The following is a 52,719-nucleotide window of genomic DNA, read 5'->3' as shown; positions in this document are numbered from 1 at the left end:
TAGCGGCGGCCGCGACGGGGGTCAATGATGTGACGTACTACCCCAATACGGAGCAATGTCCGAAATGATCCGCTCTGGGTTGGTTATGCATCGTTTGGACGGGGTCTGTATCTACTACCCGCCGTAGGATGTGACGTGGCTCCTATGGGTGGCATCACATCCACGAGGCCAATTCGGCCCCCTTTCGAGGCCTTGTGCGAGGTCGCAGCCGGGGGTGCGTGCGGCGATTCGTGAGCCGGAACCTGTGTACAGAGCACCGGAGGCCTCCTCTTGTCGGTGCTAGCAGACGCGCGCTAGCGTGTTGATGTGCCCAAGACTCAGCTGAACGTGAGAGTGGACGAGTCCACCGCCGAGGCCGCGCGGCAGCGCGCGCTGCAAAAGGGGATGAGCGTGAATCGCTACATAGAGGAGCTCGTGCGGCAGGATGCGGGCGAGGTCGGACACACCTTCGTCGAGGCCGCGGCCGACTTCATGAAGCAGTACGAGTCGGTGTTCGCCGAAGAGTTCGGCCCGGAGCGCAAAGGCACGCGTTGAACCTGCAGATCGACCTTTCCTGGCTGCTCATGGTTGCCGAGCACAAGACCCCCGGTGATCCGCAGGTCGTCGACTGGGGCGCGCTCGTGGCCGCGGTGGCCCGTCATGAAGCCGAGATCTTCGGCAGCCCCGTCTACAGCGACCCCCACTCCCGGGCCGCTGCCCTCCTGCAGTTGCTGCTCCACATTCCCGCGCTCGAACACTCCAACGCGATGTTCTCCTCGGCCGTCGCGTACGGATACCTCGTCGCCTCCGGCCTCAAGGTCGTCACCTCGCCCGAGCAGGTGCGCGACCTCGCCAGGCTGGTGAAGGAGGGCAAGGCGGACGTCCGGGCCATCGCCGACGAACTCCGCCAGTGGAGCCTGTGACGGCCCCGGCGCGCGACAGCGGTCCGATGCCTCAGTCCAGCACGGCCGGGCGGCGCGCCACCCCCAGCACGCAGGCCGAGGTGGGCAGCCGCACTCCCCACTCCGGCATCCGTACCCTGCGGTAGGTCTCCACCACGAATCCGGCCCGCTCGATGGCGGTCAGGGTGTCGCGCGAGGTATGGCACCCGCCTGTCACCAGCGGCCAGACCGTTCGGTCCAGCGCCCGCTGCGTCACCGCCATGGCCCGGTCGTCGGCCCGTACATGCTCGAAGAAGCGCAGCTCACCGCCGGGCCGCAGCACCCGCACGAGCTCCGCGAGCGAACGCTCCACATTCCGTACGGTGCACAGCACCAGCGAGGCGACGGCTCCGTCGAACGCCTCGCTCTTCACCGGCAGCGCCTCCGCCGCGCCCGGCACCACATCCACCGGGATTCCCGCCCGCAGCGCCGACCGCACCGCCAACTGCCGCAGGCTGCGCTCGGGTTCGATGGCCACCACCTCCGACACCGCAGGCGGGTAGTGCGCGAAATTCAGGCCGTTGCCGGCACCGATCTCGATGACCCGGCCGGACAGGCCGGCCAGCAGCTCCGAGCGCACCGCGCCCAGTCCCGCCTTGGTCTCCGCGGCCACGCTCAGCCGGGCGTAGAACCGGGCGAAGACGGGGTGGTGCACGGCATCCTCGGGGATTCTCGTGCTCCGCAGACGCATGACAGACCTCCTCGACCGGGCACTCGGGCAGAAAGCACGCTACTTGGATTCTCCCCCGTCCTGAGCGGCTCAGACGCTCAGTCGGCCGGCCGATTCCCGCCCAGCTGCGCCGCGAGCCAACTCCGGGAACGCGCACGGAAGTCGGCGGGCTCCAAGGCCCCCGCACCGGCCGGTACCGCCCCCAGCAGTGGGGCGCCCGCCACCACGGGCAGGTCCGCCAGATTGCAGCGTGCCGCGAGGTCCGGTTCGGCGGGCATGCTGCCCACCACCACACCGAGGCACTCCAGTCCCCGGTTACGCAGCGCCTCCGAGGTCAGCGCGGTGGTGTTGAGCGTGCCCAGACCGGCGGGCGTCACCACCAGCACCGGGGCGGCCAGCAGCCGGGCGGCGTCGGCAAGGGTCGAGCCCTCGTCGTCGAACCGTACGAGCAGCCCGCCCGCACCCTCGACCAGCACCAGATCGTGCTCGGTCGCCAGCTTCTGGGCCGCATCGGCGATCTCGTACGGCCGTACCGGCGGGAGACCGGCCCTGCGGGCCGCGGTGGCGGGTGCCAACGGATCGGGGAACCGGGCCAGTTCGACCGCGGTGACATGGCCACCCGCCAGCCGGGCCGCCTCGGCCGCGTCCCCGGGCTCGCCGGGGGCCAGCCCCGTCTGCGCGGGCTTCAGCACCGCGACACGGCGGTCCGGGCACGCCGCCGCCACCGCCGCCGTCACGACCGTCTTGCCGATCTCCGTGCCCGTCCCCGTCACTACCAGAACCGTCATCTCATCCCTCTCGCGCAGCCGCGCACACGGCGCGGCAGATCCGTGCCACGTCCTCGTCACCCGTCACATAGGGCGGCATCGTGTAGACGAGATCGCGGAACGGCCGCAGCCACACCCCTTCCCGTACCGCGGCCCGGGTCGCGGCCGCCATGTCCACCTCGTGACCGAGCTGTACGACGCCGATCGCACCCAGCACCCGGACATCCCGCACCCCGGGCAGCTCCGACGCCGGGGCGAGCCCCTCCCGCAGTCCGGTGCCGATCCGCTTCACCTCCCGCTCCCAGTCCTGGCCGAGCAGCAGATCGACGGAGGCGCTCGCCACCGCGGCGGCGAGCGGATTGCCCATGAACGTCGGCCCGTGCGCGAGCACCGGCACATCGCCGCGCGAGATGCCCTCCGCCACCCGGGAGGTGCACAGCGTCGCCGCCAACGTCAGATAGCCGCCGGTCAGCGCCTTGCCCACGCACATGACATCGGGCGAGACCCCCGCGTGCCCGGCGGCAAACAGCTTCCCTGTACGACCGAAACCCGTGGCGATCTCGTCGAACACCAGCAGCACATCGTGCTCGTCGCACGCTTCGCGCAGCACCCGCAGATACGCGGGCGAGTGGAACCGCATCCCGCCCGCGCCCTGCACCACCGGCTCCACGATCACCGCGGCCAGCCGGTCGGCATGCTCCGCGATCAGTTCCCGCAGGTGCCGGACGTACGCGGCATCCGGGTCGGCGTCGAATCCGGCCGGGGGCTCGTCCGCGAAGACCTGGCGGGGCAGGACACCCGACCAGAGCTCGTGCATGCCGCCCTCGGGGTCGCACACCGACATCGGCTGCCAGGTGTCGCCGTGATAGCCGCCGCGCCAGGTCAGCAGCCGCTGCTTCGCCGGACGCCCGGCCGAGCGCCAGTACTGCAGACACATCTTCACGGCCACCTCCACGGAGACCGACCCCGAGTCGCAGAGAAAGACATGCCGCAGCGGCTCGGGGGTGATCTCGACCAGCCGGGTGGCCAGCCGCACGGCGGGCTCATGGGTGAGCCCGCCGAACATCACATGGCTCATCCGGCCCAGCTGATCGCGGGCCGCCTTGTTGAGCACCGGATGGTTGTAGCCGTGCACCGCCGACCACCAGGACGACATCCCGTCGACCAATTCCAGCTGCCCGTCGGCCGGTTCCGCCAGCTTCAGCCGCACCCCGGACGCGGACTCCACGACCAGAGGCTCCTGACGCCCCGGCATCGGTCCGTACGGATGCCAGACGTGGGCCCGGTCCAGGGACCGCAGCTCGGCGGGGGAGAGGGCCTCAGGCATTGGGGGCAAGGTCCGTTCCCGCGCCGCGACGGCGGACCGCCACCAGATCCGTACGGGCGGCCGGGACCCCGGAGGCGGTCGCCTCCTCGGACGCCTCACAAGCCGTCGTCTCTCCGGCTACCCCGGGCGCGTCGCCACAGGGTGCGCACCCGTCGTCGTGCGAACCGCAGCCGCCACCTTCCTGGGCACGGTGCGCAGGCAGCGTCGTCGTCCCCGCTCCCTCCACCTCGAAACCGGCGTCCGCGATCATGTCCAGATCCGCCTGCCCCGCCTGTCCCTCACTGGTCAGGTAGTCGCCCAGGAAGATCGAGTTGACCAGGTGCAGGGCCAGCGGCTGCATCGAGCGCAGATGCACCTCACGCCCGCCCGCGAGCCGCACCTCCACATCCGGGCAGACGAATCGGACCATCGCCAGAATGCGCAGACAGCGCTGCGGGGTGAGGTTCCACTCCTTGGCCAGCGGGGTTCCCTCGAACGGGATGAGGAAGTTCACCGGCACCGAGTCCGGGTCCAGTTCGCGCAGCGAGAAGACGACATCGACCAGGTCGGCGTCGCTCTCACCCATTCCGGCGATCAGCCCGGAACACGCCGAGAGCCCGGCGGCCTGCGCCTGGTGCACGGTCTCCACCCGGTCCGCATAGGTGTGGGTGGTGGTGATGTCCCCGTACGTCCCCTCGGACGTGTTGAGGTTGTGGTTGTACGCGTCGGCGCCCGCCGAGCGCAGCCGGTCGGCCTGCCCGTCGGAGAGCAGACCGAGGCAGGCACACACCTCGACGCCCTCGTTCTGTTCCTTGATCGCCTCGATGGTCTCCGACACCCGGTCGACGTCACGGTCCGTCGGACCGCGCCCGCTCGCCACCAGACAGACCCGCTTGGCTCCGCCCGCCACCCCGGCGGCCGCGGCCTTCGACGCCTCGTCCGGTTTCAGCCAGGTGTACTTGAGGATCCCGGCCTTGGAGCCGAGCCGCTGCGAGCAGTACGAGCAGTCCTCGGGGCAGAGACCGGACTTGAGATTGACCAGATAGTTGAGTTTCACGCGCCGGCCGAACCACTGACGGCGCACCTTTCCGGCCGCCGCCACCACTTCGAGCAGATCGTCGTCGGAGGTCGCCAGTACGGCGAGGGCTTCTTCGCGGGTCGGCAGCTCGCGCCGCAGTCCCTTGTCCACCAGCGTGTTCAGGAGGTCCATGGCGAAGATCCTGGCCTACGGCACGGCCCGCAGCCAAGGAGGAACCGGACAACAGGGCCCGGCGAGGGTGTGTGTATTGCCACACCATGACCTGCTGCGCTCACGGTTAGGGTCTGTGAGCTGCCTACAAAAGGGACCGCTCATGTCCTTGGACCCGTTCGACTGGATCGACGAGGAGGCGCGCCGCCGCGCCGACGCCGGACTCGTCCGTACTCTGCGCCCCCGGCCCGCCGCACCCGGACTTCTGGACCTCGCGAGCAACGACTATCTGGGGCTGACCCGGCACCCCGACATCACCGCCGCCGCGGCCGAGGCCGCGCGCGACTGGGGCGCCGGGGCGACCGGATCGCGACTTGTCACCGGCTCCACCGCCCTGCATGCCGAACTCGAGAACGAGCTGGCCGAATTCTGTGGTTTCGAAGCGGCACTGGTGCTGTCGTCCGGCTACGCGGCCAACCTCGCGGCGGTCACGGCGCTCTCCGGCCATGGCTCGCTGATCGTCTCCGACGCGGGCAACCACGCCTCGATCGTGGACGGTTGCCGGCTCTCGCGCGCCGCGACCGCCGTCGTCCCGCACGCCGATCCCGACGCCGTACGCAAGGCTCTGCGGTCGCACGAGGGGCGGACGCTGGCCGTCACCGACTCGGTCTTCTCGGTCGACGGCGACGCGGCGCCACTGCCCCGGCTGGCCGAGGTCTGCCGTACGGAGGGCGCCGCGCTGCTCGTCGACGACGCGCACGGCCTGGGCGTGCTGGGGGAGGGCGGCCGGGGCGCACTCGCCGCCGCCGGTCTGTCGGGCGGCGGAGGAATCGTCACCACCCTCACCCTCTCCAAGTCCCTGGGCAGCCAGGGCGGAGCGGTCCTGGGACCGGCCCGGGTCATCGAGCACCTCGTCAACACGGCCCGTACGTTCATCTTCGACACCGGTCTGGCGCCGGCCGCGGCAGGCGCCGCACTGGCGAGCCTGCGGCTGCTGCGCCGCGAACCGGAGCGGGCCGGCCGGGCCCGCGCGGTCGCCGCCGCGCTGTACGAGCGGCTGACCGCGGCCGGTCTGACCGCCGTGCGGCCCGACGCGGCCGTGGTCTCGGTGCGTGCCCCCTCGGCGGACGCCGCGGTGCGCTGGGCGGCCGACTGCCGCACGGCCGGAATCGCGGTCGGGTGCTTCCGGCCCCCGTCGGTGCCCGACGGGGTGTCCCGCCTGAGGCTGACGGCGCGGGCCGATCTGACCGAGGAACAGATCGCCACCGCCGTGTCGGTCGTGCGGCGGGCCGCTCCCGTCAGCTGACCGGAACCCGGTGCAGACCGGCGACGAAAGAGGTCCAGGCTGCCGCGGAGAACCACAGCGGCGGCCTGGACACATCCTTGGAGTCCCGAACCGCCAGCCGCCCGTCACCGAACGGTGCAGCCTCCACACAGTTGTTCATGCCCGTGCTGCGGCTGCTGCGCCGCCACCGTAAGCCGTGCTGTGCGAGGCAATCCGACATGAGGCCTCCCTCGGGCGCTCCGGGTTCACCGACCGCCGCGGTCGATCGCGGCGATGAGGTCCAACGAGTGCTCCGGCGACAGCGCGTGAGCCTGCATCGTGCGGAAGGCCGAGCTGTACGCCTCAAGGTCTTCTTTCCGCTCCAGATAGAGGCTACTCGTCAAATGGTCGAGAACGACCACGTCCAGATCAGAAGTGCTCGGAAATGAGAAGATAACGAAAGGCCCGGTGAGGCCGGCATAGCCGCCCATCGAGAACGGCAGCAACTGGAGCTGCACATGGGGAAGTTGAGCAACCCGGGTCAGATGGCGAAGCTGCTCCCGCATCACCCGGCATCCCCCGACCTCGCGCCGCAGCACCGCCTCGTCCAGCACTGCACTCAGCCGCAGCGGCGGATCGGTGCGCAGCACCCCCTGCCGGGCCAGCCGCACCTCCACCAGCGAGTCCAGCTGGCCCGCGGGCAGTCCGTCCAGTGATGCCCGGGTCACCGCACGCGCGTAGTCGGCCGTCTGCAGCAGCCCCGGTACCACCGAGGTCTCCAGCGTGCGCGCGGTCCGCGCCTGGGACTCCAGACTGATGAAGTCGCGGTACTGGGGCGGGATCAGACCGCGATAGGCGTGCCACCACCCCGTGCCGCCGCCGCCCGCCGAACCCGCCAGCGTGGCCAGGAGGTCCCGCAACCGGGTGTCGTCGACACCGTACGTGTCCAGCAGCCGGGTCACGTCGGCCGGCCGTACCCCGCTCACCCCGGTCTCGATCCGGCTCACCTTCGACTGGTGCCAGCCGAGTATCCGCGCCGCGTCCCGACTGGTCAGTCCCGAAGCGTGGCGCAGACTCCGGAGCTCCTCCCCGAGCTTGCGGCGTCGAACCGCAGGGCCGTGCTGCATCCGCGGCCTCCCTCCCTCTTCTGTCGAGCGGACAGTGTGCCGCCCGCATACGGTCCTGCGTGGCAGAGTTCACCGCATTGAGCGATAGATATATGCATATCTTGGTGGATTGCCGCCCCAGAGGGCAGCATCGATGGCAATCTGGCGCGAAGCGCAACCCGGACCGACCGCAGGTCTGTCCGGGTGGGAAAGGGACGGCTCGCCATGGCAGACCATCAGGAAGCAAGCGTCACTCTGCCGAGCGAGCCGGTCTCGGTCTCGGCGGCCCGCAAGTACGTGGACCGGGTGCTCGCCGAGTGGGGCCCGGCCGCCGACACCGATCTCGCCGACCGTGTCCGGCTCATCGTCTCGGAGCTCGCGACCAACGCTGTCCAGCACACCTTCGGACAGTCTCCCACCTTCACCGTGGACCTCCGGCTGGAGCGGGAGGAGCAGCTGTGTCTGGGAGTGACGGACAGTCACCCCCGTCGGCCCAGGCGGCTGCCTGTCGCCGTCCAGCAGGACAACGGGCGCGGCATGGTGATCATCCGCATCCTGGCCAAGGAGTGCGGGGGCCGGGTCACGGTCACCCCCACCGCCGACGGCGGCAAGACGGTGTGGATCGCGCTTCCGTGGAGCGTGCCGGTGCAGAGCTGACCGACGCGTTCCGATGACCGCCCACCCGCGCGGTCACCCGGCTCCCGCACCGGGCCCGCCCCCCGAACGGGCTGGACCCAGGCTCCGCCCGGCTGAGCACGGCCGGGGATACGGCCCCGGTCCGCCGGGCGGGCCCCGCCTCAGCGGACCCGGCCGTAGTAGACGCTCTTGGTCCAGATCTTCTCCAGCCGGACCACCGAGCCGGTCCTCGGCGAATGCCAGATCTTGCCCTTACCGGCATAGATGCCCACGTGGTAGATGCTGCGGCCGGAATGGAAGAAGACCAGGTCGCCGCGTTGCCGGTGCGAGGCCGAGACGTGGCGGGTCCTGTTGTACTGCTGCTGGGTGGTGCGGGGAAGCTTCTTGCCCGCTTTCTTGAACGAGTAGAGCGTCAGCCCCGAGCAGTCGAAGCGGTTGGGGCCGGTGGCCCCCCATCTGTACGGCGATCCCTTCTTCGACGCCGCGATGTTGAGCGCCTTCGTCGACAGAGTCGCGGCCTGGGCGTCTGTGGCGGCGCCCGGGGCGAACATGGTGGTGCCGACAGCGGCGAGAGTCAGAACCGAGGCCGTGCCGGCCCGGACGAGCAGAGACGGGACATGAACCTGCGCATTCATGCGCAACCCTTCGTCAGCCGCCTGTGAAGGATGACCTGTCGGGTTCGGGCTAACGAAGGTGCCCGGCCGCTTGCGGCGGCTTCACCCCGAGGGTCGACCGGTGCTCAGGCCGACCCGTTGTGCTCGGGTCCTCCACTCCTGCCGATCCACTTTTGTCGACCAGTCATCCGGGCGGCGGCAGGACTCGGCGTCCGCCCGGACCGCCCCGCCGCGGTGGCGGGGGCTTGTCGTCCCAGGGATCTTGACTCACCGGCTGCTGGATTTCCGAGCTGAAAAAGGGATATGTGAGGCTCCTCACGACTGATCCGTTCGGGTGGACGTGGTGCTTTCCGGGGCCCCCGCAGCGAATCCGACCGGCGTCGTACCAGGGATGGAAGGGGGGATTCCGATCACAGCCGACTCGGGGAACGCAAGTTGAACAGTCCCTCGTCCGGGGGGATTCCTACGCCGAACGAGCGAGGAATCTCGATCGGCCCGCCGGGCGTGTCGGGTAGGAGAGCTGGGTGACGGAGACCGGCCGGTGGGGGCCGGGGCAGGGGGAGTTGGCCCGGCCCCGCCGTACGCACGGAGAGCAGAGGTCGATCAACTCGCGGGAGCGGGGGGTACGGTGACGCGCCCGGCCCGCCGTTCCCCGTCCAGTACGCGCAGCGCCCGGGCGAGCGTCGTGGCGTGGATCCGCGCCTCCCCGCGCTCGTGCATCGTCGCGAGGGCGTCCCGCAGCGCGCCCGCGTGCGATACCAGCGCCTGCGCGGCGCGCAGCGCGCCGTAGGTGTCGGTGCCACGGGCCGGGTTGATCCGGCCGACCTGATCGAGGACTTCGAGGTATCGGTCGATGAACTCCCCCTCGGCGCACGTCAGTGCGGGAAGGGGCGGGAACTCCGGTGGTCGCATCGGGGGTTCACCTCGCGCTGTGCGGTCGGAGTGAGGACTTCCGGTTCTCCAGGACGTGGTCCACCAGCCCGTACGCCTTGGCGCCCGCCGCGTCGAGAACGAGGTCGCGTTCGATGTCGTGGGTGATCTGCCCGGCGTCGCGGCCCGTGTGACGGGCCATCAGGGTGATGAGCATCGTGCGGACTCGTTCCACTTCCCGGGCCTCGATCTCCAGGTCGGACGGCTGTCCCCGCATCGGTTCGGTGAGCTCGGGCTGCCGTACGACGACCCTCGCACCGGGCAGCGCGTGCCGACGGCCGGGGGAGCCCGCGGCGAGCAGCGCGGAGGCGCAGGAACCGGCCTGGCCGAGGCAGTAGGTCTCCACCTGGCAGGTGAGGAACTGCATCGTGTCGTAGATCGCGGACATGGCCCCGAACGAGCCGCCGGGGGAGTTGATGTAGAGCGAGACGGGGCGGTCCGGGGCGTCGTGCTCCAGGTACATCAACTGTGCGATCAGATCGCCGGCCGCGGCGTCGTCGACCGGGGTGCCGAGGAAGACGATCCGTTCGGACAGCAGCTTGGAGTACGGGTCGAGGGTGCGGGTCCCGTTGGTCGTGCGCTCGGTGAACTCGGGCAGTACATGACGGGCGGCGGGACGGAACAGCATGGCGATTCCTCTCCTTCGGGGCTGCACGGGGTCTGCGCGGCCTCAGTGCGGCAGCCGCGCAGACGTCTGTTAGAAATGTACAGAACGTACAGAAGCTTGGGGTGGAACGTGATCCTGGTGATCCAATGAAAGTCCCAGGTCAGAGGCTGTTCTGGCTGTTCTGGCTGTTCGCTGAGGGCGGATATCTCGCAGTGTCTAGACGCCTTGATCATCAGACTGCTTCGCCCTCGCTGAAACCGAGTAGAGAAGTGAGGTGGTCCGAGGCGGCGCGGAGGTCCTCGGGGCTCGGGTGGACGTACACCCGCTTACGACTCGGTACGCTGATGGATGATCAGCAGGCGGCCTTCCGGGCGAGCACGAGTTCGGGCCCGGTCGCCGTCGTTCCGCTGGGGCCTCGTCGCGTGAGACTCCTTGCCTCAATTCCTCGGTTGCGACGCGTGGTCGGGGACGTAGGTCCGGAGGCCTCTCGGCGGTCGCCGGTACCCGGTGGCCGGAGGACGCGGGGGCAGTTCGATCACCGGCGGGTCGACCGTCTCGTACGGCACGGTCGACAGCAGGTCGGCGATCATGTTCAGCCGGGGCCCTGCGCTTGTCGTCGCTTTCGACGACCCGCTGACGGATGGGATCGTGCAGCCCGCGCCGGAGTACATGTCGCACGCAGCCAGTTCGCGCCTATCCGCTGCCGGCGGAACCCACGTGCAGCGAGATATCCTTCGCGATCCGTTCGGTGAGCGGCTTCACGATGGCTGCGACGGGTGCTGACAGTCCGGTGCCCAGGCTGCTGTTGGCTCCCTCGATGGCGTAGACGACCAGCTGTCCGGGCAGGCGGTCCAGTTGGCGGGCGAGTTCGATGGCGTTGCCGAGCCCGAGCCCGTGGGAACTCGTCGCAGTGCCTGTCTGCGACAGCTGCCCGTCATCCACTTTCAGGCGATGCAGCCGCCCGGGATGCCCGGGGTGTGCGTATGCGGCGTCCACCACGATGGCGAGGTCGGCGTCTTCCCACAGGGTGATCAGACGGGCGGGGTCGCCGTCGCATACCAGAAGGGCGGTTCCACTCGGCAGTGGCCGTTCCTCGGCCCGTTCTGCCAGCTGGGCCACGACGGCCCAGCCCACACCGTCGTCGTGGCGGAACTCGTTTCCGACGCCGATGACGGCGATCCGCGTAGTGAGGTTCACTCGTTTACCCCTTCCCGCCGCACAGGCCCGCCAGTTGTACCGAGTCCGCTCGGGGTCCGTACGGGGTGACGTAGACAGCCACCTGGACCACGCAGGGGCCGGGCGGCCCATGCCGGACAGCAGGTCCGTGCACATACTGGCCGGGCAAGCATCATCGGCGGCGTCGGAAGGTTGGCGATGGCGGACGACGGCGGCATGGCCGCGGTGATCGGCAAGGACGGTCTGGAGGCGCTGATCACGGTCCTGGCCGGGCGCGGCCGTACGGTCGTGGGACCGACCGTACGCGACGGGGCGATCGTCCTGTCCGAGATCTCCAGCGGTGCGGAACTCCCCTACGGCTGGGGAGTCGAGCTGGAGGCGGGCAACTATCGGCTTCGTGCCCGCGAGGACGGTGCCGTGTTCGCGCACAGTGCGGGCCCTCAGTCCTGGAAGACGTTTCTGCACCCGCCGCGGGAACGGCAGTGGACAGCCGATCGCGGTGCCGACGGCGAACTGATGGTGACCGAGGACCGGACATCACCGCCGTCGTACGCGTTCCTCGGTGTGCGCCCCTGCGACCTGCGGGCCATTGCGATCCAGGACCGGGTGCTGACCGGCGGGACGTACAGCGACCCGGCGTATCGCGGGCGTCGCGAGCGGGCCTTCTTGGTGGCGGCGGAGTGCACCGAGCCGGGCGCGACCTGCTTCTGCGTGTCCATGGGCACCGGGCCGGCCGTGGGGCCCGGCTACGACCTGGCGCTGACCGAGGTGCTCGATTCCGACGGCCACCGCTTCCTGGTGCGGAGCGGGAGCAAGGAGGGGGAGTCGGTCCTGGCCGAGCTGCCCCACCGCCCCGCCGACGCCGCGACTCGGACCGAGGCAAGTGAGCGTGTCGCCGACGCGGCGGATCGCATGGGTCGCAGCATGCCGCTGGTGGACCTGCAGGTGCTGATGCGCGAGACGCTCACGGCCGAGCGCTGGGATGACGTCGCGGCTCGCTGCCTGACCTGCGGAAACTGCACCATGGTCTGCCCAACGTGCTTCTGCACCACCACCGAGGACGTCACGGACCTCACCGGAGACCACGCCGAGCGGTGGCGGCGCTGGGAGTCCTGCTTCGACCTGGATTTCTCCCACCTGCAGGCGGGTCCGGTCCGCAACTCCTCGCGTAGTCGCTACCGGCAGTGGGCCACCCACAAACTCGGAACCTGGTATGACCAGTTCGACAGTTCCGGGTGCGTCGGCTGCGGGCGCTGCATCGTGTGGTGCCCGGTCGGTATCGACATCACCGAGGAGGCCCATGCGCTGAACCTGGAACGGGCGGCCCCCCAGCAGGTGCCGGGGCAGGGCCCGTCATGACCGTTGTTCGCCACGGGTTTCTCGGCGCTCTCCCGCCCGGCCACCGCGATCGGCTGGCCACGTTCGCCCACGACGTCTCCTTCCCCGGTGGCACCCGCATTTTCGACGAGGACGGTGTCGCCGACCGGTTCTGGATCATCCGTTCCGGGCTCGTCGCGCTCGACGTGCACGTTCCGGGCCGACGCGAGGCAGTCCTGGAGACCCTTGGTGAAGGCGATCTGCTGGGCTGGTCCTGGTTGTTCGAGCCGTACCGCTGGCACCTGGGCGCGCAGGCCCGCAGCTCCGTGTCGGCGTTCGAATTCGACGCGGAGCGGGTCCGAGCCGAGTGCGAGAAGGATCCGTCGTTCGGCTTGGCGTTGACCAACTGCGTTGCGCAAGTGATTGCACGACGGCTGAAGGCCACCCGAATCCGTCTGCTCGATCTGTACGGCCCCTCCGACACCGGTGAGTCGTGATGACGGCAGCCGCACCATTGACTGCCCGGCCGGGGACTGTTCCTATTCCGTACCGGGTGGTGGAACGCGAGGCCGAGACGCCCGACACCGCCACGATCGTCCTGGAGCCGGTCCGTTCGGCCCTGCGGCCCTTCGCTCCTGGACAGTTCGCGATGGTGTACGCCTTCGGCGTCGGCGACATCCCGTTGTCGGTCTCCGGGATCGACGGGCGCCTGCTGACGCACACCGTCCGCTCGGTCGGAGCGGTATCCGGTGTGCTGAACGGGCTGCGGCGCGGTGACACGGTCGGGGTGCGCGGTCCGTTCGGCACCGGCTGGGAACTCCCCGCCGCAGCGGGAAACGACCTGCTCGTCGTGGCCGGAGGCATCGGTCTGGCACCGCTGCGCCCGCTCGTACGCGACGCGCTCGCCGCACCAGAGCGTTACGGACGGCTGAACGTTCTCATCGGAGCGCGCACACCCCATGAGCTGCTGTACACCGAGGATGTTCGAGGCTGGCAGTCGGCTGCCAGGATCTTGACCACGGTGGACCGCGCGGACCCGCCGTGGCAGGGCGCGGTCGGCGTCGTCACGACCCTGCTCGACCGGGCCGCTTTTGTCCCCCGGGCATCGGCGGCGTTCATCTGCGGCCCCGAGCCGATGATTCGGGCCGCCGCCGGCGAACTGGTGCACCGCGGTGTCGATCCGGAGCAGATCCGGGTCTCGCTGGAACGCAATGTGCACTGTGCCACCGGCCACTGCGGGCACTGCCAGCTCGGCCCACTCCTGCTCTGCCGCGACGGCCCCGTCATCAGCTGGACCCAGGCCCAACCCCTGCTTATGGTGAGGGAGCTGTGACATGACCGCGAGCGATCGCCCGAAACTCGCCGTCTGGAAGTTCGCCTCCTGCGACGGATGCCAGCTCACGCTGTTGGACTGCGAGGACGAACTCCTCGGCATCGCCGAGAGAGTGGAGATCTCACACTTCCTGGAGGCTTCCAGTGCCGACGCACCGGGGCCGTACGACCTGTCGCTGGTCGAGGGATCGGTGACCACCCAGCAGGACGTCGACCGAATCCAGCACATCCGGGCCGTCTCCAAGCGGTTGGTGACCATCGGGGCGTGCGCGACCGCAGGCGGTATCCAGGCCCTGCGCAATTACGCGGACGTCGCCGACTTCCAAGCTGCCGTCTATGCCAGACCGGATTACATCGAGACGCTGGCCACCTCCACACCCATCAGCGCCCATGTCCCGGTGGACTTCGAGCTGCGCGGCTGCCCCATCGACCGAGTCCAACTGGTGGAGGTCATCACCGCCCACCTGGCCGGACGCAAACCCGACGTACCCGCGCACAGCGTCTGCTTCGAGTGCAAGCAGCGCGGCACGGTATGCGTGACGGTAGCCCACGGTACGCCCTGCCTGGGGCCGGTCACCCACGCCGGATGCGGTGCGCTCTGCCCCGTGTACGGACGCGGCTGTTACGGCTGCTTCGGTCCGTCCAACTCGACCAACTTCCCGTCGTTCATCCCCCTCCTGCGTCGCGATGGCATGGACACTCTCGATGTGGTGCGGGTGCTGCGGACCTTCAATACCGCCGCTCCCGAGTTCGATGCTGCCTCCCGGAAGGAACTGGAAGGGTGTCCCAGCGCCGCTCAAGGCTGTTGAAAGTCGGATCGCTCGCCCGCGTCGAGGGCGAAGGTGCACTGCATCTGCGCATGGACGGCGGCAAGGTCACCGAGGCACGGCTGGCGATCTACGAACCACCACGCTTCTTCGAGGCATTCCTGCGCGGACGCTCCTACACCGAGCCGCCCGACATCACTTCCCGGGTGTGCGGGATCTGCCCGGTCGCGTACCAGATGAGCGCCTGCCGGGCGATCGAGGACGCCTGCGGCGTCGTCGTGGACGGGCCGTTGGCGGCGCTGCGCCGGCTGCTCTACTGCGGTGAATGGATCGAGAGCCAGACGCTGCACATCTACCTCCTCCACGCGCCCGACTTCTTCGGCTGTGACAGCGCGATCGACCTCGCACGCACCCGGCGCGCCGATATTGAACGCGGCCTGCGGCTCAAACAAGCCGGCAACGCGATCCTCGAACTGCTGGGTGGCCGGGCGATCCACCCGATCAATGTCCGCCTCGGTGGCTTCCACCGCATCCCGACCACGAACGAACTGCGCCCGCTGGCAGAGCGGTTGCGCCGGGCCCGCGACGACGCGGCCCAAACCGTGCGTTGGGTCGCCGGCTTCGAGTTCCCCGACGCCGGATGCGACAACGACCTGTTCGCCCTGTCCGAGCCCGGAGCCTACGCCATCGAAACCGGCACCCCGACCGTCATGGCCGCGCCACACACCGCCGGCCTTCCCCCCGAATCCGACCGTGCGCTGCCCACCCGTACCTTCGGGGCCCACGATTTCGGCGCCCACGTGACCGAGCGCCAGGTACCCCACTCCACCGCCCTCCACTCCCTGCTGGACAACCGCCGCCATCTCACCGGCTCACTCGCCCGGTACGCCATCAGCGGCCGCTGGCTGTCCCCGATTGCCCTCCAGGCCGCCCACGACGCCGGACTCGGCGACCCCCGGCAGGGCACCGTCTGTCGAAACCCCTTCCGCAGCATCATCGTCCGAGCGGTTGAGGTGCTCTACGCGGTCGACGAGGCACTGCGGATCATCGACGCCTACGAAGCCCCGCCGCGCCCCTACGTCGACGTGCCCTCACGAGCCGGTACCGGGCACGGGGCGACTGAAGCGCCGCGCGGTCTCCTGTACCACCGCTACACCCTCGGCTCCGATGGGACCGTCACCGACGCCAGCCTTGTTCCGCCGACCGCGCAGAACCTGGGTGCGATCGAGGAGGACCTCCGCCGCGTCGTGCAGGAACGCCTGGGAGACGGAGACCCCACCGACGCGGAGCTGACCGCTCTGTGCGAACGGGCTGTCCGTAATTACGACCCGTGCATCTCATGCTCGGCCCACTTTCTCAACCTCAGCGTCGAGCGAACCTGAAGGCCGACGAAGGAGGTGTGTGAATCGATGAGCCACCTCACCGTTCCGGCGTCGGCCGCCGCGCCGACGTAGTTTGTTGCGGCTGTACTGCAACAGCAATGGCGGATCTCTTCCTGCCCACCAGGCGGGGTGGCTGCTCTTGACGCTCGTTCAACCGGGCGCGGCCAAGTCACCCGACGCGGAGTCGGTTCTTCCGGCGCGGAGGCGACGTAGACGACTCCTGACCAGGTGCTGACGTAGGTGAAGCCAGCAACCCAACACCGGTTGGGCGCCGGCGCGACGAACTTGCGGTCCAGCAGGTCCGGCGCCCGCTCGACGGAACTGTCCGGGATCGTGGTGATGACCTTCTTTCCGCGGACGGCGCCGGTGATGCCGAGCTCCCTCATCAGGCGTTCGACGGTGCACCGGGCTCCTGCGTGGCCCCGACGGTGCAGCTCACGCCAGATCTTCCTGGCACCGTAGACACGGAAGTTGGCCGCGTGGACCTCACGGATCAGCTCCTTGAGGGAGGCATCCCGTACCTGCCTGGCCGAGGGTTCGGCGGCGCGTTTCTTCGCCACGTAGTAGGTGGAGGGGGAGATCTTGCAGTCGTGCTCGGTCAGCACGCGGCAGATCGACTCGACACCGCCGAAGCGGACCCGGTGCTCGTCGATGAACGCTACGAGCGTGTGTGTGGCCGGTCGAGCTCGGCCGCGAGGAAAGACGCTGCGGAGCACAGCTCGCCGACGACGACGTTGACGTTCTCTTCCAGCGCGCATACCAGGTCGCGCGTGGCCATCTCCTTGCGCGGTGTCCCGGACACGACCCGGTATGCGCGGCGTAGCAGCAGCGGAGCGTGCTCGCCTGCGGCCAGGGTCGGGCTGTGCGCTGCCTGAGGGCTGTGCAGGCGACAGCCAGGGCCGGGGCCTGCGGGGACGGGAAGGCGGTGGTTTCGTCGTAGGGAACGTTGTTGGTGAGGCAGCCGAGGAGTCGGTTGAGGAGGTTGCGTGGGGCTGTGGTGTGCCGTTCTCCGGCTTCGTGCCGGCGGTCGTAGTGGGCTCTCACGCCGAGTGGGAGGAGGGCGGAGAAGGCCCAGAGGCGGCCAGCTGTGGCGAGACGCTGGTTCTTGACCCGGCGGGCCATGGCAGCGAGGCTTCTGCCGGATGCACGGTGCTCTGCCATAGGCCATGGGCGTGTCGCATGCGTCGCGCACGTGCTGAGTGGTCCCGCTTGAGGTCCTCAGGCGCGCTGCCCGGCGCGCAGGGGCCGCAGCGTGAGCGTGCCGTCGGGTCCGCCGTCGATACGGGTGCCGAACTCCCGGCTGTGCCTGTCGAGGACGGCGCGCAGCCACTCGGTGTCCTCGGGTGAGGCGTGTTCCAGCCGCATCCTGCGTGCCTGCAGGGGCACCATCCGCACTTCAACCAGTCGGCCGGTGTCCGCCTCCACCGAGACCAGGTACAGCACCCGTAGGTCGTCCCGGTAGCTTTCGTAGCCGCCGATGCCCTCATAGTCGTCGACGAGGTCGCCGCAGCCGTACAGGACGAACCTGTTCCGGTACACCTCCAGCGGGCGCGGGTGGTGCGAGGAATGTCCGTGCACGACGTCCACGCCTGCGTCGACGAGCGCGTGGGCGAAGCGGACCTCGGCGCGGGAGATGCCGTAGCCCCAGTTGGAGCCCCAGTGGACCGAGACGACCGCGATGTCTCCCTGTTGTCTGACCTGCCGAAGCCGGTCGGCGAACGCGGACGCGGCGGCCGCCGAAGGCTTCGCGAGCACGTCGACACCGACCCCCTGGGCAGTGGCGGCCCAGTCCTTCGGGATCCCGCTGGACGGCATCCCGAAGGAGAAGACCAGCACCCGCCCACCGGCGCCCAGGGGCACGATCGCCGGCTGTCTCGCCCGCACCTCGTCCCGGCCCGCCCCCGCCGTCCGCAGCCCCGCATCCGCCAGGGCGTCGAGCGTCTCGTGGAGGCCGCGTGGGCCGAAGTCGAGCGCATGGTTGTTGGCCAGCACGCAGACGTCCGGCCGGGCCGCGGCCAGGCACGGCAGGTTGGCCGGGCTCATCCGGTAGTGGACATCCTTGCCGGGCGCGAAGTCCCCGTCACTCGTGACGGCAGTCTCCAGATTGACCACCCGCACGTCCGGCGCGGCGTCATCCATGACCTGCAGCGCCACGCCCCACGGCCAGCGGAAGCCGACCGGCCGGGGGATCGGCCCGCTCGCAGCCTCCGCCAGGTCGACGTAGGCACGGGCGTCGCGGATGTACGCCTCCCGCAGCGCCGGGTCACCGGGGTGCGGGAGGATCTGATCAACACCCCGTCCGAGCATCACGTCCCCGCCGAGGAACAGGGTGACCACACCCTCATACACCCTCCCACGCTAAAGCCGTCGCGGGCGATGCGCGAAGGATCCGCGCGACGGGGCGCCATGCGGCTGTGCGAGTGCGGTGTGCAGGAGTCATGTGGTCGGTGAACCGGCTCCTCGGCGGCCCACGGGACGGCGGCAGCTCTTGTACCGGCACCGAAGCACCCGATGGCGAGCCCCTCGGTCTCGGCCTGTGCCCGCAGCCGGCCGGGGACGCCGGCAGCCGCGTCGGCTGCCGCCCTTGACAGGGCGGCAGCAAGGACGAAGCCCGCCTGCGCGGCGTCACCGCCGTGCTCGGCCCGCAGCGCGTGAACGGGTGTAATAGGTGGTCGGCGATCAGCGCCGCCGCGATGCCCGGGCAGCCGGCGCCGGAACCAGGAACCAGCCCGCCGACCATGGCAGCCGGCTGCGCGTCCGTCCGGTGAGCTGCCCGTTCCACCGCGGAAGCCGAGGCTGGACGCCGAGCGGACGCAAGATGGAGGGCGTGGTGAGCGCGGGCAGCATGGTTGCCTCAGGTGCTGCGGCAGGTCGTCGAGGCGGCGGTCGCACTGGAGGACGCTCAGCTTCCTGCCCGCACTGGCCCTCGGACTACTCGCTGAGGGACTCGCGTGGGCACGCTGTTCCGGCGCGACGCGGCTTCGCCGGAGGTCGTCGCCCACATGGTTGCACCTGCGGCCGCAACCATCGCCCAGCGCTCGGGCAAGGCGGCGTCGCCACCTGCGGCCAGCCGCTGCCTGTCGAATCCTGGACGGTTATCGGGACGCGCTCCCGGGCACGGCCTCCCAGCTCCCGTCTGCCACCGCCGCACCGACTGACCGTACCTGGGCCGCACACGCCCTTCGTCCCGGCTGAGTACCGTCTGTGACCTGAGCACGCGTTCAGTGTCAGCCCGCGGTATGGGGAACGGAGGGCATGTGGTCGGTGAACCAGTCAACGGCCACATCGGTGACCTTCTCCAAGGCGCCGGGTTCCTCGAAGAGGTGGGTGGCACCGGGGACGACCACGAGGCGGTTCTCGCAGCGCAACCGCGATTGTGCCTCGCGATTGAGGTCGAGCACCAGCTGGTCGTGACCCCCGACGATCAGCAGCGTTGGCGCGGTCACCGACGGCAGTCGTGGCCCCGCCAGGTCGGGCCTGCCGCCCCGCGAGACGACCGCAGCGATCCGCGCACCCGGCTCGGCGGCTGCCCACAACGCGGCTGCCGCGCCGGTGCTGGCGCCGAAATACCCGACAGCGAGCCCGTCGGTCTCAGGCTGTCCTGGCAACCAACCGGTGGCGTCCGCCAGTCGCCGGGCCAGCAGTCCGGTGTCGAACACGTTGGCCCGGTCGATCTCCTCCTCCGCGGTGAGCAGGTCGAACAGCAGGGTGGCCAGCCCGGCCCGATTCAGTCCGGCGGCCACGAACCGATTGCGAGGGCTGTGCCGACTGCTGCCACTGCCGTGCGCGAACACCACAACCCCGCTCGCCCCCTCGGGCACCGTCAACTGCCCGCGCAGCACCACCGCACCAGCCCGCACGTCCACCTCCGGATCCTCGAGCACGGCGTGACGCGACCCAGTCCGGCGCGTGCTCACCGGGCGGGCGGCCGCCGCTTCCAGACAAGCGACAACCTCATCGTCGTCGGCCTGGGAGAAGCCGATTCTGTAGAACTGTCCGACCGCAAAGAAGTCCCGCGTGGTGTGCAGGCATATCAGCTCGTCGGCCTCCTCGCCGAGCCGTGCGGTCCAGTCGTGAGGTGCCACGGGGACGGCGAGCACGATCCGTGCAGCCCCGCGGGCGCGGGCGACCCGGCAGGCCGCGCGCGCCGTGGACCCCGTGGCCACCCCGTCATCGATCATCAGCACCCTACGGCCTTCCAGCCCGATCGGTTCCCGCCCGCCCCGGTACCGCCGGGCACGGCTCTCCAGCACCTCCCGCTCACGGGCCTCGACCTCAGCCAGCTCATCCGGGGTGATGTGCGCCGTGCGGACCACATCATCGTTGATCACGCGTACCCCGCCCTCGCCGATCGCTCCCATTCCCAGCTCCGGCTGGACGGGCACGCCCAGCTTCCGCACCAGGCAGACATCCAGCGGAGCGCCCAGCGCCTCGGCGACCTCCGCGGCGACCGGAACCCCTCCACGGGGCAGGCCGAGTACCACCACCTCAGCCCCCTTGAGGTAAGCCAGCCGGGCGGCCAGTTGTCGGCCGGCATCACGACGATCCATGAAGAACACGATCCGACCTCCTCATCCCGGAGGAACACGTGGGCAACGCGTGCGCCCCGTACCTCCATCCTCGCCCCTTGGCTGGTGCTTGTTACGCGGCCGGGCACGCGTGAGGCCGTGCTCGACGGGACCTGCCCGGGGTCCACGAGCGCTCCGAGGCGATGGTCTGCGCCTCTCTCACCCCTCGCCGAGAAACTATGTACCGGCGACGTACCGGCGACGTCACGACGGTCGGCTCGAACGAATGCGGCCGCCCACGTCCCAGCCTCGGGACTTGCCCGATTCTCGACGCGATAGGCAACCACGCAGCATGGAGGCGTAGCCGAATCATCATTTTGCGGAGGTGAACCGCGACGGCTCTTCCCGTCCTGCACCGCAGGCCCGGCCGTCTCCTGGAACGGCCCTTCCCCTCGCTGGGATGGGGCGAGCCTACCGCCGCCGCCGAGTTCGATGACCTCTTTCAGCCCGATCGCGTCATGTGAGGCGTCGATCCCCGCTGAGACCCGCCAGGATTCAGGGCGACCAGGAAACCCTTCGGCTCACCTCGTCTCATGTGTCTCGCACAAACGAGAGGGCACGGGAGCAACACGAGAGCCTCTGACCTGGGTAATCGCTGTCGCCACGGACCACGGCGGACCAGGTGGACATTACATAGGCTAGGGGGCATGGCCTATGAGATTCCGGTGACGCAAGCCCGGGCTGAGCTCGCCGATCTGATCAACCGCGTCGTCTACGGCGGTGAGCGCGTGGTCGTGACCCGGCACGGCAAGCCGCTGGTGGCGCTCGTCTCGGCCGCTGACCTGGAGCGACTGGAGCAGGACGAGGCGGCCGCCGAGGAGCAGGCGATCAGCTCGGTCTCCTCGATCGGCTCCTCGGTGTCCGCTCCCGGCGAACGGCGCCGCTTCGGCATCGCGGCGGAGTTCCGGGGGCACCAGGAGCCGAACAGCTAGGCACCGCACCGACGGCGCATGGAGCGGGAATCCGGGTACCCCGTCCGTTGCGACGGGGGTGCGCGGCATGTCCGGACGGAGGCCGGCCCACCAGTGCCGGTCCCGGAGTGCGCGAGGGCGGCGCGACCGGAGGCGGTCTCCGGCTTCGGCCGCCGACGAGCACCGCGCCAGGCCGAGCGCCGCCCGCACGGCGTGTTGTCGGGGGGCCAGTGCCGCGACCGCCTCGAACTCGTACGAGCTGCGCTGGCTGCCCGAACCGCTCGTCTCGGCGCACGGCAGCGTGCTGCGCACGACGACTCGGGTACAACTTGACGTCACCGCACGGCTGGTACTGCGGGAGTCGAGCAGATACTCGGCCGCCACGCCGAAGCCACCGGCAGCCTCGTCAGCCGCCTCACCGTGCACCGCACCGGACGCCCTCCGATCGACCAGCAGCTCGCATACGGGCCGCAGGCCCCGGCGGCTGGGACGGCGCGGCGGTCCTCGGCTGCCACCGGGCTGTCCGCCAACTCCTTTTCGTGGAGACTGCGTTCGACGAGAGGTGCCCCGGCGCACGCCTGCTGGGGGAGACCGCCGTCCTCACCCCGCTCGCCGGACCGGCCGTGCTGGTCACGGCCGTGCCCCCGGCGCACGCCTGCTGCGCGGTGTCCTGGACGAGGCGCTGGACGAACTGCTCGACGCCCCGGTGGAGTGAACACCGCCGGGCCGTGCCTCACGCCCTGTGGTCGTACGCCTCCAGCCAGGCGTCCTCCGCCGAGTAGTCGAAGAGCTTCTTCCCGTACGCCCGCAACATGACGGGGAAGGCCTCTGTCCAGTCCCTGCCCTCCAGCTGCGCCGCGATCCACTCGACCGTACCGGGCAGCGACCGTGCATAGTCCGTGACCGGCCGGTATCCGAGCTCGCGCTCGGCGGCCGTCATGTCGTACACGATGGGGTGGGCGCCGCTCCAGGGCGTCGAGCCGACACCGTCCTCCCCGGGCGCACCCGCCAGCAGTACGGTCGTGGTCGTGCGGCCGAGCACCGCGTCGACGGCCTCGCCGATCTCCGCCACCGTCGGCGCCTGCGGATCCCCGGCGTTGAGCACCCGCGAACCGGGCCGCAGGGCGGCCAGCCGGATCAGCTCGGCCAGGTTGGCGACATGGACCGGGTGGAAGCGGGACTCCCCGCCGAACGCGAGCACCCGCCGGGCGCGGCCGTCCAGGATCCGCTTGACGAAGTACAGCTCACGCGGCGAGCGGCAGTACTTTCCGTGAATCGCCCCGGCCCGCAGCAGCGTCACCGGCAGCGTGTCACCGGCCGCCAGCAGATCGCGCTCCAGCTGTATCTTCCGGGTCCCGTACGTCGCGTCGCCGGCCGGCAGGGTGCGCTGCGACTCCGGGATCGGCAGCGGGTAGTGCGGTGCGCCGTCGGGTTCGCCCAGCGTGTCGAAGCTGCGGCCCCGGTCGTCCTCGTACACCGCACCGCTGGAGATGACCACCGCCGAACCGATCCGGTCCGCGAGAGCGGTCAGCTGACGGGCGTGACCCGCGTCGTAGGCCACCATGTCGACCAGCACGTCACAGCCGTCGCCCAGCGCCGTCGCGAGCGCCCCCTCGACATTCCGGTCCAGGGCCGTCGTGCGCACCGCTCCGTCCCACCGCGCGTCCCGGCCGCCGCCGCGCGAGGCGGCCGTCACCTCCCAGCCGTCCTCGACGAGCGACTGCACGGCCGCCCGCCCGATCTGTCCCGTCGCTCCCAGTACCCATGCGTTTCCCTTGCTCATGCGGTCCACGCTAGGGCCGGGCGGCCGCTCGGGACAGCGGCGTTCACCGGGCGCGGATCCGCCGTGAGCGTCGCAGTTTCGGGAACTTCTTCGGCTGCCTGCTCTGTTCGGCCTGCGCTGCCTTCACCTCGACCGCGTACTCGTCCACGTACTCCTGGCCCGAGAGCCCCAGGATCGCGTACATGATCTCGTCGGTGACGGCCCGGATCGCGGCGTCGTGCGGCGCCTGCGGAGCCGAGAACGCGCGCCTCCGCCAGCAGACGGGGGCCGTTGCCGCCAGATGCCCGGGATCGCTGGATTCCAGGGCGAGCGCTTCCAGCGTCGCGACGATCGCGGACAGGTCACGGAACTCCTGCGCGCTGAGCGGCGTGAAGCGGAAGCCCTTGCCGCGCTCGCTGGTGATGACGCCCTCGCGCTCCAGCGTGATCAGTGCCTCGCGCAGCGGCGTACGGCTGACACCGAGTTCGGTCGGCGCCGACGCCGGGCACTGGAAGCGGCGCCCCGACGCCACCGCCACCGCCGTCCGCACGACGATGTACGACGCCACGGACGGCTGGTTCCACGACACCGCGCTCGGCACCGGCACACCGCTCACCTCCCGGGGCCGCGGAATCGAGGCGCCGTCCCGCTGTGGACCGGCACGGCGTCCGCCGCACAGGCCCGCTCCGTGCGCGACAAGCTGACGGACCCGGAGGAGTTCGCCACCACGGTGCCCTTCCCGACCGTGGCGAAGAGCTCCCCCTACTTCTCTCCGACCGCGTACTGGCGCGGCCCCGTCTGGTGCGACCAGGCCTACTTCGCCCTCGGCGGCCTGCGCCGCTACGGCTACGGCAAGGACGCGGACGCCCTGACGGACCGCCTCCTCACCCATGCGTCGGGCCTCGCCGGCAACGGACCGGTCATGGAGAACCACGCCCCGACCACCGGGGCGCCGCTCAACTCGCCCGACTTCAGCTGGTCCGCGGCGTTGCTGCTGCCGATGCTGACGGGAGATAGCTGGTTTGTTCTGCCGCGGCAGGCGACGTTCGCCCCGTCACGGCCGCCCGGTACGCAGCCGTACCGGCCCCAGCAGGCCGCTGACCCGCTGCCCGGGAAGGACGAAGTGGGTCGGGCTCGTCGCGTCCAGGTGGGGTGCCAGCGTCCCGAACACGGTGATCTCCACGGCATTGGCCCCCGGCGCGACCAGCCCCGTCAGATCGAACACGTACGGCGAACACACCCGCACCCCGGCGTCGGCGCCCCCGACCCGTACCTCCGCCGTGCCCCGGACCCGCCCGAGGTCCAGCCACAGCGGACCCGCTACGGCAACGGCGGGTACGGTCACCACGCGCCTGTACCGCACCCCGCCGCTGTACTCGGCCAGACCCTGGCTCTCCCAGTCGCCGAGCCGGATCCGCCCGGGGCCCACCGTGCACCGCAGCGGACCCGCCACTGCGGCACCACCCTCGTACCCGGGGCGCGTCCGGACCCGCAGTGCCGCGGTCCGCGGTCCGCCGCGATCGGCGGGCGGAAGCTCGACCGTCACGGTGCGCACCCCCCGGGCGTCGACGGCGGTCACCGCGGCGGGGCACTCGGAACCGTCGACATGGACGGTGACCCCGCCGTGCACCGCTGCTGTCAACCGCTGGGTTCCGGGTGGTAGTTCGCACCACAGCCACTCCACACCGCCCCGGCGCCCCGGAACCGCGAACCGGACCGGTACCACCGTGCCGTCGTCGGCCTCCGGGTCCAGCCACGCGGCACCCGGCAGCGGATGAGGGCGGCGGCGCAGGAACAGGGCGGCGGGATCACCCGCCGGCTCGCGACGCACCTCGACCGGCCCGCGCCCCCGCTCGTCCTCGGCCCACCAGCGGGAGTCGCTGTGCAGCGTTGCGACACGCCCGCCGTGCCCGTCGTCGAGGACCGCGTCCACCAGGACCGCGCGCTCGCCGTCACCGGACGTCTCGACCGTGATCTCGTTGTCGCCGACGTGCAGAGCGGCCGCCACGTCATGGCGCCGCACGCGGGGCACCGCGTGCTCGGCGTACGGGTCGAAACCTCCCTGCCTGCCGATGAGTCGCCCGTTCACCCGCAGCGCGCAGGGCGCCCGGGAAGCCACCTGGACGACGGCCCGGCCGGGAAGTGCCGACAGGTTCAGTGTGGTGCCCATCGTGCCGGGCGCGTGGATCCACTCCGGGCGCCGGTAGCGCCCGGGATCACGCACGAGAGCGAAGTGCGCGCGCAGATCGCACTCCTGATCAGTGGTCAGTTCCAGTTCGAGCAGATGGAGACCTGCCGTGGCCCGCACCGGGCCCATCGCGAGATGGCCCCCGTCGTCGAGGGCCACCGGTCTGCCGTCGAGCCAGGCCTGTTTGGCCGCCGCGGCGCCGATCGCGAGGTGACCGTCGAAGGCCTCGTCCAGACGCAGCGCCACCCGCAGCCGCACCATCTCTCCGGCGGCCGCGGGGCCGATGTGCGCGAACTCCTCGGGCACATGCCCCTTCGGACCCAGAACCGCGCGATGCACCGGGTCCTTGTACACGCCCAGGGTCTCCGACCATTCGAGCACCGAGGGGCCGCCACCCCGGCCGGCTGCCTCGCGGAGCACGACCGCGCGCGGGCCGAATGTCGCGTGGACCGTGGTCCCCGCCGTACGACCGGGGCCAAAGGGCGAGGCCCATCCGTCCCGGACACCGTCCTCACCGGCTGCCTCCACCCGGTGCCGGAAGGTACGGCACTCGGTGACGGCCGTACCGCTGGGCGGACCGGTCGCGGGGCGGGCGAAATCGCCCCAGGTGTTGTCGAGCGTCACAACGAGCACCATGTCCCACTCCGCGTCCGGAGGGATCTCCACGACGGTGGCGTCCGGCCCGGAACAGTGCGCCGCGGGAGCGGGCGGCTCCCGGTCGTGGTCCGGGAAGACCAGCACGACCGCGGGCCCCGTGTCGAAGGGGACATCGACCTCGACGGCCCGTGCGTCGTTCTCGGCGGGCAGCGCCGGCAGCGTCCGCGGAGCACCGCCGAACGGGTCCACCAGCACGGCCGGGCCCGATACGTCCCGCACCCGCACCCGGGCCCGCCGCGCGTAGCGGCCGGGGTCGAAGTCGTAGCGGGCGTCCAGCCAGCCCAGGGCGGCGCCCCGCTCGTCGGGGGCGGCGACGGACGCGCGGGTCGCCCGGGGCGCGGCCGCGGTCAGGAACACCACCGTGGCGCCGTCCACCCGACGCGCGAGCGCGGGGACCGGGGCCCGGACGACCGGGTGCGCACCGCCGAGAGCAGCGGCGAGCTGATCGGCCGGGTCGTCCGTCATGGGGATGTGCACGGCCCGGCCGTCCGCGAAGCACTCCCGCAGCCCGGCCGGGGTGGCCGTCCCGGGGCCGACGAACTGCTCGGGCAGGTCGCCCAGCGCGATCAACCGCCCTCCGGCGGAGACGAACTCGACGAGCCGCTGCGCGGTCTCCCGTTCCAGAACGGTGCACGAGGGAAGCACGATCGTGGCGTACGCCTCGTCCGCGACCCGCAGCCGCACCCCGTTGTCGAGCCGGGAGACCCGGGCACGGGCCAGCGAGGCGTCGTCGACGACATCGGCATCGAGGCCCAGACGGTCCATGACGCCGGGCCGGGTGCGGAACCAGGCCATGTCCCCGACGAGTGCGAGATACACCGCCTGGGCGCGCCTTGCCGCATCGGTGACCCCGTCCAGGGCGGTACCCGCCTGGGCGGTGGTGGTGGGCAGCAGGATCGCGATGTCGCACAGATGGTGACCGAGGCTCAGGATCGCGCACAGCCGGGTCACGGCGTCGGCGAAGACACGGTGGTGGCGCCAGTACGGCTGGCGCCAGTCGGTCGCGGGCGGCGCCCATTCCCACCAGCCGCCCTTGGTCGTGTAGTAGACGGCATGCGGGCTGTAGAGCGTGGCACCGGCCCGGAGCCACGGCAGCAGCCAGTCGAAGGTCTCCTCCAGGGTGCCGCCCCAGCCGGTGGAGTGGAAGGCCTCGACCCAGGTGCGGGGGCGGCCGTAGAGGTGGGCGAGCGAGGAGTGGATGCGGGCGTCCCCGTGGTGGTCGGAGCCGGGCGCCGAGAACCAGCGGTGGGTCCGAGCGTAGTCGGCGTACAGCTCCACGCCCGCCACCGGGTGCCCGGCGCGGGCGGGGTCCTGCTGGTCGCAGCCGATGAGCAGCCCAAGACGCTCGTGCCAGGCGGCCAGCGGCCGGAAGAACGCCTCCTCGGCCAGTTCGGCCCGGGTCAGGTGGTAGTCGCGGCGGACCCGGTGGACATCCGGATCCGCGCAGTCGTCGTACAGGGCGTCGAGCCGCTCGCCGATGTCGTACCCGCGTAGGCGCTGGAAGGCGTCGGTGAAGCCGGTGGACCAGGTGGGCAGGGACGGCAGTTCGTCCTGGAACGAGCCGACGACGACGGACCCGAGCCGGTCGGCGAGCCGTCGCTCGAACTCCCCGTGCACCCGGTCCAGTAGCGCCGCACAGGCCTCGGTGCCCAGATAGTCGAAGCCCAGCGCCACATGGTGATGGAGCGTCAGGCGCCAGTGTCCGGGGCCGGGCGCCCGTACGACCCCGTCGCCCACCTCCACCGGGACCGCCGGGCCGGTGCTCCGGCCGTCGGCATCGAGGGGCTCGGCGCTGCCCGCGAGCGGCCGGCCGTCCGGTGGACAGCACAGCTCACCGGCCCGGTCCGCCGCGGACTCCACCACGGCCCGCACCCGGTCGAGCCGGCGGCCCGCGTGGGCGGGCCGCTCGTCGACGAGGCGTGCCTGCACGTCGGCGCCGGAGAAGCCGAGCTGGTCGTAGAACCAGAGAGCGACCCCCAGTTCCCGGGCGTCCTCGCACACCCCGTCGAGCAGCGCCCACCACGCGCCGGACATAAACGGCGGATCGTCGGCGTCGGAGCCGAACAGCGGCCCCGACGGCGCCAAATTGAGAAGCACGAGATTGTGCACCCCGCCCTGCGCGAAGCGCTCCAGCTGCGCCCGCAGCCTTGCCCGGTCGAGCCGCTCCCCGCTCCACCACCAGATCGCGACGGGCGAGAAGGCACGCGGCGGGCCGGCGAGGACCGCCGCGATGCCCGGCGGAAGCAGAGGGCCGTCCTCCGGGTGTTCCATGGGAGCTCCTCAGCCCTTGAGGCCGCCTGCGAAGCCCTTGATCACATAGCGCTGGAGGACCACGAAGACGATCAGGACCGGCAGCGCGGCGAGCACCAGCCCGGCGAAGACAAGACCGTAGTCCGAGACGTACTGGCCGACGAACGCGAAGATGCCCACCGGCACGGTCTCCTTGTCGGAGCCCCCCAGGTACAGCAGCGGAGTGAAGAAGTCGTTCCAGATGAACACCGCGTTCAGGATGATCACGGTGCCGGTGATGGGGCGCAGCAGCGGGAACACGACCCGGGTGAACGCCTGCCGGTGGTTGCAGCCGTCGATCAGCGCGGCCTGCGCGTAGTCCGGCGGCAGCGCTCGGATGAACCCGGTGTACAGGAATACGGTGAACGGCAGTTGGATGCCGGTGTAGAAGAGCACCATGCCCTGGTACGTGCCGAGCCAGCCGAGGTCGTCGACGAGTTCGTAGAGCGGGATCATGCCGAGCTGGAAAGGCAGCACGATGCCGAGCAGGAACAGGATGTACAGCCCGTAGCCGAGGCCACGGGCGCACCGTGCGAGGTAGTAGGCCCCCGTGGAGCCGAGGACGATCAGCAGCAGCAGACTGACCGCGGTGATGACCGTGCTGTTGACCAGGGCGGGCCCCAGCGAGGCGGAGGACCAGGCGTCGCCGAAGTTTCCGAAGCCGGGCGGCGAGGGCAGCGAGAGGGGCGATTCGGAGATCTGCCGGGGGTCCTTCAGCGCCAGGGTGATCAGCGCGTACACCGGGAACAGGAAGACCATCGCGACGGCGATCATGACCAGTTCGAGGACGTACTGTCCGTACCGCGGCCTGCGGCGCGCGCGCCCGGCCGCCGCCGTTCCGAGGGGCGTCGAGGTGCTCACGCGGTGACCTCCCTGGCACGCAGATAGCGGAGCTGGACCAGGGAGACCGCGGCGACGAACAGCGCGAGGACCAGGGCCACGGCGGTGCTGTAGCCGAACTTCCCGTAGACGAAGGCCTCCTTGTACAGGACGGTCGACAGCGTCTCGCTGGAGGTGCCGGGTCCGCCGTTGGTGGCGGCGTAGACCTGGTCGAAGAGTTTGAGTCCGCCGATGGTCGACAGCATCAGGTTGATCGTCAGTGCCGGGGCCAGCAGCGGCCAGGTGACATAGCGGAAGCGCTGCCAGGAACCCGCCCCGTCGATCCGCGCGGCCTCGTGGAGTTCGGCGGGCACGCCCTGGAGCCCGGCCAGGAAGACGACCATCGAATATCCCGCGTACTGCCAAACGACCATCGCCGCGACGGACCACAGGGCGAGCGAGGGATCGCCGAGCCAGTCCTGACGCAGTCCGCCGAGCCCGACCGCGCCGAGGAGGCCGTTGAGGCCGGCGCCGTTCTCCGGGTTGTAGACGTACTTCCAGAGGATCGCGACCATGACGGGGCTGACCACGGCCGGAGCGAAGAAGATCAGCCGCAGTACCGCGCGGGACTTGATGTTGGTGTGGACACCGAGGGCGAGCAGCAGACCGATGCCGTTCTGGACGACGACCACGGCGATGGTGAGGAGCAGGGTGTTGCCGACGGACTCCAGGGCCCGGCCGTCGTCGAGCAGGGTGCGGAAGTTCTCGGTACCGGTGAAGGAGAAGCCGCCGATCCCGGACCAGTCGGTGAAGGCGTACATCACCCCGGCAAGGCTCGGATAGAGCACGACGATGCCGTAGACGACGAGCGCCGGGACGACGAAGAGCCAGGGCGGGACGGTGTGGTCGCGGTGCCGGACAGGGCGTCCGGGACCGGTCCTCGGACGGTCCCGGGCCGTGTCGGCCGGGCCGGGGACCGTCTTCTCGGAGGTGCTCGTCACGACTTCTTCCCGTAGGCGTCGTCCATCTGTCCCAGTGCGCCGTCGACGTCCGTCTTGCCCGCGAGGAGGTTCTGTACGGCGGCGAAGTGGGCCGGCTGGACCTCGGCGTTGGGCCAGCTCTGGTCCATGAACGGGACGGCCCGGTTGTCGTCGATGAGGGGCAGGAAGCCGTCGAGGGCCGGGTCGGTCTTCGTCGACGCGCCGCGCTTGAACGGGATCGCGGCCACGGACTGCGCCCAGCGGTCGACGTTCTCCTGTTTGCCCAGGAACTCGATGAACTCCTTCGCCGCGGCCGACTTCCCGGACCGCGCGGAGACCCCGAGCCCGACGACGATGCCCGCCGGGATCCACAGGTTCGCGGCGTCGTCACCGCCGGGGAAGGGGAACATACCGAGGTCGTCCGGATTTCGGGCGGCCTGGCGGAAGTTGGCGAGAACGGCGGAGACCTGGACGGCCATCGCCGCCTTGCCGGAGGCGACCATCGAGGTCTGCTGCTCGTACGTCGTACCGTTGGGGTTCTCGTTGAAGAAGCCCCGGCGCTGCAGCTCCTGGTACTTGCCCATCGCGTCGGCCCAGCCGGAGCCGCGGAAGTGCGCCTTGCCGGAGGCCATTTCGGCGTCGAAACCGGGGTTCTTCGCGTAGACGGCGTTGGGGACCAGCGCATAGGTGATCAGCTGGGTGACCCAGGGCGTCTGCGTGCCGAGCGCGATCGGGATGATGCCCTTGGCCTTCAGCTTCGCGCAGACATCGAGGAGTTCGCTCCAGGTCTTCGGCGGTTCGACCCCGGCCTTGGCGAAGGCCTTCTTGTTGTGGATGGCGCCGATGACGCTGCTTCCCGCCGAATACAGATACGTTTTACCCTCGTGCCGGTACGCGGGGTGGAAGTTGGCCGGGACCTCCTTGGCCCACGGCTGCGCGCTGAGGTCGGCGAGCAGCCCGGCCTTGGCCAGCTCGACCATGGACATGGCACTGCCGCTGCCGGGATAGAGCACATGGACATCGGGGGCGTTGCCCCCGGCGAGCTGGGTGCGCACCACCGTCTGCACCTGGTCCGTGGGCGCGAAGGAGGTGGCGAACGCGTTGTCGGGCCGGGACTTGCGATAGAGGGCAACGAGCTCCTCTAACGGCTTCTGCTGGTCGGCGACGCCGACGACGCGCAGCTTGCCCGAACCGCCGCCGGAATCGGAGCAGGCCGTCAGAGCGGGCGGAAGGGCGGCGAGCGCCGCGACCCCGCCGCCGATCCGGAGGAATCCGCGGCGGCCGAGCGTACTGCGGTCCGGCCGGAAGTGAGAACCCGTCGTCATGGTGTGTCCTCCTCGTACGAACAGGCGAACGATGGTTTCGCCGCTGGTCCTGATGTGCGTCGGCTCGGGGTGAGGGACGGCTGTGGCCGGTCCGCCTGGGGCGGGTCGCCGACCGGGGGATGGGCAGCGGTGAAGTGGTAGGCGCCCGAGGACACCCGGTAGAGCACGTGGTCTGCGGCGGTCGAGACCGCCGTGATGTGGCGGTCGCCGGGGCCCGGGACCAGGCCCGATTCGCGGACCGAACCCGGGTCCGTCGTGGGCACGTACACCTCGGCGGTGGCGCCGGGCGGCACCAGGACGCGCAGGACGATCCGGCCGCCCTGCCGCTCCCAGGCCACCGAGACGGTGCCGCGGACCGACTCGTAGCGGGCGCTCGCGTGGCGCAGCCCGCCGGGGCGCGGCCGGATCCGCAGCGTCCGGTACCCCGTGGAGTCCGGCGTCTGGTCCAGGCCGGCGACACCGCGGTAGAGCCACTCGCCGACGGAGCCGAGCGCGTAGTGGTTGAAGGAGTTTATTGACGGCGCCCGGAATCCGGTGCCGGGGGTCCACCCGTCCCAGCGCTCCCAGATCGTGGTGGCACCGTGCCGCAGCGGAAACCGCCACGACGGCACCTCGTCGCGGAGCAGCAGCGCGTGGGCGAGGTCGGCCCGTCCGTGGGCGTCGAGTACGGGCGCGGCGAGCGCCACCCCGAGGAAACCCGTCAGCAGGGCCGGGCCCGCCGACTCGACGAGTTCGGCGAGACGGCGGGCGGCGGCACCGGCGAGCCCGGCGGGCAGCAACTCGAAGGCGAGCGCCAGGAGATACCCGGTCTGGGTGTCGCCCGCGACGCGCACGCTCAGGCCGTCCGCGGCTTCCTCGGAAGCGACGAAGTGCTCGGTGAACGTGCGGCGGATGTCGTCCGCCAGCCGGTGGTAGCGCTCCCCGACGTCCTTCTGCCCCAGGGCCTCCGCAGCTTGTGCGGTGAGCCGGGCGCTGTGCGCGAAGTACGCGGTGGCGACGACATCACGGGGCGTGGGGGTGCCGGGGGCGAGCCAGTCGGAGAAGTGCGGGCCCACCCGGTGTCGCCAGACCAGCCCGGGATTATGACGGTGAATCAGGTCGACCCAGGCGCACATGCCTTCCAGGGATCGGGCGAGGAACCGGGGATCGTCGTAGACGCGGTAGAGGTGCCACGGGACGATCACCCCCGCGTCCGCCCAGCCGGGCGCGCCCTCGTCGGCGACTCCCACGAGGCGCGGGGCGACATTGGTGAAGCCGCCGTCGGGGGTACGGGCGTCGTCGACGTCGCGCAGCCACTTTGTGAAGAACGCGGCGACGTCAGCGTTGAGCGCGGCCGTCGGGAGGAAGACCTGCGCATCGGCCAGCCAGCCGAGCCGCTCGTCGCGCTGCGGACAGTCCGTGGGCACACTGACGAAGTTCGAGCGCTGCCCCCACGCCACACAGTCGTGGAGCCGCCTCAGCTCGGCGTCCGAACAGTGGAACTCCCCGGCCCACGTCGTGTCGCTGTGCAGCGCCACGGCGACGACATCGGACTCGGCCAGCTCCGGGACGCCGCTGATCTCCGCGTACCGGAACCCGTGATACGTGAAGCGCGGCTCGAACACGATCCGCTCGCGGCCGTCCCCGATGAGTACATCGGTCGCGGCGGCGGTGCGCAGATTGGCGGTGTACAGCCGTCGCGACCCGTCCAGCACCTCGGCGTGACGGATTACCACCCGCGCCCCGGCGGCGAGCCGACGGACGGTCAGCCGTACGCGTCCGGCGAGGTTCTGGCCGAAGTCGACGACGTGGGTGCCGGGGGAGACGCGTTCGACCGAGCACGGACGCAGTTCGGTCATCGCCCGGACGGGCTCGTCGGCGGATGCCACCAGCAGGCGGTGATCGGTCCCCGTGACCAGGGCCGGGGACCAGCCGGAGTCGTCGAAGCCGGGAAGCTCCCAGCCGTGGGCGTCGTGCCGCAGGTCATGGCACTCGCCCATCAGCAGATCTGCGTGACGCACCACGCCCGTGCCGGTGCGCCAGGTCCCGTCCGTGACGACCGTGGACCTCCGGCCGTCCGGCCCGGTCAGATGGAGTTCCGCCAGGAACTGGGGGGACGAGCCGTAGTGGGCTCCGGCCCTGCGCGGTTCGAAGCCGACGAATCCGCTCCACCAGCCGTCGGCGACGGTGGCCGCGAGGACGTTCTCGCCGTCGCGCAGCGCCTCGGTGACGTCGTACGTCTGGTACTGGACACGGCGGTGGTAGTCGGTCCAGCCGGGCGCGAGTTCGGCGTCGCCGACGCGTTCGCCGTTGAGCCGGACCTCGTACAGCCCGCGCGCGGTGACATGGAGCCGGGCACTGGTGCCGGCCGATGCGGTGAAGGCGCGGCGCAGGACGGGGCACGGGGCGAGCCCGTGGTCGTCGAGGGCGAACTCGCCCTCGGTGGGCGCGTCCATGATGTCGACAGGACGCGGGTCGTGGGTGATCCACGAGGCCCGCCACTCGCCCACGTGAGTGAATCCGGTCTCGAACCACGAAGTGGCCTCGGTGGGCGTGTCCGACCCGGCCGGCCACACGGAGACCCGCCAGTGGAAGCGGGTACGGCCCGGGAGCGCCGGCCCCGCGTAGTCGACGGCTGTCGCACCGGGATCGGCCACCCGGCCGGAGTCCCAGAGGAGTTGGCCGCCCCCGTCCAGATCCTCGGCGCGCCCGGCGACGCGGATCCGGTACGCCACCGGGTCGTCGCCACGAAGGCCGGAGGCCAGCCGCCAGGAGAGCCGGGGCGCCGGTTCGTCGATCCCCAGCGGGGTGGTGCGGTGCTCGCACCGCAGCGCGTAGGGCCGCAGCCCCCGGGCCCCGGGACGGCCGGTCGCCGCCCCTCCGGCGGGGCGGAGGGCAGGTACACCCGCTGCCGGGGAACCGGACACGAGCATGTCCTTCCGTCGCACCGAATTTCCCGATGTGAAATCTAACGTTAATTCTGTGGCGTGGAGACTATGAGTCGCCCCGAGGGGTGTCAAGGGTGTTGCCGACCTGTCCTCGGTCGCCCGGGATAATGGTCGATGTCTCCCCAACTAACCGCCCCTGAACGGCAATGTGGCCATGTGCGGGTGGTCTTGTGGCGTGTGATTCCCCTGTGATATTCACGCTGTGATTACCACATGGACGGGCGTGAAATCACGTGCCGATCCCACCTCGTACCGGACGGAATTCCGTTCGACGAAGGGACGAGTTTCATGCAAATGAACAGTGGGTCAGGTGGTACCGGAGGGTTCGGAAGACGGGCGATGCTCGGCGGGACGGCTGGTGTAGCCCTCGCTGCAGCCGGCCTGTCGGCGGGCAGGGCCTGGGGCGACGCGCCCTTCCACGAGGATCCGTTCGCCCTGGGGGTGGCGTCCGGCGATCCGTGGCCGGACGGGGTCGTACTGTGGACCCGCCTCGCTCCCCAGCCCCTCGCGCCCGACGGAAGCGGCGGCATGCCGCCGTACGCCTTCGACGTGCAGTGGGAGGTCGCCCGCGACGACCGCTTCCGGTCCGTCGTACGCCGGGGACGGACCCGTGCGGTGCCCGAACTCGCCCACTCCGTCCACGTCGAGGTCTCCGGACTCCAGCCGGGCCGGCACTACTACTACCGCTTCCGCGCAGGCGGCATGCTCAGCCCCGTCGGCCGGACCCGCACCGCGCCCCCGCCGCACAGCCGGCCCCGGGAGCTGGACTTCGCCTTCGTCTCCTGCCAGGCGTGGTTCGAGGGCTTCTACACCGCCTACCGGCACCTCGCCGAGGAGGACGTCGATCTCGTCCTGCACCTCGGCGACTACATCTACGAGAACGCCATCGACGCCATGGGCGGCGTACGCAAGGTCCCCGTCGCCGCCGAGCTGCGCCCCGAGCCGATGAACCTCGTCCAGTACCGCAACCGCCACGCACTCCACCGTTTCGACCCCGACCTCATCGCCGCCCACCAGGCCCACCCGTTCGCCCTCGTCTGGGACGACCACGAGGTCGAGGACAACTGGGCACGCGACAAGTCCAAGACCGACAGCGAACCCGACCAGGATCCGGCGGTCTTCCGCGAGCGCGCGGCGGCCGCGTTCCAGGCGTACTACGAGCACCTGCCGCTACGGCTGCCGAACAAGCCGAACGGCTTCGAGGCCCGGATGTACCGCCGTCTGCGCTACGGACGGATGGCCACCTTCCACATACTCGACACCCGGCTCTTCCGCGACGACCAGCCCTGCGGCGACGGCATCAAGAGCGGCTGCGACGAACGGCTGACGCCCGGCCGCACCATCCTCGGCCCCGAGCAGGAACAGTGGCTGTACCGCGGCCTCGGACGCTCCGACACGACATGGAACATGATCTCCCAGCAGATCCCCGTGACCCAGGTCGACACCGACCCCGGCCCCGGCCAGGCATTCGTGATGGACTTCTGGGACGGCTACGTGGACGCCCGCCGACGGCTGTTCAAGGAGCTCACCGACCGCAACGTGAGCAACCCCGTCGTCCTCACCGGCGACATGCACCGCCACCTCGCCGCCGATCTCAAGCAGAACTTCGACGACCCCGGCTCACCCACGCTCGGTGTCGAGTTCGTCGGCTCGTCCATCTCCACCACCAAGGACGGGATGGACCTGGACCCCTCCGGTGCCAGGCTGCTCGCCGCCAACGAGCACATCAAGTTCACCAACTTCCAGCGCGGCTACGTGCGCTGCGAGCTGACCCGGGACAGCTGCCGCGCAGATTTCCGGGTCCTGCCGTACGTGACCACCCCCGGAGCACCCGTCTCGACCCGGACCTCGTACGTGACCGAGGCCGGCCGGCCGGGTCTCCAGCAGGCCTGAGCGCACCAGGGAGGCGGTGCCCCCGAGAGGGGCGCCGCCCACGTGGCTCACCGGGCGGTGAGCCACGTGGGCGGCGCGGACGAACGGGTACGAGCCCGCCGCGTCCGGGGCCGTGATGGTGACCGTCCGCCCGGACGCCACCTTGCCGGTGCCGGTACCCGTCAAGAGCTCCTCGGGCCGGGCCGCCGCTCCGACGGCACCGCGGCCCGGACGTCAGGAGTCCCGGGACCGGGGAAGGGGCAGGCGCTCCGTGCGCCCCCCGGCCCGAATCCGTCCGGCGTACCGCCGTCGGAAACCGGTGCACCGGCCCGCCGGCAGCTCCCCGGGGTCAGGATTCGCTTGTCGCCGCCATCCCCAGGGTGATCAGGCCGAGCACCACCCAGCCGAACCAGAGCCAGCCGCTGCTCCCCAGCGCCACCGTGTAGGTGGTGACCACGACCAGCGCGGTCAGCGTGAGCACTCCCATGGCCTTCGTGGATCCGGACATGCCCGCACCCTCCTTGTCGGCTGTGTGGCCGTGGATGCCATCGTCACCCCTGAGGCGTGCCCACCGCTACTGCCCGCGCGCCTGCAATGAGGCGAGATAGGCGTTGTACGCCTGCAGCTCCTGGTCACCGTCCCGCTCGGCCCGGCGGTCCGATCGCTTCGCCGCCCGCTGTTCGGATCGGTACCACTGGAAGACCAGCGCGATCAGCACCAGCACCGAGGGGATCTCGCTGAAGGCCCAGGCGATCCCACCCGCCCAGCCCTGATCGCTCAGCGCGTCGATGCCCAGCGAGGCCGGCGGATGCTCGTACGTCCCCACCATCGGCGTCGTCGCCATCATCAGCGCGATACCGAAGAACGCGTGGAACGGCATCCCGGCGAACAGCTCCAGCATCCGCATCACATAGCCGGGCCGGTGCGGCCCCGGGTCGACACCCATGATCGGCCAGAAGAACACCAGGCCGACCGCGAGGAAGTGCACCATCATCGCGATGTGACCGGCCTTCGAACCCATCAGGAAGTCGAAGAGCGGGGTGAAGTACAGCCCGTACAGGCTGGCGATGAAGATCGGGATCGTGAAGGCCGGGTGCGTGATGACCCGCATGTACCGGCTGTGCAGCAGCTTGAGCAGCAACTCGCGCGGACCCGTGCGGCCACGGCCCGCGACCGGCAGAGCACGCAGCGCCAGGGTCACCGGAGCGCCCAGCAGCAGCAGGATCGGCGACAGCATGCTGATCACCATGTGCTGCACCATGTGCACGCTGAACATGACCATGCCGTAGTCGTTGAGCTTGGTGCACATCACCAGAGCGATGCTCAGCACGCCGACGACGAAGAACACGATCCGGCCGACCGGCCAGTCGTCCCCGCGTCTGCGCAGCCGCAGCACGGCGTACATGTACAGGACTATGCCGAGGGCACAGCCGATGAGGAAGAAGGGTTCCGCGGAGAACTGGAGCCCACGTCCCAGCGTGAACGGCGGCAGATCCATGTTCATGCCGTGCCCGCTGTGATCCATCTGTTCACTCCTGCTGGGGGCATCCCCGTTTCGTGCCGGTTGTCCCGACCAGAGTAGGACTGCCCCCGGCTGCAGCTGCGGCCGGGGGCAGTTCGGAGCACGGGGTGCGGCTCAGAGCACGCATTCCGCCTCGGCGTACCGCTCGGCCGGGACGGTCTTCAGCGTCTCCACGGCCTTGTTCAGCGGCACCATCACGATGTCCGTGCCGCGCAGCGCCGTCATCATGCCGAACTCGCCGCGGTGCGCCGCCTCCACCGCGTGCCAGCCGAAACGGGTGGCGAGCACCCGGTCGTACGCGGTCGGCGTACCGCCCCGCTGTACATGGCCGAGGATCACTGGGCGGGCCTCCTTGCCGAGGCGCTGCTCCAGCTCGGTGGAGAGCTGTGTGGCCATCCCCGCGAACCGCTCGTGGCCGTAGATGTCCTTGATCCCCTGCTCGACCTTCATGGAGGTGCCCTCGCGGGGCTTGGCGCCCTCGGCGACCACGACGATCGCGAACTTCTTGCCGGCCGAGAAACGCTTGCCGACCACCTCGGTCAGCTCGTCGATGTCGAACGGGCGCTCCGGCACGACGATGGCGTGCGCACCGGCAGCCATCCCCGAGTGCAGCGCGATCCAGCCGGTGTGGCGGCCCATGACCTCGACGATCAGCACCCGCTGGTGCGATTCGGCCGTCGTCTTCAGCCGGTCGAGTGCCTCGGTCGCGACACCGACGGCCGTGTCGAAGCCGAAGGTCACATCCGTGGAGGCGATGTCGTTGTCGATGGTCTTCGGTACGCCGACGATCGGCAGCCCCGCCTCGGAGAGCAGGTTGGCCGCCTTCAGCGTGCCCTCGCCACCGATCGGGATGATCGCGTCGAGACCGAGATCGGAGACATGGCCCCTGGCCTGTTCCACGCCGTCGCGCAGATGGGCGGGCTGGACCCGGGAGGAACCGAGAATCGTGCCGCCCCGGGCGAGGATGCCGCCGACCGCGTCGAGGTCGAGCTTGCGGTAGTCGCCTTCGAGAAGGCCCTTCCACCCGTCGTGGAAGCCGATGACCTCGTCGCCGTGGTCCACCACCGCACGGTGCACGACGGAACGGATGACGGCGTTGAGGCCGGGGCAGTCGCCGCCGGAGGTGAGCACACCAATTCGCATTGCCGGGGAAACCTTTGCAACGTGGGCCGATGACCGGACCACGTCGTCCGGTTGGATCCCCGCCACCCTACCGGCGCAGGGTGGCGGGACCGAACCGGGCGTCCGCCTGCTGGACTCCGCTCAGACGAGCGGAAAACGCCTCATCAGGCGGGCTGCGTGGCCGACGCGATGCGCTCCGCGCGCAGCGCCTCGTACCAGCGGTCGTCCGTCGGCGGCAGCGCGTTCACATCGAGGGCCAGCTTCAGCAGCAGGTCCGCGATGTGCGGGTTACGTGCCATCACGGGGCCGTGCATGTACGTACCGAAGACGGTGTCGTTGTACGCGCCCTCGGTGCCGTCGCCGGTGCCGTTGCCCCGGCCGAACTGCACCCGGGCGAACGGCCGTGCCGTCGGGCCGAGATGGGTGACGCCCTGGTGGTTCTCGAAACCGGTCAGGGGCGGCAGGCCGAGCTTCGGGTCGATGTCGGCCAGTACGTCACCGACGCACCGGGCCCCCTCGCCACGGGTGGAGACCACATCGAGCAGGCCGAGGCCGGGCTCGCGCTCACCGAGGTCGTTGATGAACTCGTGGCCGAGGATCTGGTAGCCGGCGCAGACCGAGAAGATGATCGCGCCGTTGGACGCGGCCCTGCTGAGCCCGCCGTCGCGGCGCAGCCGCTCCGCGGCGAGACGCTGCGGCCGGTCCTCACCGCCGCCGATCAGATAGATGTCGCCGGACGTCGGGACCGGCTGGTCGCTGCGCACGTCGACGCGCTGCACGTCGAGACCGCGCTGCCGGGCCCGGCGCTCGACCACCAGCGCGTTGCCCTGGTCGCCGTAGGTGCTGAGGAGGTCGGGGTAGACCCAGACCAGACGCAGACCGTTGTTGCTCATGCTTCGTCCTCTCCGGAGGTGGCCGGGGCGGGGGTCAGTTGCCGACACGACGGCGCAGATCCTGGAAGGCGGTGTAGTTGGCAATGACCTCGATACGGCCGGGCGGGGACTGCTGTACGGCCTCGTCGAGGTTCTCGCAGACCCGGAAGTCGAGACCGGCCACTTCGAGGCGGACCGCCAGGTCCAGCTTGCGGTCGCCGAGCACGAAGATCGGGTGACCGGCGAGCTGGGTGTAGTCCACGTCCCACAGCCAGGAGGTGTCCGTGCCGTCCGCGCCGCGGGCGTTGACGGAGAGAATCACCGGCGTGGGCGGCGGGTCGATCAGAGAAAACGTTTCGAGCCAGCCCGCCGGGTTCTTCGCCAGCAGCAGCCGCAGCTCACGGCCGAGGAAGGACACCACGTCGTAGCGGCCCGCGACGGCCTGCACCTGGTACATCCGCTCCAGCGCGACCTGCGGGGGCACACCGAAGACGGCGGCCACGGCGGCGGAGCTGGTGGCGTTGGCCTTGTTGGCCCGGCCGGGCAGCTGGAGATGGATCGGCCAGGCCGAACCGTGCGGGTCCAGGACGTAGTCGCCGTGCAGGACCCAGCTGGGCGCGGGCCTGCGGAATCCGCACTCGCCGCAGAACCAGTCGTCGCCGGGGCGCTGCATCACGCCGCCGCAGGCGGGGCAGGACCAGGCGTCGTCCTTCCACGCCTGCCCCGCCGCGACCCACACCACATTGGGGGAGGAGGACGCCGCCCAGACGATCAGCGGGTCGTCGGCGTTCGCGACGATCACGGCCTTCGAGCCGGACAGTCCCTCACGCCACTTCTCCGCCAGCATCCGGGTCTCCGCCGCGCGGTCCAGCTGGTCGCGGGAGAGGTTGAGCAGCGCGATCACCTTCGGCGTCGTGTCGCGCGCGACTCCGGCGAGGTACTTCTCGTCGACCTCGATCACGCCGTACTGCGCGTCCGAGCCGCCCGCCAGCGCCGAGGTGATGCCCGCCGGCATGTTGGCGCCGAGCGCGTTCGACACGACCGGGCCCGCGGCCCGCAGTGCCTCGGCGATCAGCCGGGTCGTCGTCGTCTTGCCGTTCGTCGCCGACACGAGGATCACGTCCAGGTGCTGCGCCAGCCGCCCCAGCAGGTCGGGGTCGAGCTTGAGCGCCACCCGGCCGCCGATCACCGATCCGCTGCCGCGCCCGGCGGCGCGCGACACCGCCGCCGCGGCCTTTCCCGCCGTCACGGCCAGCTTGGCCCGTGGCGACAGCGGCTCCGTGTTGCCTGCCATCGTCCTAGATCCTCCTTGCATCGGTCCACGCCCAGCCTATCGATGTCCGGCGCGGCGGCCGCACCCTGGCACCGCCGGGAAGGTGGAGGTCACGTGGAACGTACGATTGCGGCCATGCGAAACCGCCCGATCCCCGGCAGTTCCGGACTGATTCGTGCCATGAGCCTGCTCGGCGATCCGGTGCTGCACGGGACCTGTGAACCCGTCACGGACTTCGGCCCCTCGCTCGCCCGCCTCGTCGAGGACATGTACGCCACGATGTACGCGGCCGAGGGAGTCGGCCTGGCGGCCAACCAGATCGGCGTTCCGCTGCGGGTGTTCGTCTACGACTGCCCGGACGACGACGACGTCCGGCACCTCGGGCATCTCGTCAACCCACGGCTCGTCGAGGCCGACGGCATCACCGTACGAGGCCCGGAGGGCTGTCTTTCGCTGCCCGGCCTCGAAGCGGCCACCCCGCGGTTCGACCGGGCCGTCGTCGAGGGCCTCACCGTCCACGGAGACCCGGTCAGGGTCACCGGCACCGGCTTCTTCGCACGTTGTCTCCAGCACGAGTGCGACCATCTCGAAGGCGAGGTCTACACGGACCGGTTGACCGGGCTGCGTCGCAGGAGGGCGCTGCGCGCGGCCCGTCGGGCGCCCTGGGCGCGCACCGGCTGACCACGTCCGCGGTTCAGAATCCGGGGCCGCCCGGCCGGTCGCCCGCGGCGGACAGCCTGCCCCACAGCAGATCGGCCAGACTGCTCACCAACTGCTCACGGGAGCAGGGGCGTTCGCCCAGCCACCAGTCGCCGGCCGCGTGCATCATGCCGACGATGCCGTGGCCCCAGATGCGCGCCATGGCCTCGCTGTCCGGGCCCAGGTCCACCCGCTCGGCGATCACCAGGGCGAGTTCCTCGCCGAGCCGGCGCAGCAGCGGCGCCGAGTGCCGTCCGACGTCGAAACCCCGCTCCGCTGCGGGCGCCGCGTCGTCGGCCGGGTGCATCAGGAAGCGGTAGACCTGCGGACGGGCCTCGATCGCCGCGAGATAGGTGTCGAGCGTCGACTCGACGCGCCGGCGGCGCTCGGCGGGGGCGTCGAGCGCCGCCCGCAGGGCGATCAGCAGAGCGTCGGTGTGACGCTTGGCGAGGGCGCGGTAGAGCCCGCCCTTGTCGCCGAAATGCCGGTACAGGATGGGTTTGGTGATGCCCGCCTCGGCCGCGATGGCGTTCATCGAGGCACCCGGCCCGTCTCTGAGCACCACGCGGTCGGCGGCTTCGAGCAGCTCGCGGCGGCGGCTCTCGGCCGCTGTCCGCTGGCGCTCTGCCTGTCGTGTGCTCTCCATGTCGCCTCTCCCCGCCCTGGCCGTGCACATGTGCGTCCTGCCTGCGCAACGTAACACCCTGCCCAGCACCGTGCGGATGGTAACCCGGGCGGTTGACAGAGGCTACTTGCCGGTAACAGACTGCGGTTACCGCAAGTAACGAGTGGTTTTCACGGCAGTACGTGGAGGGGAACATGGCGGAGTTCACGCTCGAACTCAATGACGACCAGAAGCAGGTCCGTGACTGGCTTCACGGCTTTGCCGCGGATGTGATCCGTCCGGCGGCTTCGGAGTGGGACGAGCGTGAGGAGACGCCCTGGCCCGTCATCCAGGAGGCGGCCAAGGTGGGCATCTACTCCCTCGACTTCTACGCCCAGCAGTTCTTCGACCCGACGGGGCTCGGCATTCCGATGGCGATGGAGGAGCTCTTCTGGGGGGACGCGGGCATCGCTCTGTCCATCGTCGGTACCGGCCTGGCGGCCGTCGGCGTCCTCGCCAACGGCACCGAGGAGCAGATCGGCACCTGGATCCCGCAGATGTACGGCGACGCCGACGACGTGAAGGTCGCGGCCTTCTGCTCCTCCGAGCCGGACGCCGGTTCCGACGTCGCCTCGATGCGTACCCGCGCGGTGTACGACCAGGCCAAGGACGAGTGGGTGCTGAACGGCACCAAGACCTGGGCGACAAACGGCGGCATCGCGGGCGTCCATGTCGTCGTCGCCGTGGTCGACCCGGAGCTGGGTTCCAAGGGGCACGCCTCGTTCATCGTGCCGCCGCACACTCCCGGCCTCTCCCAGGGCCAGAAGTTCAAGAAGCACGGCATCCGCGCCTCCCACACCGCCGAGGTCGTCCTGGAGGACGTCCGGGTTCCCGGTCACTGCCTGCTCGGCGGCAAGGAGAAGCTCGACCAGCGCCTGGCACGGGCCCGGGAGCGCGCCGCCTCCGGTGGCGAGCGGGTGAAGAACGCCGCGATGGCCACCTTCGAGGCGTCCCGCCCGGCGGTCGGCGCGATGGCGGTCGGCACCGCCCGCGCGGCGTACGAGGTGGCGTTGGACTACGCGAAGACCCGCACCCAGTTCGGCCGTCCGATCATCGACAACCAAGGCGTCGCATTCCAGCTCGCCGACATGCGTACGCAGATCGACGCGGCCCGGCTGCTGGTCTGGCGCGCCTCGTGGATGGCGACCACCGGCAAGCCGTTCACCTCGGCCGAGGGCTCCATGTCCAAGCTGTACGCGAGCGAGACGGCGAAGAAGGTCACCGCCCAGGCCGTCCAGATTCTCGGCGGCAACGGCTTCACCCGTGAGTACCCGGTGGAGCGGATGCACCGGGACGCGGCGATCTACACGATCTTCGAGGGCACGAGCGAGATCCAGCGCCTGGTCATCGCCCGCACCCTCTCCGGCATGCCGATTCGCTGAGACCGTCCCGCCGGGGCTGCACCCGATCGCCGGACGGGCCCGGATTCCGGCCCGTCCGGCGACCGGGGACGCGGTATGTCAGGCCGGCAGGAGGGACTCGATGGCCGTGACGAGCTCGGGCGACTCCGGCTCGACGCGCGGGCGCAGACGCGCGACCGGCTCGCCCGCCGGGGAGATGAGGAACTTCTCGAAATTCCACTGCACGTCCCCGGCCTCGCCGTCCGCGTCCGCCAGCCGGGTCAGCTCGGCGTAGAGCGGGTGGCGCCCTTCGCCGTTCACATCGGTCTTCTCCAGCAGCGGGAAGCTGACCCCGTACGTCGTCGAGCAGAAGGTCTGGATCTCCTCCGGGCTTCCCGGCTCCTGGCCGGCGAACTGGTTGCACGGCACGCCGAGTACGGTGAAGCCGCGGTCCGCGTACTCGTTCTGGAGCTTCACCAGGCCCGCGTACTGCGGGGTGAGCCCGCACTTGGACGCGACATTCACCAACAGGACCACCTTGCCGCGGTAGTCGGCCAGGGAGGTGGGCTCGCCGGCGAGGGTGCGCAGCGGGATGTCGTGCAGCGTCATGAGGGTCTCCTCGTAGATGTGACTTCCGCAGCCATTGTCACGCCCCGAGCCGGTCCGTACGAAGCCGGTCGCCGGCCGCCTGCGGCCCGCGCACGCCGCCTGCCTGCGGAAGTCCCGCCACCGCGTCGAACGCGGCATGACCCCGATGAGCGACCCGCGTACGGTGTGCACCGGGCGTCGAACTCCTGTGCCCCGTCCGGGAGATCGGCACGAGGCCCGGCGCTCGCGTAGTCACCGGGAAGGCACTGCGTGCGCGGAGCCGATCGCCTTGTAGCAGAGCGTCGTCGGCTTCAGGACCCCGGCCGGGTCCGCGGCATAGTCCGGAATCGAACCGCACTCCGTCCAGCCCGCCGAACGGTGGAGCCGCTCGGCGGGACTTCCGCTCTCGGTGTCCGGGGCCAGCAGTGTGACGCCCGTTCCGGCGGCCGAGCGCTCGGCGGCGTCGAGCAGCGACCGGCCGCGGGCCGACGCGGGCGCGGTGCGGAAACGGTCGTCCTGCCGACCGGGCGCCGACGTGACACTCTTGTTCGGGGAGGCCCCGGTGGCCACTCGGCCCACCGCGTTGCCCGCTACCCGAGGAGGCCACCATGGCAAGTACCGCCAACGGACCGAGTGTGGCACCCCACGCCACCCCGAGGCCGAACCAGCCCATCCGGATCGACTGGACCACCTTCGCCGCGGTGCTGATGATCTTCGGCGGAGCGATGGCGATCTTCGAGGGAATCGCGGCCGTCGCCAGGAGCAACATGCTCATCGCCACGCGCGACTATGTGTTCCGCTTCAACCTCGCCGGCTGGGGCTGGATCCATCTCGCTCTGGGCATCGTCATCGTTCTCGCCGGCTGCACGCTGTTCACCGGAGCCGCCTGGGCCCGTGTGGCGGGCATCGTGGCCGCGGGTCTGGGAACACTCGCCAACTTCCTCTGGCTGCCCTACTACCCGCTCTGGTCCGTCGTGCTCATCGCCATCAACGTCTTCATCATCTGGGCGCTGTGCGCGAATCCGCAGCAGGAGGAGAAGAACCTCTGAGGTCACGGCAGAGGCCCGTCACCAGGGCGACACCGCCCACCGCTCCCACGGACATCGCCGTGAAGGTCGGCACGGTCCTTGTCTCCTCGGCGTCGCAACCCGTCCGGAACACGCAGTCCGGCAAGCGTCCACAAGCAGAAAGCACAAGGCGCGGCTTCCGCCGTGACACACCCGCTGTGCGCCCACGGTGATTCCCGTACTGCCATTCGCCCGGACCAGCGGGCAGCACCGCCTCCCGGGAAGGCTCAGACGTCATTGGCCGCGGGAAGCCGCCCCGCCCGAACCGCGTCGACGAGAGCCTGGTGGTCGCGCTCGTTCCGGTCGGCGTACTTCTCGGCGAAACGCGTCAGGGCCTGGTCGAACGAGCAGCCACGCCCCAGGTACGCCGCGATGGCGATCCGGTCGCCGGAACGCGCGTGGGCGCGGGCCAGGGTGGTGCCGCACGCCTCGCCGAACGCACGCATGCCGGACGGCACCATGTCCTCCGGGCCGACCATTCCCTTCCAGTCATGCAACTGGCGTACGTAGAAGTCGCGGCGCCTGCCGTCGATCCCCTCCACCTGCCCCCAGCCGAGAAAGATGTCGCCCGCCGCCTGCATCAGCCGCTGCCCCGCGACCACGCGCTCGCCCTGGTTCCGGTACGGGCCGGGGCCGGTGTGGGGCGTGAGCACCGAGGCGTCGGCCTCCTTGGCCTGGAGGAGCAACGGGTCCTCGCCGTCCCTGCCGAGCATCAGGATGACCCAGCACCGTGTGCCGACACTGCCGACGCCGACCACCTTGCGCGCCATGTCCACGAAGCGGAAGTCGGAGAGCAGGGTCCGCCGGTCCGACGGCAGGCTCCGTCCGTAGCGCCTGATCAGGGCGCGGAACTGCTCCTGCGTCGCGTCGCGCTCGCCCTCCGGGAGCAGATCGGCGACCGGTACGAGCAGCGGCGGGTCCGCCGCGATGCGCGGCCGGCCGTGCACGGTCTCGGTGAGTCTGCCGAAGGCCTGCAGATTGTCCCGTGTGCGGGCCTTCGCCGCGGCCCGTGCCAGCCGTTTGCGGCCGCGCTTCGCCAACTGCCCGGACACCAGCGTTTCGAGACCGCGGATGTCGATCCGTGAGTACCACACGTCGAGATTGCGCATACCGGCGAACCGGATCATCGACTCCCGGTACGACCTCACCGTGGTCAGCACGATGTCCGCGCGTTCCCTGTCGGTGAAGCCGTTCGCCCGGCCCGCGACGACGAAGCTGGTCGCCAGGCGTTTGATGTCCCACTCCCAGGGGCCGGGCGACGTCTCGTCGAAGTCGTTGATGTCGAACAGCAGATTCCGTTCCGGCGAGGCGAGCAGCCCGAAGTTCATCAGATGGGCGTCGCCGCACAGTTGGGCCCTGATCCCGGAATCCCCGGTCGTGGCCAGATCGGAGGCCATGATCGCGGCAGCGCCGCGGTAGAAGCGGAAGGGGGACTCGGCCATTCGTCCGTAGCGGATCGGTACGAGCTCGGGCAGCCTGGTCGCGCACTGGGCTTCGAGGACGGCCAGCGGGTCGGGCCGGCCGGCCGACGGTTCGAACTCGGCATGGCTCGATCGCGGTATTCCGCGCCGCGCCCCCCTGCCGCGAGCCGCCCGCTGCTCGGGTGTCGCATCCGGTGACGTTCTGAGCGTCGAGGCCGCGTCCGGGGGCATCGGCTCCGGGTCCTTGGGCATCGGGACCTCCTGACTGCTCCACGGGCGCGCACCGTTCCCGCCGCACCGCACCGGCCGGCGCGACGCCGCCCTGAGTCCGATCATCGCGGCTCGCACCGGTTCCGGCATCATCTGGACCACGCCGTCACGCCGCGCGCCCGCACCGCCACGGGCGGCCCGAGCGGGCGATCACGGGGGCCGGGGACAGCGGGACCGAGAACGATCCTCGTGGTCCCGAACACCGGAGAGCCGGCCGTCGCGGTCCTCACCGTCCGCGTGGCGGACGGGCCGGCACGACCCCGGCCGTACGTGGACTCGCCTGCGAGGGCCGGCTGCGCAAGTCCCGCCACGCCTTCGAGAGGACGCTCACCCACGCCAAACACGTCGGCCTGTTCGCCGCGGAGATCGGCCCAAGCGGCGAGCAACTCGGCCATTTCCGAAAGGTGTTCATCCGTCTCTCGCTCATCACGGCGGTCCGGACCACGGACGAGGCACTGGGCCGACGGCGCTCAGGGCGACGGCGGCCGCGACGGGGGACCGAGGAGGACGGCGGTGTCGCCCGGCCGGACATCCGGGGTGTACGCGTGGGTGACCGGAGCGAGCCGCCCGTCGGCGCGTACGACGAACAGCACGTCGTGCCCGGCCGGGACGGCCCCGTCGGCCCGCCGCGTCAGCACCCGGGCGCCGGCCTCGTACCGGCGGGCCAGCTCCGGCTGGGTCAGGCCGGGGCGGAAGAGGGGCTCGCCCCCGGTGTACGGCGCCACCACGCCCTGGCTGTCGGCGCCCGGAGCGAGCCGGTGGACCGGGCCCTCGACGGTCTCCCGCAGCGTCATGGCGGCCAGTGCGTTGAAGCCGTCCTCCTCGGTGAGCAGCAGCACACCGGTGATGCCCTCCAGCTCCGCCCCGGCACCCGAGGCCGCAGCGAGCAGTTCCCCCGGCGCCAGCGGCAGCCCGGCCTCCTCGATCCGGGTCCGCTGGCGCCCGCTGCCCGCCCACATCAGAACGTCCAGCCCCGCGGAGCTCAGCGCGCGCCCCAGGTCGACCGCCCAGGGCGAACCGCCCACCAGCAGCGGCCGGGACCGGGACGGGCGCAGCACCCCGAGCCGCCGGGCGACCGGAAACGCCGTCAGGCCGTACAGCGTGACGGTGGCGACGATCACCACGAAGGTCGCGGGCAGGATCCGTTCGGCGCCGTCGACGCCCCGCGCCACCAGAGTCGCGGAGAAGGTGGAGGCGGTCGCCGCGGCGACGATGCCGCGCGGGGCCATCCACCCGATGAACCACCGCTCGCCGCCGCGGACATCGGTCCCGGCCGTCGCCACCAGCGCCACGAGCGGACGTACCACCAGGACCAGCAGGGCGACCAGCGCGAGCGAGGGCAGCACCACGTGCCGCAGCGAGGCCGGGGTGACCGTGGCCGGGATGGAGATGAACAACAGACCGATGATCAGCGAGACCAGTGTGTCCAGGAACGGCCGGCGGGCCGGAAGGTCCAGGCCCGGCAGATTCGCCATGGCCATTCCCATCACGACCGCGGAGATGAGCCCGGTGTCCTCGCGGAGCGCGTCGCAGGCGGCCGCGATCCCGATCACCGCGGCGATCTGCGTGGAAGCGGCCAGTTCCTCGCTCAGCCGGGCACGGCGCAGCAGCAGCCACAGCACACCCGCCCCGATCACGCCGCCCAGCGCACCCACCGCGACGCTGGCCGAGAATTGCTCCAACTGGCTTCCGAAACCCTTGAGTTCACCGGCAACGACGGCGTGGAAGACGAGCGCCCCCAGGACGCCGCCGACCGGGTCGATCAGGGAGCCCTCCCAGATCAGGACGCGTTGCAGCCGCTCGGAGGGCCGGACGAAATTGAGCAGCGGCCCGACGACCGTCGGCCCGGACACGACGAGAATCGCGCCCAGCATCACCGCCGCACCCTTGGACATGTCCAGCACCGGCGCGGCGAACAGCGCGGCGGACAGCCAGGTGATGAGCGCCCCCAGCAGGATCAGTCTGACCACGATGCGACGCGTATGGCCCCGCAGCCGCCCGAACTCCAGGCCGAGCCCGGCCTCGTAGAGAATCACCGCCACCGAGAGGGAGACCAGCGGGGAGAACGCCTCGCCCAGCAGCCTCTCGGGGTTGACGTCGTCCGTCAGCGCCCCGGCGGTGAAGCCGACCGGCAGCAGGATCAGCAGTGCGGGCACCCGCAGCCGGCTCGCCACCAGCTGGGAGCCGACCGCCAGAACCACGATGAGGCCCACCCCCGTCATCACTTCATCGGCCGTCATCTCCGTGCCTCCCTGGACGCCGTGCTGCCCGGCAACCATCGGCGGCGGTGGCAGAGAGGCAGGGTGCGGCTCGCGCCACTGGGCCGTTGGAGTGACCCCCTGTCCCTCCGACGGCCCAACGGGTCCGTGACCCCGTGCCCCTGACCAAGATGCGCACCGGCCCGCCCACTGCTCCAATGACGGAGACACAGGCCCCGGCCGACCGCGGGGCAGTCGAGATTCTGAGGAGCCGGTGTGAGCAGCGAGACCGACGAGACGGGGCCGATCGACTACCTGGTGATCGAGTTCCCGGGAAGCCGGATGACGGGCGAGGGACTGCCCCTGCTGGTCGACCTGGTCGACCGGGGAATCATCCGGATCCTGGATCTGGTCTTCGTCAGGAAGAACCAGGACGGAACGGTGGACGGCGTGGAACTCTCCGAGCTGACCACGAACGGCCACGAAGACCTCGCCGTCTTCGAAGGGGTGTCCTCAGGACTGCTCGGCCGGGACGACATCGACGAGGTGAGCGCGGTCCTCGAAGCCGGCAGCGCCGCCGCAATCGTCATCTACGAGAACGTGTGGGCCGGACCTCTCGCGGCCGCCCTGCGCCGCTCCGGAGGACGCCTCGTCGCCAACGGGCGCATCCCGGTCCAGGAGATCCTGGCGTCGCTCGACGCGGCCGAGGCCGGGGCCCAGGCCTGAGAGGCTGCCGGGTGACCTCGGATCGGAAGGCGGACGCGGTCCGGTGCGAGCGGTTCCAAGGCGGAGGAGGGAGTCGGATGGGGCCTCCCCTGCTCGAGCGGAGCCGAGAGCTCGGGGAAGGAGCGTTGGCGACCGACGACAACGCGGGAAGCGTGCGTGCCAGGGCGTGGCCGCCCGGTCGGAGGTCACCCGACAGCCTCTGAGTCACCGTCCTGGGCCGGACGGCCCGCGCAGCGGATCGCATGCCCTACCCGCAGAGCCAGTTCATAAGGAGATGCACCATGCCAGGCCTTCTTCGAGGCGTCGCCCGTACAGCGGTGATCGCCGGAACCGCCACCTCGGTCTCCAACCGGGTCTCCCGACGGCAGGCGGGCCGCTGGGCGCGCCAGGACGCCGAGCAGGCGCAGGCCCAGCAGGCCGCCGCGGCGCCCCCGCCCCCGGCTGCCACGTCCCTCGCGCCGGAGGACGAGATGAGCAACAAGATCGCTCAGCTCAAGGACCTCGGCGACCTCAAGAGCCAGGGAGTGCTGAGCGAGAGCGAGTTCGAGGCACAGAAGGCCAGGATCCTGGCCTCCTGACCGGCCGGGCCGTGCGGCCCCGCCTTGCGCACCCGGCTCATGTGCGCTTGTCGTCCCAGGGCGTGCCCAGCCAGCTGTCGAAGGTACGGATCAGCGCGCTCAGCGCGGCTGCGAGCCGCCAGTCGACCCATGGCGCGTGGACATGGATCTCGTCGTCGTCCGAGAGGAACTCCAGCGGAACCTCCCGGCCGGCCCGCCAGATGATGCGCCGCGGCCCGCGTGCCACATCGCCCCCGCCGCTCAGGAGACTGCCCACACCGATCGCGACCTGGATCGGGAACAGCAGCCACCACACGTACCACCAGAAGATCCGGCCCTTGAGGCCGACCGCCTCCGGGCAGCCCGCCTGGGCGACCGTCCAGCGGGTCCGCAGCCCCTTGCCGGAGAGGGCCTTCTCCCGGACGAGCGTGCCGATGAGCTCGCCCTGCGCGCCCAGTACCCGGTACGTGGCGACGCCGTCGGCCGCGGACGCGGTGACCAGGGTGGCCAGCCGGGCCCGGCGCTCGGGGTCGGCCCACAGGACCAGGGAACGCGCACCCGTCCTGCGGGCCGCGAGATACGCCGGTATCCCGCCCTCCGGCAGTTCGCGCTCCACATGGGCGACCACCCGGGACGCGCCGCCGGGCGCGTCGGCGAACTCGATGACATGGCCGACGGGCGAGATCTCCACGCCGACCGGCTTCAAGGTCAGCACGCTGCTCACCAGTGAACTCCTCCGCTGTGTGCTGCCAGGACGTCGCACAGCGGACGGACGTCCTGAGAAGATCGATCCGTGGAAACCGCCGAGCCCTTCCCCGAGCCCATCTCCGCAACCGGCACCGAGCCCTCGCCCGAGGACGACCCGGCCGGCCGCCCTGCCCGGCGACAAGTGGTGCGCTGCCGCATGTGCGGCCGCTCGCTCACCGGTACGGAATCACGCCGCACCGGCCTCGGCCCCGCCTGCGACGCCAAACTCCACCCCGCGCCGCCGGACATCCGCACCCGCCGCCACGAGGTCGAGCAGGACCCGCTGCCCGGCATCTGATCCGGGCAGCGGACTATTCGCCGAGACGGCGGAACAGCCCCTCCTGCACCACGGAAACCAGCAGATTGCCGCCGCGGTCGTAGATCCGGCCACGTGCCAGCCCCCGTCCGCCGGTGGCGACCGGCGACTCCTGGTCGTACAGGAACCACTCGTCGGCCCGGAACGGCCGGTGGAACCACATCGCGTGGTCCAGCGACGCCACGGCCGGCCCTCGTCGGTGGTCCGGCCGGCCGCGACCAGCGCCTGCCCGCCGAAGACCCGTTGCTGGGACTCCTGCGGGCTGCGCCCACGGAAGATGTTGACCTCGATCCGCTCCAGGTCGAGCAGATCGACCAGGCGCTCGGCGGGATTCGTCATGCCGTTCGTCCCCCACTCTCCCAGCGACGCCGCCCCCACGGCGTTACGCCCTCACAGCTGACCGACAGAGGTCACGCGGACCACGGCCCGGCCCTCCTCGTCGGAAGCGGCCAGGTCGATCTCCGCGCTGATGCCCCAGTCGTGGTCGCCGTTCGGGTCGGCGAAGGTCTGCCGGACCCGCCACAGACCGTGCGCCGCGTCCTCGTCGATCTTCAGCAGCTTCGGGCCGCGGGCGTCCGGACCGGTGCCCAGGTCGTCGTACTCGTCCCAGTAGGCGTCCATCGCCTCGCCCCACGCGTCCTCGTCCCAGCCCGCGTCGCCGTCCAGCTCACCGAGCTCACCGACCTTGTCCAGAGCGGCCAGCTCCACCCGGCGGAACATCGCGTTGCGCACCAGCACCCGGAAGGCACGGGCGTTGGCCGTGACCGGCTTCACCTCGTCGGCCCGCTCCTGCGCCTCCTCGGCGGTCTCCACCTCCGGGTTGGCCAGCTGCTCCCACTCGTCCAGCAGACTGGAGTCCACCTGGCGGACCATCTCACCCAGCCAGGCGATCAGGTCCTCCAGGTCCTCGGACTTGAGGTCGTCCGGGATGGTGTGCTCCAGCGCCTTGTACGCACTGGCGAGATAGCGCAGCACAATGCCCTCGGTACGGGCCAGCTCGTAGTTGGAGGTGAACTCCGTGAACGTCATGGCGCGTTCGTACATGTCACGGATCAC

General features: G+C 70.7%; 50 protein-coding genes, 6 pseudogenes and 1 riboswitch (1 of these 57 only partly in view). Of the genes and pseudogenes, 19 read left to right on the top strand and 37 right to left on the bottom strand.

Annotated elements, in window-relative coordinates; genetic code table 11:
• Positions 1-306: 306 nt before the first annotated feature.
• Positions 307-534, top strand: a complete 228-nt coding sequence (locus ACWCQ6_RS08560; RefSeq protein WP_451086790.1) for an antitoxin — start codon at positions 307-309, stop codon at positions 532-534.
• Positions 531-902, top strand: a complete 372-nt coding sequence (locus ACWCQ6_RS08555) for a fic family toxin-antitoxin system, toxin component (RefSeq protein WP_451086788.1) — start codon at positions 531-533, stop codon at positions 900-902. The genes ACWCQ6_RS08560 and ACWCQ6_RS08555 overlap by 4 nt, the downstream gene beginning before the upstream one ends.
• Before the next feature lie 31 nt (positions 903-933).
• Here ACWCQ6_RS08555 and ACWCQ6_RS08550 read toward each other — a convergent pair whose 3' ends face one another.
• From ACWCQ6_RS08550 to bioB, 4 genes are all read right to left on the bottom strand, one after another.
• Positions 934-1,611: a class I SAM-dependent methyltransferase gene (locus ACWCQ6_RS08550; RefSeq protein WP_451086786.1), complete on the bottom strand. Its 678-nt coding sequence runs from the start codon at positions 1,609-1,611 to the stop codon at positions 934-936.
• A 77-nt stretch (positions 1,612-1,688) separates the two neighbouring features.
• Entirely contained in the window at positions 1,689-2,378 is a 690-nt protein-coding gene (gene bioD, locus ACWCQ6_RS08545) for a dethiobiotin synthase (RefSeq protein WP_451086784.1), read from the bottom strand.
• A 1-nt stretch (position 2,379) separates the two neighbouring features.
• Positions 2,380-3,684, bottom strand: coding sequence for an adenosylmethionine--8-amino-7-oxononanoate transaminase (locus ACWCQ6_RS08540; protein WP_451086782.1), 1,305 nt, complete (start codon positions 3,682-3,684; stop codon positions 2,380-2,382).
• Positions 3,677-4,873: a biotin synthase BioB gene (gene bioB, locus ACWCQ6_RS08535; protein WP_451086780.1), complete on the bottom strand. Its 1,197-nt coding sequence runs from the start codon at positions 4,871-4,873 to the stop codon at positions 3,677-3,679. Before bioB ends, ACWCQ6_RS08540 begins: the two co-directional genes overlap by 8 nt.
• 142 nt (positions 4,874-5,015) lie before the next feature.
• On the opposite strand from bioB, the gene ACWCQ6_RS08530 reads away from it, so the two are divergent.
• On the top strand, positions 5,016-6,158 hold the full coding sequence (locus ACWCQ6_RS08530; protein ID WP_451086778.1) for an 8-amino-7-oxononanoate synthase: 1,143 nt from the start codon (positions 5,016-5,018) through the stop codon (positions 6,156-6,158).
• On the opposite strand, the gene ACWCQ6_RS08525 is transcribed toward ACWCQ6_RS08530, so the two are convergent.
• Both ACWCQ6_RS08525 and ACWCQ6_RS08520 read right to left on the bottom strand, forming a co-directional pair.
• Entirely contained in the window at positions 6,151-6,357 is a 207-nt protein-coding gene (locus ACWCQ6_RS08525) for a DUF397 domain-containing protein (protein WP_072486281.1), read from the bottom strand. The two genes, ACWCQ6_RS08530 and ACWCQ6_RS08525, sit on opposite strands and share 8 nt — an antisense overlap.
• A 25-nt stretch (positions 6,358-6,382) precedes the next feature.
• On the bottom strand, positions 6,383-7,243 hold the full coding sequence (locus ACWCQ6_RS08520; protein ID WP_451086776.1) for a helix-turn-helix domain-containing protein: 861 nt from the start codon (positions 7,241-7,243) through the stop codon (positions 6,383-6,385).
• 204 nt (positions 7,244-7,447) lie between these two features.
• Here ACWCQ6_RS08520 and ACWCQ6_RS08515 point away from each other — a divergent pair, with 204 nt between their 5' ends.
• Positions 7,448-7,879: an ATP-binding protein gene (locus ACWCQ6_RS08515; RefSeq protein ID WP_451086774.1), complete on the top strand. Its 432-nt coding sequence runs from the start codon at positions 7,448-7,450 to the stop codon at positions 7,877-7,879.
• 140 nt (positions 7,880-8,019) lie between these two features.
• Here ACWCQ6_RS08515 and ACWCQ6_RS08510 read toward each other — a convergent pair whose 3' ends face one another.
• From ACWCQ6_RS08510 to ACWCQ6_RS08490, 5 genes and pseudogenes are all read right to left on the bottom strand, one after another.
• Positions 8,020-8,493, bottom strand: coding sequence for a C40 family peptidase (locus ACWCQ6_RS08510; protein WP_451086772.1), 474 nt, complete (start codon positions 8,491-8,493; stop codon positions 8,020-8,022).
• A 3-nt stretch (positions 8,494-8,496) separates the two neighbouring features.
• A riboswitch (cyclic di-AMP (ydaO/yuaA leader) is annotated at positions 8,497-8,661 on the bottom strand.
• 414 nt (positions 8,662-9,075) lie between these two features.
• Positions 9,076-9,384, bottom strand: a complete 309-nt coding sequence (locus tag ACWCQ6_RS08505) for a hypothetical protein (RefSeq protein WP_451086770.1) — start codon at positions 9,382-9,384, stop codon at positions 9,076-9,078.
• Between the two features lie 7 nt (positions 9,385-9,391).
• Positions 9,392-10,027 carry an ATP-dependent Clp protease proteolytic subunit gene (locus ACWCQ6_RS08500; protein ID WP_451086806.1) on the bottom strand — a complete coding sequence of 212 codons (636 nt, stop codon included), beginning with the start codon at positions 10,025-10,027 and terminating at the stop codon, positions 9,392-9,394.
• A 419-nt stretch (positions 10,028-10,446) separates the two neighbouring features.
• Positions 10,447-10,639: pseudogene (locus ACWCQ6_RS08495) on the bottom strand (polyphosphate kinase 2); the annotation flags it as partial.
• A 63-nt stretch (positions 10,640-10,702) separates the two neighbouring features.
• The gene (locus ACWCQ6_RS08490; RefSeq protein ID WP_451086768.1) at positions 10,703-11,206 is read right to left on the bottom strand and encodes a hydrogenase maturation protease; all 504 of its coding nucleotides are present in this window, start codon (positions 11,204-11,206) and stop codon (positions 10,703-10,705) included.
• 177 nt (positions 11,207-11,383) lie between these two features.
• On the opposite strand from ACWCQ6_RS08490, the gene ACWCQ6_RS08485 reads away from it, so the two are divergent.
• Genes ACWCQ6_RS08485 through ACWCQ6_RS08465 form a run of 5 tightly spaced genes read left to right on the top strand, consistent with a single transcriptional unit; the run spans position 11,384 to position 15,983 of the window.
• Positions 11,384-12,544: a 4Fe-4S dicluster domain-containing protein gene (locus tag ACWCQ6_RS08485; protein ID WP_451086766.1), complete on the top strand. Its 1,161-nt coding sequence runs from the start codon at positions 11,384-11,386 to the stop codon at positions 12,542-12,544.
• Complete coding sequence (locus ACWCQ6_RS08480; protein ID WP_451086764.1) at positions 12,541-12,999, top strand: Crp/Fnr family transcriptional regulator; 459 nt, start codon at positions 12,541-12,543, stop codon at positions 12,997-12,999. The genes ACWCQ6_RS08485 and ACWCQ6_RS08480 overlap by 4 nt, the downstream gene beginning before the upstream one ends.
• Positions 12,999-13,835 carry an FAD/NAD(P)-binding protein gene (locus ACWCQ6_RS08475; protein ID WP_451086762.1) on the top strand — a complete coding sequence of 279 codons (837 nt, stop codon included), beginning with the start codon at positions 12,999-13,001 and terminating at the stop codon, positions 13,833-13,835. The genes ACWCQ6_RS08480 and ACWCQ6_RS08475 overlap by 1 nt, the downstream gene beginning before the upstream one ends.
• Position 13,836: 1 nt before the next feature.
• A complete protein-coding gene (locus tag ACWCQ6_RS08470; RefSeq protein ID WP_451086760.1) occupies positions 13,837-14,643 on the top strand; it encodes an NADH-quinone oxidoreductase subunit B family protein in 807 nt (268 codons plus the stop codon).
• Positions 14,616-15,983 carry a Ni/Fe hydrogenase subunit alpha gene (locus tag ACWCQ6_RS08465; RefSeq protein WP_451086758.1) on the top strand — a complete coding sequence of 456 codons (1,368 nt, stop codon included), beginning with the start codon at positions 14,616-14,618 and terminating at the stop codon, positions 15,981-15,983. Before ACWCQ6_RS08470 ends, ACWCQ6_RS08465 begins: the two co-directional genes overlap by 28 nt.
• Here ACWCQ6_RS08465 and ACWCQ6_RS08460 read toward each other — a convergent pair.
• The 5 genes and pseudogenes from ACWCQ6_RS08460 to ACWCQ6_RS08440 all read right to left on the bottom strand — a co-directional run bounded on the left by ACWCQ6_RS08460 (position 15,923) and on the right by ACWCQ6_RS08440 (position 20,542).
• Entirely contained in the window at positions 15,923-16,588 is a 666-nt protein-coding gene (locus tag ACWCQ6_RS08460) for an IS3 family transposase (protein WP_451086756.1), read from the bottom strand. The two genes, ACWCQ6_RS08465 and ACWCQ6_RS08460, sit on opposite strands and share 61 nt — an antisense overlap.
• Before the next feature lie 53 nt (positions 16,589-16,641).
• The gene (locus tag ACWCQ6_RS08455; protein ID WP_451086810.1) at positions 16,642-16,785 is read right to left on the bottom strand and encodes a hypothetical protein; all 144 of its coding nucleotides are present in this window, start codon (positions 16,783-16,785) and stop codon (positions 16,642-16,644) included.
• Between the two features lie 110 nt (positions 16,786-16,895).
• A pseudogene (locus tag ACWCQ6_RS08450) lies at positions 16,896-17,132 on the bottom strand (IS110 family transposase); the annotation flags it as partial.
• Between the two features lie 69 nt (positions 17,133-17,201).
• On the bottom strand, positions 17,202-18,332 hold the full coding sequence (locus tag ACWCQ6_RS08445; protein WP_451086754.1) for a CapA family protein: 1,131 nt from the start codon (positions 18,330-18,332) through the stop codon (positions 17,202-17,204).
• An 878-nt stretch (positions 18,333-19,210) separates the two neighbouring features.
• Entirely contained in the window at positions 19,211-20,542 is a 1,332-nt protein-coding gene (locus ACWCQ6_RS08440; RefSeq protein WP_451086752.1) for a phosphoribosyltransferase family protein, read from the bottom strand.
• 656 nt (positions 20,543-21,198) lie between these two features.
• On the opposite strand from ACWCQ6_RS08440, the gene ACWCQ6_RS08435 reads away from it, so the two are divergent.
• Together ACWCQ6_RS08435 and ACWCQ6_RS08430 are read left to right on the top strand one after the other, a co-directional pair.
• Positions 21,199-21,483 carry a type II toxin-antitoxin system Phd/YefM family antitoxin gene (locus tag ACWCQ6_RS08435; protein ID WP_451086750.1) on the top strand — a complete coding sequence of 95 codons (285 nt, stop codon included), beginning with the start codon at positions 21,199-21,201 and terminating at the stop codon, positions 21,481-21,483.
• Positions 21,484-21,550: 67 nt separating this feature from the next.
• Positions 21,551-22,177: pseudogene (locus tag ACWCQ6_RS08430) on the top strand (urease accessory protein UreD).
• 18 nt (positions 22,178-22,195) lie between these two features.
• On the opposite strand, the gene ACWCQ6_RS08425 reads toward ACWCQ6_RS08430, so the two are convergent.
• The 3 genes and pseudogenes from ACWCQ6_RS08425 to ACWCQ6_RS08415 all read right to left on the bottom strand — a co-directional run.
• Positions 22,196-23,245: an NAD-dependent epimerase/dehydratase family protein gene (locus ACWCQ6_RS08425; RefSeq protein ID WP_451086748.1), complete on the bottom strand. Its 1,050-nt coding sequence runs from the start codon at positions 23,243-23,245 to the stop codon at positions 22,196-22,198.
• A gap of 43 nt (positions 23,246-23,288) precedes the next feature.
• Positions 23,289-23,459: pseudogene (locus ACWCQ6_RS08420) on the bottom strand (1-acyl-sn-glycerol-3-phosphate acyltransferase); the annotation flags it as partial.
• A gap of 171 nt (positions 23,460-23,630) precedes the next feature.
• Positions 23,631-23,756, bottom strand: a pseudogene (locus tag ACWCQ6_RS08415) (GntR family transcriptional regulator); the annotation flags it as partial.
• Between ACWCQ6_RS08415 and ACWCQ6_RS08410 the strand changes: the two are divergent.
• Positions 23,733-24,146, top strand: a pseudogene (locus tag ACWCQ6_RS08410) (MGH1-like glycoside hydrolase domain-containing protein); the annotation flags it as partial. The pseudogenes ACWCQ6_RS08415 and ACWCQ6_RS08410 overlap by 24 nt on opposite strands.
• A 132-nt stretch (positions 24,147-24,278) precedes the next feature.
• Here ACWCQ6_RS08410 and ACWCQ6_RS08405 read toward each other — a convergent pair.
• Genes ACWCQ6_RS08405 through ACWCQ6_RS08385 form a run of 5 tightly spaced genes read right to left on the bottom strand, consistent with a single transcriptional unit; the run spans position 24,279 to position 34,388 of the window.
• The gene (locus tag ACWCQ6_RS08405) at positions 24,279-28,340 is read right to left on the bottom strand and encodes a hypothetical protein (RefSeq protein WP_451086746.1); all 4,062 of its coding nucleotides are present in this window, start codon (positions 28,338-28,340) and stop codon (positions 24,279-24,281) included.
• Positions 28,341-28,349: 9 nt separating this feature from the next.
• Positions 28,350-29,219: a carbohydrate ABC transporter permease gene (locus ACWCQ6_RS08400; protein ID WP_451086743.1), complete on the bottom strand. Its 870-nt coding sequence runs from the start codon at positions 29,217-29,219 to the stop codon at positions 28,350-28,352.
• Positions 29,216-30,178, bottom strand: a complete 963-nt coding sequence (locus tag ACWCQ6_RS08395; protein ID WP_451086741.1) for a carbohydrate ABC transporter permease — start codon at positions 30,176-30,178, stop codon at positions 29,216-29,218. Before ACWCQ6_RS08395 ends, ACWCQ6_RS08400 begins: the two co-directional genes overlap by 4 nt.
• Positions 30,175-31,482, bottom strand: a complete 1,308-nt coding sequence (locus ACWCQ6_RS08390; protein ID WP_451086739.1) for an extracellular solute-binding protein — start codon at positions 31,480-31,482, stop codon at positions 30,175-30,177. The genes ACWCQ6_RS08395 and ACWCQ6_RS08390 overlap by 4 nt, the downstream gene beginning before the upstream one ends.
• On the bottom strand, positions 31,479-34,388 hold the full coding sequence (locus ACWCQ6_RS08385; RefSeq protein WP_451086737.1) for a family 78 glycoside hydrolase catalytic domain: 2,910 nt from the start codon (positions 34,386-34,388) through the stop codon (positions 31,479-31,481). The genes ACWCQ6_RS08390 and ACWCQ6_RS08385 overlap by 4 nt, the downstream gene beginning before the upstream one ends.
• Before the next feature lie 360 nt (positions 34,389-34,748).
• Here ACWCQ6_RS08385 and ACWCQ6_RS08380 point away from each other — a divergent pair, with 360 nt between their 5' ends.
• Entirely contained in the window at positions 34,749-36,302 is a 1,554-nt protein-coding gene (locus tag ACWCQ6_RS08380; protein WP_451086735.1) for an alkaline phosphatase D family protein, read from the top strand.
• A gap of 328 nt (positions 36,303-36,630) precedes the next feature.
• On the opposite strand, the gene ACWCQ6_RS08375 is transcribed toward ACWCQ6_RS08380, so the two are convergent.
• The 5 genes from ACWCQ6_RS08375 to ACWCQ6_RS08355 form a co-directional block, all read right to left on the bottom strand.
• On the bottom strand, positions 36,631-36,789 hold the full coding sequence (locus ACWCQ6_RS08375) for a hypothetical protein (protein ID WP_451086733.1): 159 nt from the start codon (positions 36,787-36,789) through the stop codon (positions 36,631-36,633).
• A gap of 66 nt (positions 36,790-36,855) precedes the next feature.
• Positions 36,856-37,806, bottom strand: a complete 951-nt coding sequence (locus tag ACWCQ6_RS08370) for a cytochrome c oxidase assembly protein (protein WP_451086731.1) — start codon at positions 37,804-37,806, stop codon at positions 36,856-36,858.
• Between the two features lie 111 nt (positions 37,807-37,917).
• The gene (locus ACWCQ6_RS08365) at positions 37,918-38,946 is read right to left on the bottom strand and encodes a 6-phosphofructokinase (RefSeq protein WP_451086729.1); all 1,029 of its coding nucleotides are present in this window, start codon (positions 38,944-38,946) and stop codon (positions 37,918-37,920) included.
• 143 nt (positions 38,947-39,089) lie between these two features.
• Complete coding sequence (locus ACWCQ6_RS08360) at positions 39,090-39,818, bottom strand: type 1 glutamine amidotransferase (RefSeq protein WP_451086727.1); 729 nt, start codon at positions 39,816-39,818, stop codon at positions 39,090-39,092.
• 34 nt (positions 39,819-39,852) lie between these two features.
• Positions 39,853-41,091: a Mur ligase family protein gene (locus tag ACWCQ6_RS08355; protein ID WP_093550998.1), complete on the bottom strand. Its 1,239-nt coding sequence runs from the start codon at positions 41,089-41,091 to the stop codon at positions 39,853-39,855.
• A gap of 114 nt (positions 41,092-41,205) precedes the next feature.
• On the opposite strand from ACWCQ6_RS08355, the gene def reads away from it, so the two are divergent.
• Positions 41,206-41,751: a peptide deformylase gene (gene def, locus ACWCQ6_RS08350; RefSeq protein ID WP_451086725.1), complete on the top strand. Its 546-nt coding sequence runs from the start codon at positions 41,206-41,208 to the stop codon at positions 41,749-41,751.
• Between the two features lie 13 nt (positions 41,752-41,764).
• Here the strand turns inward: def and ACWCQ6_RS08345 are convergent, their stop codons facing one another.
• Positions 41,765-42,415 carry a TetR family transcriptional regulator gene (locus ACWCQ6_RS08345; RefSeq protein ID WP_451086723.1) on the bottom strand — a complete coding sequence of 217 codons (651 nt, stop codon included), beginning with the start codon at positions 42,413-42,415 and terminating at the stop codon, positions 41,765-41,767.
• Positions 42,416-42,588: 173 nt separating this feature from the next.
• On the opposite strand from ACWCQ6_RS08345, the gene ACWCQ6_RS08340 reads away from it, so the two are divergent.
• Entirely contained in the window at positions 42,589-43,815 is a 1,227-nt protein-coding gene (locus tag ACWCQ6_RS08340) for an acyl-CoA dehydrogenase family protein (protein ID WP_451086721.1), read from the top strand.
• Between the two features lie 78 nt (positions 43,816-43,893).
• On the opposite strand, the gene ACWCQ6_RS08335 is transcribed toward ACWCQ6_RS08340, so the two are convergent.
• Positions 43,894-44,382, bottom strand: coding sequence for a glutathione peroxidase (locus ACWCQ6_RS08335; RefSeq protein ID WP_451086804.1), 489 nt, complete (start codon positions 44,380-44,382; stop codon positions 43,894-43,896).
• A 231-nt stretch (positions 44,383-44,613) separates the two neighbouring features.
• A complete protein-coding gene (locus ACWCQ6_RS08330; RefSeq protein ID WP_451086719.1) occupies positions 44,614-44,931 on the bottom strand; it encodes a hypothetical protein in 318 nt (105 codons plus the stop codon).
• A 38-nt stretch (positions 44,932-44,969) separates the two neighbouring features.
• On the opposite strand from ACWCQ6_RS08330, the gene ACWCQ6_RS08325 reads away from it, so the two are divergent.
• Complete coding sequence (locus ACWCQ6_RS08325; protein WP_451086717.1) at positions 44,970-45,410, top strand: DUF7144 family membrane protein; 441 nt, start codon at positions 44,970-44,972, stop codon at positions 45,408-45,410.
• 245 nt (positions 45,411-45,655) lie between these two features.
• On the opposite strand, the gene ACWCQ6_RS08320 is transcribed toward ACWCQ6_RS08325, so the two are convergent.
• Positions 45,656-47,080, bottom strand: a complete 1,425-nt coding sequence (locus ACWCQ6_RS08320; protein ID WP_451086802.1) for a DUF2252 domain-containing protein — start codon at positions 47,078-47,080, stop codon at positions 45,656-45,658.
• Positions 47,081-47,589: 509 nt separating this feature from the next.
• Complete coding sequence (locus ACWCQ6_RS08315; RefSeq protein WP_451086715.1) at positions 47,590-49,359, bottom strand: cation:proton antiporter; 1,770 nt, start codon at positions 49,357-49,359, stop codon at positions 47,590-47,592.
• Positions 49,360-49,593: 234 nt separating this feature from the next.
• On the opposite strand from ACWCQ6_RS08315, the gene ACWCQ6_RS08310 reads away from it, so the two are divergent.
• Both ACWCQ6_RS08310 and ACWCQ6_RS08305 read left to right on the top strand, forming a co-directional pair.
• A complete protein-coding gene (locus tag ACWCQ6_RS08310) occupies positions 49,594-50,043 on the top strand; it encodes a DUF6325 family protein (protein WP_451086713.1) in 450 nt (149 codons plus the stop codon).
• A 281-nt stretch (positions 50,044-50,324) separates the two neighbouring features.
• Positions 50,325-50,621: an SHOCT domain-containing protein gene (locus ACWCQ6_RS08305; protein WP_451086711.1), complete on the top strand. Its 297-nt coding sequence runs from the start codon at positions 50,325-50,327 to the stop codon at positions 50,619-50,621.
• A 37-nt stretch (positions 50,622-50,658) separates the two neighbouring features.
• Here ACWCQ6_RS08305 and ACWCQ6_RS08300 read toward each other — a convergent pair whose 3' ends face one another.
• Positions 50,659-51,324, bottom strand: coding sequence for a hypothetical protein (locus ACWCQ6_RS08300; protein WP_451086709.1), 666 nt, complete (start codon positions 51,322-51,324; stop codon positions 50,659-50,661).
• A 69-nt stretch (positions 51,325-51,393) separates the two neighbouring features.
• On the opposite strand from ACWCQ6_RS08300, the gene ACWCQ6_RS08295 reads away from it, so the two are divergent.
• Entirely contained in the window at positions 51,394-51,645 is a 252-nt protein-coding gene (locus ACWCQ6_RS08295; protein ID WP_451086707.1) for a DUF6011 domain-containing protein, read from the top strand.
• 13 nt (positions 51,646-51,658) lie between these two features.
• On the opposite strand, the gene ACWCQ6_RS08290 is transcribed toward ACWCQ6_RS08295, so the two are convergent.
• Together ACWCQ6_RS08290 and ACWCQ6_RS08285 are read right to left on the bottom strand one after the other, a co-directional pair.
• On the bottom strand, positions 51,659-52,018 hold the full coding sequence (locus ACWCQ6_RS08290; RefSeq protein WP_451086705.1) for an acyl-CoA thioesterase: 360 nt from the start codon (positions 52,016-52,018) through the stop codon (positions 51,659-51,661).
• A 35-nt stretch (positions 52,019-52,053) separates the two neighbouring features.
• On the bottom strand, positions 52,054-52,719 hold the 3' portion of the coding sequence (locus ACWCQ6_RS08285) for a DEAD/DEAH box helicase (RefSeq protein WP_451086703.1). The gene runs 1,848 nt beyond the window's last position; the window shows 666 of its 2,514 coding nt (coding positions 1,849-2,514); its start codon lies beyond the right edge, outside the window; it ends in the stop codon at positions 52,054-52,056.

This window comes from Streptomyces sp. NPDC001880 (genome assembly GCF_053594575.1).
Note: the sequence above shows the minus strand (reverse complement) of the source record. Positions and strands in the feature narration are given on the sequence as shown.

Coding starts and splice junctions, on each gene's coding strand:
- ACWCQ6_RS08515 (WP_451086774.1), top strand. CDS start 7,448: ATGGCAGACCATCAGGAAGCAAGCGTCACTCTGCCGAGCGAGCCGGTC.
- ACWCQ6_RS08315 (WP_451086715.1), bottom strand. CDS start 49,359: ATGACGGCCGATGAAGTGATGACGGGGGTGGGCCTCATCGTGGTTCTG.
- ACWCQ6_RS08550 (WP_451086786.1), bottom strand. CDS start 1,611: ATGCGTCTGCGGAGCACGAGAATCCCCGAGGATGCCGTGCACCACCCC.
- ACWCQ6_RS08425 (WP_451086748.1), bottom strand. CDS start 23,245: ATGAGCAAGGGAAACGCATGGGTACTGGGAGCGACGGGACAGATCGGG.
- ACWCQ6_RS08340 (WP_451086721.1), top strand. CDS start 42,589: ATGGCGGAGTTCACGCTCGAACTCAATGACGACCAGAAGCAGGTCCGT.
- ACWCQ6_RS08380 (WP_451086735.1), top strand. CDS start 34,749: ATGCTCGGCGGGACGGCTGGTGTAGCCCTCGCTGCAGCCGGCCTGTCG.
- ACWCQ6_RS08360 (WP_451086727.1), bottom strand. CDS start 39,818: ATGAGCAACAACGGTCTGCGTCTGGTCTGGGTCTACCCCGACCTCCTC.
- ACWCQ6_RS08525 (WP_072486281.1), bottom strand. CDS start 6,357: ATGTCGGATTGCCTCGCACAGCACGGCTTACGGTGGCGGCGCAGCAGC.
- ACWCQ6_RS08470 (WP_451086760.1), top strand. CDS start 13,837: ATGACCGCGAGCGATCGCCCGAAACTCGCCGTCTGGAAGTTCGCCTCC.
- ACWCQ6_RS08530 (WP_451086778.1), top strand. CDS start 5,016: ATGTCCTTGGACCCGTTCGACTGGATCGACGAGGAGGCGCGCCGCCGC.
- ACWCQ6_RS08325 (WP_451086717.1), top strand. CDS start 44,970: ATGGCAAGTACCGCCAACGGACCGAGTGTGGCACCCCACGCCACCCCG.
- ACWCQ6_RS08365 (WP_451086729.1), bottom strand. CDS start 38,946: ATGCGAATTGGTGTGCTCACCTCCGGCGGCGACTGCCCCGGCCTCAAC.
- ACWCQ6_RS08375 (WP_451086733.1), bottom strand. CDS start 36,789: ATGTCCGGATCCACGAAGGCCATGGGAGTGCTCACGCTGACCGCGCTG.
- ACWCQ6_RS08345 (WP_451086723.1), bottom strand. CDS start 42,415: ATGGAGAGCACACGACAGGCAGAGCGCCAGCGGACAGCGGCCGAGAGC.
- ACWCQ6_RS08540 (WP_451086782.1), bottom strand. CDS start 3,684: ATGCCTGAGGCCCTCTCCCCCGCCGAGCTGCGGTCCCTGGACCGGGCC.
- ACWCQ6_RS08355 (WP_093550998.1), bottom strand. CDS start 41,091: ATGGCAGGCAACACGGAGCCGCTGTCGCCACGGGCCAAGCTGGCCGTG.
- ACWCQ6_RS08475 (WP_451086762.1), top strand. CDS start 12,999: ATGACGGCAGCCGCACCATTGACTGCCCGGCCGGGGACTGTTCCTATT.
- ACWCQ6_RS08305 (WP_451086711.1), top strand. CDS start 50,325: ATGCCAGGCCTTCTTCGAGGCGTCGCCCGTACAGCGGTGATCGCCGGA.
- ACWCQ6_RS08485 (WP_451086766.1), top strand. CDS start 11,384: ATGGCGGACGACGGCGGCATGGCCGCGGTGATCGGCAAGGACGGTCTG.
- ACWCQ6_RS08520 (WP_451086776.1), bottom strand. CDS start 7,243: ATGCAGCACGGCCCTGCGGTTCGACGCCGCAAGCTCGGGGAGGAGCTC.
- ACWCQ6_RS08370 (WP_451086731.1), bottom strand. CDS start 37,806: ATGGATCACAGCGGGCACGGCATGAACATGGATCTGCCGCCGTTCACG.
- ACWCQ6_RS08480 (WP_451086764.1), top strand. CDS start 12,541: ATGACCGTTGTTCGCCACGGGTTTCTCGGCGCTCTCCCGCCCGGCCAC.
- ACWCQ6_RS08390 (WP_451086739.1), bottom strand. CDS start 31,482: ATGACGACGGGTTCTCACTTCCGGCCGGACCGCAGTACGCTCGGCCGC.
- ACWCQ6_RS08405 (WP_451086746.1), bottom strand. CDS start 28,340: ATGGAACACCCGGAGGACGGCCCTCTGCTTCCGCCGGGCATCGCGGCG.
- ACWCQ6_RS08505 (WP_451086770.1), bottom strand. CDS start 9,384: ATGCGACCACCGGAGTTCCCGCCCCTTCCCGCACTGACGTGCGCCGAG.
- ACWCQ6_RS08320 (WP_451086802.1), bottom strand. CDS start 47,080: ATGCCCCCGGACGCGGCCTCGACGCTCAGAACGTCACCGGATGCGACA.
- def (WP_451086725.1), top strand. CDS start 41,206: ATGCGAAACCGCCCGATCCCCGGCAGTTCCGGACTGATTCGTGCCATG.
- ACWCQ6_RS08435 (WP_451086750.1), top strand. CDS start 21,199: ATGGCCTATGAGATTCCGGTGACGCAAGCCCGGGCTGAGCTCGCCGAT.
- bioD (WP_451086784.1), bottom strand. CDS start 2,378: ATGACGGTTCTGGTAGTGACGGGGACGGGCACGGAGATCGGCAAGACG.
- bioB (WP_451086780.1), bottom strand. CDS start 4,873: ATGGACCTCCTGAACACGCTGGTGGACAAGGGACTGCGGCGCGAGCTG.
- ACWCQ6_RS08510 (WP_451086772.1), bottom strand. CDS start 8,493: ATGAATGCGCAGGTTCATGTCCCGTCTCTGCTCGTCCGGGCCGGCACG.
- ACWCQ6_RS08335 (WP_451086804.1), bottom strand. CDS start 44,382: ATGACGCTGCACGACATCCCGCTGCGCACCCTCGCCGGCGAGCCCACC.